Below are 56,694 nucleotides of genomic sequence, written 5' to 3' on the forward strand. Positions count from 1 at the left end.
CAGTTCGAGCTTCATCTCCGGAGTGGGGACACCGACGAGAACGACCGTCCCGGCCAGATCACGGGCGTAGAAGGCCTGCTTGTACGTCTCCGGGCGGCCGACCGCCTCGATGACGACGTCGGCGCCGAAGCCACCGGTCAGTTCTCGGATCGCCTCGACGGGGTCGGTCTCCTTGGAGTTGACCGTGTGGGTGGCACCGATGCTCTTGGCGGTGGCCAGCTTCCGGTCGTCGATGTCCACCGCGATGATCTTCGCCGCGCCCGCCAGCTCGGATCCTAGGACCGCCGCGGCCCCGACCCCACCGCAGCCGATGACGGCGACCGTGTCGCCCCGGCCGACGTTCCCGGTGTTGATCGCGGCGCCGATGCCCGCCATCACCCCGCAGCCCAGCAGTCCGGCGACAGCCGGGGCGGCGGCCGGGTCGACCTTGGTGCACTGACCGGCGGCGACGAGGGTCTTCTCCGCGAAGGCGCCGATACCGAGGGCCGGCGACAGCTCCTGACCGGTCGAGGCGAGCGTCATCTTCTGCGTCGCGTTGTGGGTGGCGAAGCAGTACCAGGGCCGGCCACGCCGACATGCCCGGCAACTACCGCACACGGCACGCCAGTTGAGGATGACGAAGTCACCGGGGGCGACGTCCGTGACGCCCTCCCCCACCGCCTCCACCACGCCGGCCGCCTCATGGCCCAGCAGGAAGGGGAAGTCGTCGCTGATCCCGCCCTCCCGGTAGTGCAGGTCGGTGTGGCAGACCCCGCACGCCTGCACCTTCACCAGCGTCTCACCGGGGCCGGGGTCCGGCACGACGATCGTTTCCAGGCTGACGGGGGCGCCCTTGCCCCGGGCGACGACAGCACGGACCTGGTGAGCCATGACCACTCCTCGGCTGGTACGAGACCTGAGTCTGACGTTCCTCAATGCGATACGCATAGCGCGTACCGCAACACAGCATCGTGGAGGGTCGACCGGGGGTCAAGAAGTCCCACGGCCGTCGGCGCCGCTCCGGCGCGACACCCCCTAGGTCGTCCGCTCCTGGTCGGGGAGGGGCTGCTCGGCCCAGATGGTCTTGCCCGCGCGGGTGTGGCGGCTGCCCCAGCGCTGGGTGAGCTGTGCGACGAGCAGCAGGCCCCGGCCGCCCTCGTCGAAGGCGCGGGCCCGGCGCATGTGCGGAGCGGTGGCGCTGGAGTCCGAGACCTCGCAGATGAGGGTGGCCTCACGGATCAGCCGCAGCTGGATCGGGGAGCCGCCGTAGCGGATGGCGTTGGTGACCAGCTCGCTGACGACGAGCTCCGTGACGAAGGTGAGTTCCTCCAACTGCCAGGCGGCGAGCTGGTCGCAGGCCAGTTTGCGGGCTTGCCCCACGAAGGCGGGGTCGGCGGGAACGTCCCAGACGGCGACCCGGTCCGCGTCCAGGGCCCGGGTCCGGGCCAGCAGCAGGGCGACGTCGTCGACGGGGCGGTCCGTCAGCAGGCTCCCCAGGACCCCGTCGCAGGTCTCCTCCAGCGGACGGCCCGCGCCGCAGAGGGCCTGGCGCAGCCGGTCGAGTCCGTCGTCGAGGTCGCGTCCGGCCGCCTGGACGAGGCCGTCGGTGTAGAGGGCGAACACGCTGCCCTCGGGGACGTCGAACTCCGCGGTCTCGAACGGCAGCCCGCCCACGCCAAGCGGCGGCCCGATCGGCAGGTCGAGGAAGGCCGCCTCGCCGTCCGGGGCGATCAGGGCCGGTGGCGGGTGGCCGGCCCGGGCCATGGAGCAGCGGCGCGCGACGGGGTCGTACACGGCGTACAGACAGGTGGCCCCGATCTCGCCGGGGCTCTCCGCGTCCTCGGCCTCGTCCGCCGTCCGCTCGGAGTCCAGCCGGAGCACGATGTCGTCGAGCTGGGTGAGCAGTTCGTCCGGGGCGAGGTCGACGTCGGCCAGGGTGCGTACGGCCGTCCGGAGCCGGCCCATGGTGGCGGACGCCTGGACGCCGTGGCCGACGACATCGCCCACGACCAGCCCCACGCGGGCGCCGGACAGCGGGATGACGTCGAACCAGTCGCCCCCGATGCCGGCGCGGGTGCTGGCCGGCTGGTAGCGGGAGGCGACCTCGACGGCGGCCTGCCGGGGCGCGCGGTGGGGCAGGAGGCTACGTTGCAGTTCCAGGGCGATGGCACGCTCGCGGGTGTAGCGGCGGGCGTTGTCGACGCAGACGGCGGCGCGGGCGGCGAGTTCCTCGGCCAGCAGCAGGTCGTCCTCGCCGAAGGGCTCGGCGGTGCGGTGGCGGGAGAGGATCGACAGGCCGAGGGTGAGGCCGCGGGCGCGCAGGGGTACGGCCATGATCGAGTGGATGCCGTGGACCTCGATGCTGCGGGCCCGCTCCGGTGAGCCCCCCGACCACCGCAGCCCGGTGACGTCGTCGACCTCGTACAGCAGGGCACGGCCGGTGGCCAGCGCGCGGCCCGACGGCGACCCCTCGTCGTAGGAGTGCCTGCTGCCGACCGGGACGACGGCCTCGGGGCAGCCCTCCAGCACGGACCGGTGGGCGGCGCGGCGGAAGACCAGGGGGGCGGACTCGGGCGAGGGGGCGGCCTCCTCGCCGGCGAGCACCGAGTCCAGCAGGTCCACGATGACGAAGTCGGCGAGATGGTCCGTGCACACCTCGGCGAGTTCCTCGGCGGTACGGGTCACGTCGAGGGTGGAGCCGATCCGGTTGCTGGACTCGTTGAGCATGCTCAGGCGTCGGCGGGCCAGGAACTGCTCCGTGCTGTCGATCGCCGCCAGGCACATGCCCCGTACGTCACCGGAGGCGTCTTTCAGTGGGCTGAGGGAGACCAGCCACGCGTGTTCGTGCGTCTCGCCCGGCGCGCGGAGCCAGGCCTCGAACGGCATCGGCTCACCCGTTCGCAGCACCCGCCGCACCGCGTCGTCGAGCCCCTCGAAGCCCGGCAGTCGGCGCTGTCCGTCGGCGGACACCCCCACGCGCCGGCCGAGGAGGTCCTGCTGCGACCTGCCCATCACCGCCTCCATCGCGGAGTTCGCGGACACCGCGAACCCGTCCTGGTCGAAGAGCGCGATCGGGACGGGGAGCTGGTCCAGGGCCCATCGGCGCAGTCGCGCGGCGGGCTCCGGCACCGTGGCCGTCAGGAACCACTGGGTCCGGCCGGCGGAGTCCAGCAGGGGGTGCGCCTCCAGCTCCAGTTCCACGTCGTGGCCGTCCCGGTGCCGTGCGTGCACGGGGCCGCGCCAGTCGGCCGGTTCGGTGAGACGGCTCCGCGCCGGGGCGGGCAGGGCCCGGGCCAGCAGGTCGGCCGCGGGTCGGCCGAGCACCTCGCCGTGCTCGTAGCCGAGCACTCGTCGCGCGCCGGCACTCCACGCGGTCACCAGTCCCCTGGCGTCGACCGCGGCCGTGGCGACACCGTGCTCGCCCATCGTTCCTTCTCTCCGTACGACCTAAAGCCGTGGTCCATGGGCTCACAGATCGACTGCGGGGCACTGCTTCCAGCTTCATTGTGCGCCGGGCACGCCGGGCACGGCGCGTGACCACCCGGAACACCCGAGCCCCTACCCTGCCACGTCGCCTGCCTCGTGGGCGCCCGGTTTCACACCTCGTCCGGACGCCGTGGCCGCCATGCCCGGCACGTGCCTCTCCTGCCGGTGGGAGGTCGGCCCGACGTACGCCGACCGGCCACCGGCGGAGCCGACTTCACGGTTCGGCTGTGGGACGTGAGCCGGTCGCGTCCGCGGCACGGCCTCCCGGACCATCACCCGGGCCGAACGGCGGCAGTGCTTCCCCCGGTGGGCGTACCGTCCGCCCTGCGGGGATCGAGGCCGCCGATCGCGCGGGACGACTGGCGGTCGCCGTGCCGGCTGCGGCAGCCGCAGCCCCGGCAGTTCGGCGTTCATCGGTTCTGGGGCGGAGAGGGGCACCTCGATGGAGTCACTGGGCTCGGCGGCGGGTGTGCGGGGGCGTCGTCGGGGGCTGTTCGTCGGGTTGTGCACCCTGGACGTCGTCCAGCTCGTCGACCGGGTGCCGGGGCCGAACGAGAAGCTGACGGCTCGTGAGCAGCTCGTGGCCGCGGGCGGCCCGGCGGCGAACGCGGCGGTGACCTTCGCCCATCTGGGCGGTACGGCCACGCTGCTCACCGCGATCGGCCGCCATCCGCTGGGGGTCGCCGTCGCGGCGGATCTGGACCGGCTGGGCGTGACCGTGGTGGACCTGGCGGCCGACTCGGTCGAGCCGCCGGCCGTGTCGTCGGTGCTGGTGACCGCGTCGAGCGGCGACCGGGCCGTCGCCTCGACCAACGCGCGGGGCCACCGGCTCGACCCGCCGGACGACCTCGACGCGTTGGTGGCGGAGTGCGACGTCGTGGAGTTCGACGGCCACCACATGGAGCTGGCCGTGGCCGCGGCCCGGGTGGCGCGGGCGGCCGGTCGTCGGACCGTGCTCGACGGCGGGAGCTGGAAGGCCGGTACGGAGAGGCTGTTGCCGTCGATCGACGTGGCCGTCTGCTCGGAGGACTTCGACCCGCCCGGTACGGACGCGCCGGGGAGAGCACCCGCCGACACCCTGCGGTTCCTGCGGGACCACGGGGTCGTCCGGACGGCGGTCAGCCGGGGCGGGCGGCCGCTGGTCTGGGCGGGTCCGGACGGCGGGGGCACGGTGGCCGTTCCCGCCGTCCGGGTGGTGGACACGCTGGGTGCGGGTGACGTCCTGCACGGGGCCCTCGCCCATGGCCTCGCGGGGCAGGACGGGCTGACGTCGCGCGGGTTCGTCGAGGCCCTGGGCGAGGCGGCGGCGGTGGCCTCGCGGGCGTGCGCGTCGTTCGGGACCCGGGCGTGGATGCGGGGCGGGTGAGCCGCACCGGCCTGCCCGGCAGCCGATAAACAGCGCGCCGACTCTTTCGCCCTCAGGAGCGGCGTGGCATGCTCACCGCTCAGCGCACATATGAACGTCGTTCACATCCATGAAGAACCATGGGAAGGGCGAACGGACATGAGAGACGCACACGGGGCCGCCGACGGCGGCCGTAATGACATGAGCATGACCAGGCGGGTCCTGCTGGGGAGCGCCGTCGCCGTGGCGGCCGGTGCCGGTACCGCCGCCGCGGCCGGAGCGGGGTCCGGACCGGCCGCGACCCCGCCTCTGTGGCGGGAGTTCAGGCGCACCCCGTTCACACACCCGCAGATTCCGTACATCGGCCGCGCGGGCTGCCACGGTGGGGCCGCGCGCCCGCCCCGTCGGCCGGTCGTCGCCGACGTACGCGACTTCGGCGCGGTGGCGGACGGCACGACCGACTGCGCCCCCGCGATCAACCGCGCGATCGCCGCCGCCGGCCGGGCCGGCGGCGGCACGGTCACCGTCCCGTCCGGCACGTTCCGGATCGACGACGTGATCCGTCTGGACCGGTCGCACGTGGTCCTCAGGGGCGCCGGAAGCGGTCGTACGACTCTGTACGCGACGAAGCACCTCACGGAGTTGATCGGGGCCTACGGCTCCCGCTACGGGGGTGACAAGTCGGGGTGGTCGTGGGCGGGCGGCCTGATCTGGCTTGCGCCCAGGGCCCGTTGGGAGTCCCTCGTCGCGGCGATCAGGGCGAAGGCGTGGCCCTACGAGGGCTGGACGGGCAACCGGCGCGACGAGTGGCGCCCGCTCACGGCGGTCGCCCCGGCCCGGCTGGGCAGCTGGACGATCACGGTGACGGACGCGTCGTCGCTGCGTCCCGGCGCCCTGGTGCTGCTGCGACTCGCCGACGACGCGGACCACACCCTGCTGGAGCACATGTGCGGTGGCGGCCCGGGGCCGGAGACCTACGTCTGGGACGACAAGACCAAACTGACGTCGTACGTGCCCTACGAGTGGCCCGTCCGCATCACCCGGGTCCGGGGCCGGAAGGTCACCCTCGAACGTCCGCTGCCGCTCGACGTCCGACCGGAGTGGAACCCGCAACTGACCACGCACGTGCCGGAGTTGACCGGCTCGGGGGTCGAGGGCCTGACGCTGGAGGCGGCGGAGACTCCCCAGCGACCGCATCTGCTGGACAGGGGCCACAACGGGGTGGTGCTCCAGTGCGCGTACGACTGCTGGGTGGACGACGTGACGGTCCGCCACGTCGACAACGGCTTCGGTCTCGTGTCCGCCTCCGCGTGCACCCTGCGACGGACACGTGTCACCGGCCGCGGCTCCCACCACCCCTACTTCTGCCGCGAGGGCTCGCACGACAACCTCGTCGAGGACTTCACGATCGAGGAGCGCACCAGCCCCGCACCCGTCGGCACCCAACTGCACGGCATCAACGTGGAAGGGCTGTCCTCGTACAACGTGTGGTCGCGCGGCGACATGCGGACGGGCACCTTCGACAGCCACCGCGGACTGCCCTTCGCCAACGTCCGCACCGACATCACCGTGAACAACGACGGCCGGCACGGCGGCGACGCCAGTGCGGGCCCCCTGTTCGGTGCCCGCTTCACCCACTGGAACATCCGTGTCACCAACGCCCGCGCGGGGATGGTGCGGATCGACGGTCTGGCGCCGTACTCCGCCACCGTCGGCATCGACGAGGTCAGGGAGTTCGACCAGATCGACGTCCCCGATCTCACGGGTGATCTGCACGCGCGTCTGGAGCTGTACGGCAGCCCGCACGCCCTACGCCCCCGGAACCTGCACGAGGCCCAGCGCGCGCACATGCCTTCGTTCACGCACGTGAACGGGGTGGAGTCATGAGGGCCCGAACCCGCCTGGGTGTTCTCCTCGCTCTCCTCGTCGCCCTGCTCACCTCGGGAACGGTCCCCGCCTCCCCGACGCCGATGGCGCCCCGGGCCCGTACCACCGTCCTGGACGGGGTACGGCTGCAGTGGGCGAAAGCGCGCCTGGACCGGGGCGACCCCCACCTGCGGCGGGCCCTCGCGGCACTGCGGGTGCGCGCGGACGACTGGCTCGACCAGGGACCCTGGACCGTCGTCGACAAACCCAGGCCCGGGCCCGGCGGCGACGTCCACGACTATCTCAGCCAGGCTCCGTACTGGTGGCCGACGCGGCCCCCGACCGCCGAGAATCCATGGGGCTGCCCGTACGAGCAGCGCGACGGCGAGCGCAACCCCGAGGTGGACACCGGCACCGACCGCCAGGACGTCGAGAAGGTCTTCGACTCCGTCTATGACCTCTCCCTCGCCTGGTACTACACCGGCGAGCGGCGGTACGCCCAGAAGGCCGGGCAGGTCCTGCGCACCTGGTTCCTCGACCCGGCCACGAGGATGAACCCGAACCTCGACCACGCGCAGTTCATCCCGTGCCGGTACGACGGCCGCGCCATCGGCATCATCGACTTCTCGCAGTCCTTCACCGCCGTCCTGGACGCTCTCGCCCTGCTGGACACCGGCGCACCCGGCTGGACCGGGACCGACCGGGCCGGCATGAAGAAGTGGAACACCGACTTCCTCGGCTGGCTCAGGAACAGCGACTTCGGCAGACAGGAGGCTGCCGCCACCAACAACCACGGCACCTTCTACGACATGCAGCTCGCCGCCCTCGCCCTCGCGACCGGCGACCGGGCCCTGGCCCGCCGCACGGTCCTGGAGGCCGGGCGCAGGCGCGTCGTGCCGCAGATCGAGGCCGACGGCAGCCAGCCCCAGGAGCTCGCCCGAACCCGGAGTTGGCACTACTCGACCTTCGCCCTGGTCGCGCACACCCGGCTCGCGGCGATCGGCCGGCACGTCGGCGTGGACCTGTGGGCGTACCGGGGCCCGGACGGGCAGAGCCTGTTCGCGGCGGTGCGTTATCTGTTGCCCGCCGCGACCGGCGCCGCCGACTGGCCGCATCCGGAGCTCGGCTTCCTCCGGTACGCGGCGACCGACGTCGTGCACGCGGCGGCCGACGCGGGTGATCGGCGGGCCCGGCGGGCGGTTCCGTCGCTGCAGGCGCCACCGGGTGGCGATCTGTGGGCCCTGCGACCGGCGGCGGAGCAACTGGACGCCATCACGGGCTGACCGGCCAGACCGGGCGGCCGACCGCAACGCGGGCCCGAGCCGTCCACCCGAACGTGCTCGACGGGTGGGTCGGGCGGGTCGGTGGGCCGGTGGCGCGGCGGGTCGGTGGGGCGTGGTGGCGTTCAGGCCGTGGACAGGTCGATCGCCCGGTCGACGGCGCGCGGGCGCAGCACGCGCAGGATGCCTTCGAGCAGGTAGTAGTCGGCGTACGGGAGGGAGATCTCGATGCCGTCCTCGTTGGGCCGGTGGCGGGTGCAGCGGGCCACGACCGCCTCCGCGCGGGTCGATTCCCTGGTCAGGCAGGTCCTCGCCAGCGCGCCGAGGAGGCGCAGCGCGACGTCGCGGTACGCGCGTGCGCCGGTGGCGGCGGCCAGGTCGAGCAGTCCGCAGGCGGTGATCGCGCCGGCCGACGCGTCCTTGATGTCATGGGGTCGCTGTGGCGCCCGGTAGTCCCACACCGGAACGTGGTCCGGGGTGAGGGACCGCACCGCGTAGTCCGCGAGCCTGCGTGCGGTGGCGAGGAACTCCCCGTCGCCGGTCCGGCGGTACATCGTGGTGAATCCGTACAGTCCCCATGCCTGCCCTCGGGCCCAGCACGAGGTGGGGCTGTAGCCCTGCACGGTGTTGGGGCCGATGGGTGCGCCGGTGTCCGGGTCGAAGTCGAACACGTGCGGGGTGGAGCCGTCCGGGCGCGGGAACACCCGCTGCGTGGTCCTCGTGTGCTCGACGGCGATGTCCAGGTACTTCGGGTCGCCGGTCTGCCGGCTCGCGAAGGCGAGCAGGTCGAGGTTCATCATCGTGTCGATGATGACCCGGCCCGCGTTCCTCGGTTCGGTCAGCGCGCCCCAGGCGCGGATGAACCGGCCGCGCGGGTTGTACCGCTGGATCAGCGAGTCGGCGGCCCGCACGGCACCGGTCCGCCATTTCTCGTCGCCGGTAAGCCGCCAGGCGGTGACCCACGACGGGTAGAAGAGGAAGCCGAGGTCGTGGGTGCCCGTGTCGTGCTGCCGGGGCGCCAGCTTCTCCGCCGACGCCTGGGCCCAGGAGCGGAAGGCGTCGTCCCCGGTGTGCAGCCACGCCATCCACAGCGTGCCCGGCCAGAAGCCGCCGACCCAGTCGCCGTTCTGCGAGTAGACCCACTTCTCGAACTTCGTCCCGACCGGAAAGGCGGTCACCCGGGGCGCGACCGTGCGGATCCTGTCGACGGCGAAGTCGGCGGCCTCGCGGAGCGTGTGGGGGTCGGGCAGGGGGCTCCGGCCTCCGTCGGCAGCCGTTGCCGTCGCCGTGGAGCCCACCAGTGCGGCTCCGGCAGCCGTGGTCAGCACACCCCGTCGGGAAACACTCATGTCCGGGCCTCCAACTGTGCAGCGGGAGAAAGGAGTTGACCGAGCGTTGCACAGGGACTCCGGTGAAGTACACCTACATGAGCAATGTTCATGAGTGTGAATACGAACAGTGCGGATCGCGTCAGGAGGCCACGGTGGACCGCAGGGGCTGCACGGGTCGGGGCGAGGGGGTCGTCTCGCGGGCCACCAGGCAGTCCTCGAGGAACGCGAGCGCGCGCAGATGGTAGGCGCGGGCGGCCCGTCCGAGGCTGATGTTGTGTCCGGCCCCCGGTTGACGTTCGACGCTCACGCGCGGGGCGGCCGTGAAGTGCGCGGCGAGATCGGTGAGCGCCTCGTCGTCATGGCGCCACCAGGACTCGTGCTCGGCGAAGGTCAGCCGTACCGGCACGCGGACGCGGGGCGCGGTGGAGCGGAAGAGCAGCGGCCAGCGGGCCAGTTCGGCCCGTTCCAGGGCGGGCACGGGCTCGACGATCGAGCCGCTCTCCCGGAAGGTGCCCGAGGGATAGAGGCTCAGCGGCCCCCAGCTCCTGCGCAGGCGGCCGCCGTCGGAGGCGGTGGGCAGCTCGTGCGGCTCGACGGCGTACAGATGGCCGCAGCCCGAGATGTCGATCCCCAGCAGGTGCGGCAGGCCGGGGTCGGCGGCGGCGGTGAGGGCCACTTTGCCGCCGTAGGAGTGGGCGAGCAGGAACAGTCCGGCGCCCGTGTCGTGGTGGGCGGTGAAGTCGCGCAGCGCCGCGCGTAGCGACACGGCCTGCTCCGCCAGCCCCTGCCCCTCGGGGAGCCGGGCGGCGGAGTTCCGGTAGCCAGGCCGGTCCACGGCCAGGACGGTGTGGCCGAGGCTCGCCCCCAGCGTCAGCAGCGACTGCTGGGGGTGGGCCCGGCAGTCGAAGTAGCCCGCGTTCATGCCGCCGCCGTGCACCGCGACCACGACGGCGCGCGGGGAGCCGCCGGGCGGCTCGCCGACCAGCGCGGAGAGCGGCAGCCCCGCCGCGTCCAGGGTGATCGCGCGTACCTGATGCGCGGGTTCGTCGGCCGGTCCGGTCATGGTCGTTCTCCTCGGCGCCTCGGCGTCGGCAGGCAGGTGCGGGCCGTCGGCCGAGGCCAGGGTCTCCCGTCCCGCCGGTGTCCGCACCCGCGCCACCGCGGCCGGGTGAACGCGGCGTCAGGAGATGTCCGGACCGGCGATGGGCGGTCCCGCCGCCGGTACGCGTCGGCCGGCCCGTCGACAAGTACGGCTTCCGCCGGATGCACGTCGCGCCCGCGTTCCGTCGAGCGGCGTCGACCACACGGCACGGCCTTCATGCCCGCGCCCCGGAATCGGGGGCGCGGTGATAGGTGAGGAAGAGAACGCCGCTCTCCAGCGCGGTGTGATCGGTGAGCTGCCAGCGGCGGGGGTCGAAGGCCGCGCCTCGGGAGAACAGCGCTATGCCGGCGCCGAGGGTGAGGGGGCTGAGCTTGACGATCAGCCGGTCGATCTCCGGGTAGAGGGCGCCCGCCAGTTGGGCTCCGCCGAGCAGCCAGATGTCCTTGCCGTCCTCCCGCTTGAGCTCACGGACCCTCGCCACCGGATCGTCGGCGACGAGTTCCACGGCCGGGGCGGGCGCCTCGGTGAGCGTCCGCGAGAAGACGAGGTGACGCAGATGCGGATAGGCGTCCGGGACTCCGGCCGCCAGACCGATCTCGTAGCTCTTGCGACCTTCGAGGACGGTGTCGAAATGGGTGCCCTCGGCCGTGACACCCAGTGCCTCGCGGGCCCCGGCGGGCAGGGTCTCGGGGTACGTGGTGGCCAGGTGCCGGACGTAGTCCGGTGCGACCGGCCAGAAGCCGTCGGGGCCGGTGGGGTCCGCGCCGTCCGGTCCGGCGATGAAGCCGTCGAGGCTGGAGGCGATGTAGTACACGAGCTCGCGCATGAGGGGCCCTTCGTGGAGTGGTCGTCGTGGAGGCGGGGGCCGGGGTCACGTCGTGGGGGCGGTCCATTCCACGAACTGGACGATCACACCGTTGGGGTCGGTGATCTGGAAGAGGCGTTCGCCCCACGGCTCCTCACGCAGCGGCAGGGTGATGTCGACGCCCGCGGCCCGGAGCCTGTCCTCTTCGCGTGCGATGCCCGAGTCGAGGGTGAACGCGAGGATGAGCCCGCCGGCGTGCCGATCGCGCTGATCGGTCGGCAGGATCTCCGTGCCGCGGCGCAACAGGACGATGTCGGCCGCGGCGTCGACACGGCTCAGCGAGGAGAAGCCGTCCGCCGCCATGCGCTCCTCGTAGCCAAGGTGGGTGGTGAAGAACGAACGGGAGGCGGCCACGTCGTCGACGGTGAGGGAGACGGTGGAGGCGGTGATCTGCACGCGGTTCCTTTCGAGTGGGCAATGCCGAAAATCTTACGTCGGATGTAAAATTACATGGGACGCATGAATGTCGTCAACATATTTTTACTACCGGGGTAAGATTTCTCCATGAGCATCGAGAGCACAGGACTGCGCGAGTACAAGAAGCGCGAGACCCGGCAGCTGATCTCCGACCACGCCACTCGGCTCTTCATGGCACAGGGCTTCGAGGAGACGACCATCGCGGAGATCGCCACCGCCGCCCGCGTCGCAAAGAAGACCGTGACCAACTACTTCCCGCGCAAGGAGGACTTGGCCCTCGACCATCAGGACGCCTTCGTCGCGGGCCTGGCCGAGGCCGTGGCCGCCCGCTCCGCCGGCGAGTCCGCCCTCGGGGCGCTGCGCCGTACCTTCGCGGCCGGCGTCGCCGCCCAGGACCCGGTCATCGGCTTCGCCGGCCCGGACTTCTCCCGGATGATCCATGACAGCCCGACCCTCTCGGTCTGCCTGCGCACCCTGCACGACCGGCGCGAGGAGGCACTCGCCGCCGCCCTCGCCGAGGCCACCGGCTCCGCCCCCGACGACATCACCGCGCACACCGCCGCGGCCCTCCTCACGGCGGTGCACCGCGTCCTGTTCCGCCGCATCCAGGAGCTGACCCTCGCCGGCCGCACGAACGACGAGATCGCCGCCGTCGTCGCGGACGAAGCCACCGACGCCTTCGAGCTCCTGGAACCGGCCCTCGGGCACTATGCCGTGGCCTGAGCACCCCCTCCCGGGCCCGGGCCCGGCCCGCGCCGACGCGGCCCCCGCCGTCGGCGGCGCGGCTCCGGCCCGCACAGCAGCCAGGCGACGAGGGCCGTGACGAGGACTGCGGCCCACCGCACATGGGCGTCGTCCCAGTGAGGGTCGCTCGGAGGCACGAAGAGAGCGAAGCGGGGCGGGAGCAGGACCCCGGCCGTGATCGGGAGCGCCAGTACGGCGCCGGCCACGGCGGGCCCCGGTACGCGCACCTGGCTGAACCGCACCGTCGCCGCGGCCAGGGCGAGCGCCAGCGCGCACAGTGCGCCGGCCTCGACGGTCACCGCGCCCGACGGCAGCGCGGCCCGCCGCGCGGGGTCGGCACCGGCCCGTACGACGGCCAGCACCGCCGCCCACCACGCCACGACCGCCGGCGCCACGACGGCCGCACGCAGCGCCTGGCGGAGCGGACGCGGCACGGGAGGGACGCCGGTGGTGTGCCGGGCCGGGTCGTCCAGGACGAAGGCCGTGCCCACCGCCCCGCACAGCGCGGCCGCCCGCACCACGGTGACCAGCACCTCCGCCGGGAGGTCCATGGAGAACAGCGCCGGTACGGCGGCGACGGCCAGCCCGAGGGCCCAGCCGGCGGCCATCGTCGTCCACGGCAGCGACCGCGCCGTGGGCCGCACCAGCGCCGTGACCACCGCGCCCACCGGATGCCGCCGTCCCTCGCGCACCGACGGTCCCGGTACGCGTACGGACACTCCCGTCACGCGCACTGGTACTCCCGGTCGTCGGCGGTCTCGGTCGGAGCGGTGACACCCAGCAGGGCCGCCGCGCGGTCGGTGGTCGTACCGGAGGCCGACAGCTCCGCCCAGGACGCCTTCACCTTGCGCTCCACCTCTCCCCCGGGCCGGGCGAACAGCGCCTGGACGACGGCGAGTTCACGGCTCCGCAGGGCCACGGCGGTGGCCGGGGCCTGGATCACGCCGGGGCTGTTGAAGTCGTCGCCGGTCCTGTCGAACATGGCCTCGCCGTCCCGGGTGGCGCGGACCGCCAGCCACACCATCAGCACGCCCCGCGCATCGCAGTACGCCCCCTCGTAGCGCTCGTGCCCCACGACGAGGCCCCGGGCGACACTCGCCGCGAACTCCAGTTCCCGTTCACCGCCCCACGCCGTGGTGGCCGTCACCTCACCGGGCGCGGCGGGCTGAACCTCCGTGGTGCCCGACGGCCCGTCGAGGGCGGCGACCTTCTGCCGTACGGTCAGCGCCCGGGACGCGTCCGGTTCGCCGGCCAGCGTCCGCACCCGGTCCGTGACCCGGGCCCACTCGTCGGTCCAGGGAGTGAACTCGGGGAAGGCGCAGTACGTCGTGATCCCCCGCCGCTCGCAGTCCTGCAGTTTCGCCGGGTCCCGGGTCGCCGCCTCCCGCGCCGCGCGCACCGCGTCCGAGGGCGCCATGCCCTGGAGGACGACAGCCGCCACGACGACGCCGAGCGCGCCCAGGGCCGTCGCCCGTACCGCGCGCGTCCGGCCGCCGCTCAGCAGCACCGCGCCGGCCGTCACCAGCACCGCGAGCGCCAGCAGGTACAGCGCGTGTTCCGCCGCGGGCCTGCCCAGCAGGTCGGACGGCAGCGGCCTGGCGCCCTCGTCGAACAGCACGGGGGTCATGCCCCGCAGCCAGGCCGGGCTGCGCGAGTCGGCGACGAAGACCATGGACACCGCCACGAAGGCGATCACGGCCAGCGGGGCCACGAACGCCGACCGTGCGACCCGGGCGAGCAGCACTCCGAGGGCGGCGGGCAGGAGGATGAGCAGCGGGCCGGTCACCAGCTCGGACACCGAACCCCGGCCCACCGCCCCGGGCTTCAGCGCGGCGGCCGTGAACTGTCCGGCCACGATCAGCGCCCCCAGCAGGACCGTCGGCAGCGCGGAGAGCACATGGGCGACCGTGCGGCGCCACGGCGGCAGGACCAGCACGGTGAAGGTCGCGTCCGTGCCCCGCCGGTGGGAGCGGAGCACCGCCAGGTTCACCGCGACCATCACCGCCAGCCCCAGCAGCAGCTGTCCCAGCTGGGTCTCGCGGTCGACGTCCTGGAGAACCGGATAGGCGTCCTCCGGCTCACCGCCGGGCCACAGCACGAGTGCCAGGTACGCCACCAGGGCGACCAGCACGAGGGGGTGCAGCAGCAGACGCCGCGCCTCCGCCCGGGCGAGCGCGAGCATGGCCCGCCGCTCGCTCCGGACCCGTATCGGATACGGCTTCGGCTGCGACTCGGCCGTACGGCTCCCGGTCGCGGCCGTCATGCCGCCACCTCCGCGACCGGGTCGCCGCCGAGTGCCAGCAGATAGCCGTCCTCCAGCGTCGGTTCGACCAGCCGGGCGCCCGCGGGCGGGTCCCCGACGTTGCGGAACTCGCCCGTCCCGGTGCGCCATCCGGCTCGGGCACCCGGCTGCCGTTCCCCGCTGTGCCACACCCGGCCGTCCGCCACCGCCGTCAGCCCGACGGCCGTGCCGTCGAACCGGACGCGTCCCTTGTCCATCACCACCACCCGGTGGCAGAGCATCGCCACGTCCTCGGTCTGGTGCGTCGACAGCAGTACCGTCCGGCCCTCGCCGGCCTCGGCGATCAACTCCCGGAACCGCATGCGCTGTTCGGGGTCAAGGCCGACCGTGGGTTCGTCGAGGACCAGGAAGCCGGGGTCGCCGACCAGGGCCGCCGCGAGGGCGACACGCTGTCGCATGCCGCCGGAGAGCCGCCGTATCCGCTTGCCGCGCTCGTTCGCGAGACCGACCGCGTCGAGGACCCGACGGGCCTCGGCGTGCCGGGCGCGCCGGTCGGTCAGTTCCTTGAGGATCGCCACGTAGTCGATGAACTCGAAGGCGGTGAAGTCCGGGTGGAAGCCCGGATTCTGCGGGAGATAGCCCAGGTTCCTCCGCGTGTCCTGCCGGCCGCGGACCGTGCTCGGATCGTGCCCGAGGACGGTGAAGGCGCCGTGGTCGGGGGGTGTCGCCGTCGCCAGGATCCGCAGCAGCGTCGTCTTGCCCGCGCCGTTCGGCCCGAGCAGCCCCGTCACGCCCTCGGTGAGTCGCAGCGTGACGTCGTCCACCGCTCTCGTACCGCGATGGCTCAGGGTCAGCCCGGCGGCCGAGACCGTGGGTGGTGTCATGACAGCCTCCTGGCTGTGAATCGGGGGATCGAGAAGGTCAGAGGGAGCGGCCGAGAGGTCGGAGGGACCGGCCGAAAGATCAGAGGGAGCGGCCACAAGGTCAGAGGGACCGGCCGAGGGCGCGGCCGCTGTCGAAGCGGTCCCGGGCCGCCACCAGCAGCACCGACGCCAGCACCGCGACGGCCGCCGCCGCGCCCTGGCCCTTCGCGGTGAAGGGCAGCGGTGTCCCGGACGCCAGCAGTCGGCTCAGCACCACCAGGGCGGTCCAGCCGGTGCCGACGAGGGCCGGCGCGAGGACGGGCCCCAGCCGGGCCGTCAACGCGACGCCCGTCGACGTCAGCGCGAGCGCCGGCAGCAGCCAGCCGAGCGCCGCCAGGCCGTACGACGGCAGGGCCAGACTCGCCAGCGCGCTCAGCGCCGTCGTCGTCGCCAGCACTGCGACCGTCCGCACCATCAGCAGCCGGAAAGTGTGCGTCGGCGCGACCACGGCCGTCTCGTACGTCGGGTCGAGCCGCGGCCCGAAGGAGACCGCCACCCCCGCCAGCGGCAGCAGCGGGGCGGTGGCCAGGAGCATCAGCGGTGACGCCGCCACGCCCACGCCGACGGCGAGCAGGAGTGTGAGCACCACGGCGCCGAGCCAGGAGCGGCGCAGCACCGGGGTCGCGGCGAGCAGCCGCGCGGTGTGGTCGGCCACGCCCAGACGGATCAGGAACGACTCGACGGGTCCGGGCCTCGGCGCGTCCAGGGCGGCGTCCAGCCGGGCCCAGCCCGCGTCGGTCTCGGCGGTCGGGACATGGGCCGAGAGCGCGGCCCGGCAGTCGGCGCAGGCGGCGAGGTGGGTCTCGACGGACCACAGCCGGGGGGCCGCCAGGGTTCCGTGGGCGTACTCGCGCAGGTCCCCGTCGTCGGCGTGCCAGCTCATGTCAGGCCCTCCCGCAGTTGCTTCCGGGCGCGCATGGCCCGGGTCTTGACCGTGCCCGGGGGAATGCCGAGCAGGACCGCCGCCTCACGTGTCGTCAGGCCGTCGATCACCGTGGCCTGGAGGACCGCCCGCAGTTCCGGCGAGAGCCCGGCCAGCGAGCCCGCCAGGTCGCCGTGCTGCACCCGGGACAGCACCTGTTCCTCGGCCGACGCCTCGTCGCGCTGCCGCAGCCGGGCGAGCACCTGGCGCAGTCGGCCCCGGGCCCCGTCCCCCCGCAGCGCGTCCACCAGGCGCCGCGATCCGATGCGCCACAGCCAGCCGGCCACGTCGCCTTCCCGGTGGTAGCGGGCGGCTCCCCGCCACACGTCGAGGAACGTCTCCTGGACGACGTCGTCGACCAGCACCGGATCGGCGCACCGCCCGCGCAGCCGCAGCACGAGCCAGGGCGCGTAGCGCCGGTACAGCTCTTCGAAGGCGCGGCGGTCCCCGTCCGCGACCGCCCGCATCAGCTCGGCGTCGCCCGGACTCCCCCGTTTCAATTCGCTCACACCCCCTCATCGGATGGGACGCCCCGAACGGTTCACGCCGCGACGAACAAGGTTCTCCGGACGGGGAGTCGACCACGGCGAAGGGCTCCCGCACGAGACGTACGCGATGTACGCGATACACGCGACGTACGCGATGTACGAGACGTCCTCGTGGGGAGCCCTTCGGCGCCGGGGGCGGATCCGTCAGCCGACGCGGACCTCCGCGAGCTGCAGGCGGTGCTTGGCGGACTCGTCGGTGGCGGGCCTGCCGAGCCTGGTGACCCTCAGCCGGAGGTAGCGGCCGGTGGCGGAGGTGAGGGTGTAGGTCTGGGCGGCTCCGTTCGGGTTCGGTTCGCCGGTGACGGTGCGGGCGGTGGTGTAGGAGGTGGCGCCGTCGAGGCGGGTCTGAAGCGTGAAGTCGACCGGGAAGCCCGCCGTCCCGCCGCCCGCGCCGGCGGTGTCCGTGCGCGGGTGGAGGGTGACGCTGCCGATGGCCCGGTCGGCGCCGAGGTCGACCTCGATCCACACGGGCGTGTCACTGACATCGGCGGAGGCGAAGTCGATGCTGGTGAAGCCCTTGGCGCCGGTCGCGCTGGTGAGGGTGCCGTCGAGCACCCGGGTCTTGCCCCAGTCGCCGTTCTCCAGCGTGCAGTTGCCGGTGACGGTGGTCGCGGCGGTGGGCACGGTGAGTTCGGCGAGCTGGAGGCGGTACTTGGCGGACTCGTCCGTGGCGGGGGCGCCGAGCCGCGTGGCCCGCAGCCGCACGTACCGGGCGGTCGTGGTCCTGAAGCCGTACGTCTGGACGCGGCCGTCGGGGTTGGCCTGTCCGGTGACGGTGCGGACGGTGGTGTAGGTGCTCGATCCGTCGGGCCGGGTCTGGAGGGTGAAGTCGACCGGGAAGCCGGCCGTGCCGCCGCCGGCGGCCGGGGTGTCGGTGCGGGGGAAGAGGCGTACGGCGTCGAGGTCGGTGTCGGCGCCGAGGTCGACCTCGACCCAGACGGGGTCGGCGCTGATGTCGGCGGAGGGGAAGTCGTTGCTGGTGTAGCCCCGGGCGCCGCTGACGCTGGTGAGCTTGCCGTCGGTGAGCCGGTTCCGGCCCCATTCACCGTTCTCCAGGCTGTTGTTGCTGGTGACGGGCTTGGCGAGGGCGAGGTTGTCGAGCCGGCCCGCTCCGGTGACGGTGAACGTCCACGCGCCCGGCTGGAGCAGGAAGTAGACGTACGAGGCGTCCTTGCCGTCGTAGGTCAGCCCGGTGACGGCGCCGGTGGCGGAACCGCCGCTGAAGACCGTGGTGTCGCCCGCCTTGACGACGGGCTGCGCGCCGCCGTACGTGGGCACGCCCACCCGGGCGGTCGTGCCGCCGGGCGAGGTGAGCGTCAGCGTCACCTTGGTGCCGTCGCGGGTGATCCCGAAGCGGGTGTCGCCCTTGCCCGTGGGCACGACGGTGTTGATCTTCGTCAGGGTGCCGGTCTGCGGGACGACCTCGTACGTGCTCCAGCCCGGTGCGGTGGGGCGGACGCCCGCGGCGTAGGCGGACAGGGCGTACAGGGGGCCGCCGTTCCAGGCGTGGTTGTCGGTGCCGGCGGCCTTGTCCCACAGCTCCCACAGGGTGTGGCAGGCGGGGTCGGTGACCTGGGCGGCGAAGCGGTTGCGCATCCGCTCCTCGGCGACCGTGGCCGCGCCCATGAGGTAGAGCGCCTCGAGGACGTAGAACTCCATGTAGGGGCTGGCGTTGAGGTGCGTGCGCAGCACCTCGGTGATGGCCTTGTACCGGGAGGCGGGGGCCAGTCCGGCGACGACGGCGAGTCCGTTGCCACGGTCGTCGGTGTCACCGGTGTAGCCGGGTGACCGGTACTCGTTTCTCGACGCGTTCCACAGGACGCGGTCGAAGTTGGCCTTGACGCTGTCGCGCCGGGACTTCCAGCCCGCCACGTCGCCGGTGTTGCCGCTGAGGTCGGCGAGCTTGGCGGCGGTGTCCAGGGCCAGGTAGTACCAGCAGTTGTCGAGGACGCGGGCGTCGATGTTCGAGCCCCAGTCCTCCCAGTCCCAGTCGCCCGCCCGGTGGTTGACCAGGCCGTCGCCGTCCAGGGTCCACAGGTCGAGGTACTTCTTGACCGCCGGGTAGGCGACGGTGACGGCGGCCTCGTCGCCGGTGTAGAGGTAGTACGTCCAGAAGGACCACACCGACGCCAGCATCTGGACCGGCAGTTCGGCGGTCCAGATCGTCGTGGGGACCGGCGAGTAAAGCTGGCCGCCGGACTTCTGCCAGGCGGCGAGCTGGGCGATGGCCTTCTTGCCGAGGGCGTGGGACCGGGTGTCGAAGGTGTAGAAGCCCTCCTTGAGCTGGTTGACCACGTCCCCCCACCACTGGGCGCGCTCACGCGTGGGACAGTCCATGTAGTTGTCGCGCATGTTGACGTACATCGTGCGGGCCGCCTTGGTCCACAACGTGTCCAGGAAGGCGTCGCTGCTGCTGAACGACCCCGCGAAGTCGGTGTCGTAGCCCGACTCCCGGTACTTCAGCTCCAGGATCGTCACGTCGGCGGGAATCGTGTACCGCACCGCCGTCCCGCTCATCCACCCCAGCGACTCGAACTCCTGCACACCGCCGACGCAGACGTAGGTGGCGCGCATGTTGTACTGCGTCCCGGGCTCGATCCCGGTGAGGCCCGCGCCGTCGTCATAGTGGTCGGTCTGGATGCCGATCACGGCGCCGGCCGGTGCGTCGACCTTCAGGAACGGGGTCACCTGGATGTTCGACGGCAGTGTGGCCGAGATCGGGGTGGACCCGCGCCCCGAGGTCGGCAGCGACGAGGCGTTGGCGTACGTCCTCAGACCGGAGTAGCGGAACTGCGGGATCGGGCGCTCGACGAGACCGTTCCAGGGCGCGGCGCCCGCGGCGCCGAAATCGGTCGGCGCGGTCCAGGCGCCGTCGTCGAACCCGGGCGAGCGCCAGCCCGACATGACGGCTGCGGCGCGGGCGTCGTAGTGCACATTGGACTCGGGCAACCGGAAGTTGACCTGCGTACCGCTGGTGTTGTGCGAGTAACCAGGATGAACCCGGTGCTTCCAGCCGGTGTCGCTGACCAGCCGGGTGGTGTTCGCGCCGACCTCGATGTCCGACTGGAAGAGCAGCCCGCCCTTGCCGCTGCTGTTGTGCGAGAAGCCCTGCTTGCCGAAGTACCAGACCAGCAGCGCCACGGTGTTGCTGCCGCTCCTCAGGTACGGGGCGAGGTCGATCTCGTCGTAGTAGGTGTCCGTGCGGTTGGGGCCACGCTTGAGCCCGCCCTCGAAGACCACCAGGGTGCCGTTGACCCACAGCCAGTACTTCGAGTCCGCCGCGATCCGGGTGACCGCGTTCGCCGGTGCCGCGGCGAGGGTGAACGATCTGCGGAAGGCCACCCACTGGTTGGTGGAACTGGTCGGGGCCCAGATCCACTTCGCGGTCCAGGAGACGGCGGCGGACGCCGTGGCCGCGAGCCCCGGCAGCACGAGGGAGCCCAGGGTGGGAGCGAGGGCCACGGCTATGGCCGAGCGCAGGGTGGACCGGCGGGTGATGTCGGGCATGGGCGGCTCTCCTGGCGATGACTGAGGGGCGGGCTAGGGGCGGGGCTGTGTGGTGTGCGGCGGTGCGGTGCGGCGGCTCGGATTGAATCGATTCAATCCGGGGTCGCATGCGGCTCATTCGTAAAACGTGCCACACGGGGAACGCCCAAAGATTGAGGCGAGGGGGGCCGGATCGTCAAGGACTCTGCGAGTAACGTTCCGAAACGCCGCCGAGGCGGAGCGGTGCGTGACGATGGAGGTAGGAACCCCAGTGCAATCAACCGGCGGCTCGAAGCGAGTCACGATCGCCGACGTCGCGCGCAGCGCCGGGGTGTCCACCTCGGCCGTGTCGAAAGTGCTCAACAACGCCTACGGAGTGAGCCCGGCGATGCGTGAGCGGGTGCGGACGGCGATGACCGAGCTGAACTACCGCCCGCACGCCGCCGCGCGGGGGATGCGGGGTCGTACGTACACGATCGGCGTGCTCCTCGCGAGCATCCGCAACGCGTTCTACGCCGATCTCCTGGACGGGGTGAACGCGGTGCTGCGGGACACCGAGTACGCGCTGTTCCTCGGCTCCAGCGGCTCGTCGGAGAAGTCCGAGAAGGAGGAGCAGACCCGGCTGATCCACGCGATGGTGGACCGGCGGATGGACGGCCTGATCCTGATCGCGCCCGCCGTCCGGCGCTCGGAGGTGGTGCGCATCGCGGCCGAGGTGCCGACGGTGGTGATCGGCCACCACGACCCGTCGCCGGCGTACGACTGCGTGGTCAACCAGGACGGCACGGGCGTCGACCTGGTCATGGACCACCTCGTCGGCCTCGGGCACCGGGACATCGCCCACCTGTCGCATCCGACGGTGCGCGGCACCCAGTGGGAGCAGCGGCCCGAGCACCACGTCCGCGCCGCCTACCAAGCGGCGATGGCCCGGCACGGGCTGGCGGACCTGGCCCGGATCGTGCACTCCGGCTACTCGGACGAGGGCGGCTACCGGGGTGCGCGGGAACTGCTCACCTCCGCGCGCCCGCCCACCGCGATCTTCGCCGGCGCGGACGTCGCCGCGACCGGCGTCTACCGGGCCGCCGCGGAGCTGGGTGCGCGCATCCCCGAGGACCTGTCGCTCGCCGGGTACAACAACACGTCGGTCGCCGCGCTGGCACCGGTGAGCCTCACCAGCGTCGATCAGGCGGGCGCGCTGATGGGCGAGACGGCGGCCCGACTGCTGCTGGAACGCGTCGACGGACGACGCGACCGCGCGGTCGTGACGGCGTCGACCCCGCATCTGGTCGCGCGGGGCAGCACGGGCGCGGCGCGGGGTGGGCCGCTGCGGCTGCCGAGGCCGTAGCCGTAGCCGTAGCCGTAGCGGTGAGTCGGGTGAAACGTGGATCGTTCCACGGCGGTAGATGGACGGCGCAGAGGTCGGGGCCCGGGCTCGAAGCGGGCGGCAGCTGCCCCGCCTCACCCGGGGGACGGCCGGAGCTGTCACTTCGCCCGCTGCATGCGTCCGTGGTGCGATGGAAACGGGCGTGGTGCGATGGAACGGGGGCGGAAAGGAGGGCGATCATGCCCGCAACGAAGCGAACGAGTGTCGCCGCCTCGGTGTCGGTCCGCCCGCTGCTCGAGTCGGACCTCGACCGGGCCGACGAGATCTTCAGGGTCGCTTTCGGGACCTTCCTCGGGGCCCCTGAGCCGGAGACGTTCTTCGGCACCGCCGACTACGTCCGCACCCGCTGGGCGGCGGATCCGCGCGCGGCCTTCGCGGCGACCGTCGAGGGCGAGGTCGTCGGATCGAACTTCGCCGCCGACTGGGGCAGCGTGGGGTTCTTCGGCCCGCTGACCGTACGCCCGGATCTGTGGGACCAGGGCATCGGCAGGCGCCTCATGGAACCGGTCATGGCCTGCTTCGACACCTGGGGGAACCGCCACCTCGGCCTGTTCACCTTCTCGCACAGTCCCAAGCACCTCGAGCTCTACCGCCGGTACGGTTTCTGGCCCCGGTTCCTGACAGCCATCATGAAGAAGCAGGTCGGCGTCAGCGCGGCGGCCCCCGGCCGGGTGCTGTACGGCGAGCTGACCGCCGCTGAGCGGCCCGGCGCGCTGAGCCTCGGTCGCGCGCTGACGGGGGCCGTGTACGAGGGCCTGAGCCTGGAGCGCGAGATCACGGCCACACAGGCGCACGGGCTCGGCGACACCATCCTCCTCCAGGGCACCGACAGCGACCTCGACGGTCTGGCTGTCTGCCACTGCGGAGCGGGGTCGGAGGCCGGTGAGGACGTGTGCTTCGTCAAGTTCGGCGCGGTACGTCCGGGCCCGGACGCCGTGGAGCGGTTCGAACGGCTGCTGGACGCGTGCGAGCAGTTGGCCGCCGAGAAGGGGCTGGGACAACTGGACGCCGGAATGAACCTGGCCCGCGAGGATGCCTACCGGTGCATGGTCGACCGCGGCTTCCGTACGTGGCTGCAAGGCGTGACGATGCACAGGCCCAACGAACCCGGCTACAGCCACCCGGACGCCTACGTGATCGACGACTGGCGCTGAGCCGCCACTGACGGTCCGCCACCGTTCCCGTTCCCGTTCTCGTTCCCAGTGGCCGGCTCGCACCGCGCGGGCATGACGGTCAGCCTGGCCAACCGCCCCCGTCGGCGGTGGACTTGGCGAATTCGGCGAAGGTGCGCGGCGGGCGGCCGAGGGCACGCTGCACGCCGTCGGAGACGTACGCGTCCCTCCCCTCCCTGAGGGGCTCGATGACGTCCGCGAAGGCTTCGGCGTCCGCCGGCGGCAAGCCCTGCTGAACGAGTTCCGCGACGTAGCGCTCGACGGAGAGCGGCACGTAGCGGATGTCGCGGCCGGTGGCCTCGGAGATCGTGGCGACCGCCTCGGTCAGCGTCACCGCCCGGGGTCCGGACAACTCGTAGATCTGGCCCGCGTGCCCGTCCTCGGTCAGCGCGGCGGTCACCACCGCGGCGATGTCCTCGGCGTCGACGAAGCCGGCAGCCCCGTCGCCGGCGGGCAGCCGCAGTTCACCGGCGAGGACGGCATCGGCGAAGAAGCCCTCACTGAAGTTCTGCGCGAACCAGCCCGGCCTGCTGATCGTCCACTCCAGACCGCTCTCCCGCACGGCGGCCTCGCTGTCGACGATGCCCTCCAAGACGCCGCTGCTGTCCTTCGCGTAATCCGGATTGTCGATCCCCCGCCCCGAGGCCAGCACGATGCGCCGCACCCCATGCCGCACCGCCCGCTCGACGAACGGGCGAACGAGTTTCGTGCCGTCCAACTGCACGATGTACAGAGACCGCACGTCCTCCAGAGCGGCATCCCAGGTGCCGCTGTCGGTCCAGTCGAAGTGGTGCTCGCCGTTCCGGGCCGCCGCGCGAACCGGCAGCCCCTTGGCCCGTAGTTGGCTGACAACGCGGCGGCCGGACTTACCCGTTGCCCCGGTGACAAGAATCGGATGCTCAGACATGACCTCAGTCAACCGGCGTACGTCGAGACGATCCATGGCTGACAGGCTCCGAATGATGTCTGAGCGTCTACGCTGCAGGACATGGACGCCGTTTCGGAGCTGTTGGCGGAGGTACGGGCGCGCGGCGCCGTGTTCCGGCAGACGATCATGCGACCGCCCTGGGCCTTGCGGATGGCCAGTGGCGCCCCGCTGACGCTGGCCACGATGCTGCGCGGCCGGGCCTGGATCGTTCCCGACCAGCACGAACCGGTACCCATCAGCGTCGGCGACATCGCCGTCATCCGCGGCGACGCGCCCTACACGGTGGCCGACGCCCCCGCGACCACACCCTCGCTGACGGTGACCAGCGCCGACTACTGCGCGGGAGCCGAGGGCGTCGAGCACGCCTCCGGGCGGCCCGCCCGGACCTGCGGGACGCCGGTCGAGGGGGCTGCCGTGCTGGTCAGCGGGGCTTTCGAGCGTCGGGGAGAGCTCAGCGAACGGCTGCTGCGGGCCCTGCCCGCTGTGCTGGTCGTGCCGTCCGAGGGCATCCCCCACCCGTCGGTGGAGATGGTGGCTGAGGAGGTCACCAGGGAGCGACCGGGACAACAGCTGGTGTTGGACCGGCTGCTGGACCTGATGCTGGTCTCCGCGCTGCGCGGCTGGTTCGACAACCCGGACGCCGATGCCCCGGCCTGGTGCCGCGCACTGGACGACCCGGTCGTGGGTACCGCGCTGCGGCTGTTGCACGACGCGCCCGCCCGCCCTTGGACGGTGGCGGACCTGGCGGCCCAGGTGGGGGTGTCGCGGGCGACGCTCGCCCGGCGGTTCACGGCGCTGGTCGGCGAACCACCGATGGCCTACCTCGCGGACTGGCGGATCACCTTGGCCGCGGACCTGCTGCGGGAGACCGACCACACGGTGGGCACGATCGCGAGGAAGGTGGGCTACGCCAACGCCTTCGCCCTGAGCGTGGCGTTCAAACGCCTACGCGGCACACGCCCCAGCGATCACCGCAGCCCGAAACCAGACCAGTGGCGAGCCGGATAAGCCGGATGAGCCGGCCGAGTCTGCATGCCCGAACCGATCACCCCGGCGTGCCCTCTTGCTTGCTTGGTACAGAGAAGGTTCTTTCATCCGGCCGGGGTGCACCTCTTATGGCTCTGGCGTCGGCTCGATGGCCTGGGGAAAGCCCAACTCGTCCAGCAGCGCGCTGAAGAGGTCCTCCGCGAAGGACTCCCGCGAGCACAGGAGTTCCTCGACCCGGGACTGTTCAGCTGCGACGGGGATGCCAGCCGCCGCAGCCCACACCAGGGCGCCCTCGGCGTCGGCCGGAACGTCCGCTCGGAGCTCCGCGCGCTTGCGCCGCACGGCTTCGTCGAACTCGGGTGTGTCCACCCACAGGCACATGTCGTCCAGGTCCTCGGGTTCCTCGGCGAGGAGTGCCGCAGCCTTGTCCAGGTTGAGCCACGCCTGCCAACGCCGCCCGTTCGTACCCAGCCCGGTCACGAGGGCGATGTCGCTGTCGGAGACGTCTGCGACGCAGGCCGGTGTGCCGGTCCACCCGACCAGGGCGGACAGGTGGCCGTCCTCCCACAGTCCGTGATCGAACTGGAGGGTCTGCCAACCACCCGGCCGCGGCCACCACGCATGCACGGTGTCCCTCAGCCGCTGATCGATGCTGTCGAAGACAGGTGCCTGCAGCAGCGGACACTCACTGCGAGCGAAAACCAGGTGCCCCGAAAATCCCACCGGACCTCCTCCTTGGAGACGTTGCGCGCACCACGTCTGAAGTTCGGGCGAACACCTGCCCAGGAACTCGTCCGTACTGGCTCTGCCGACCGCGGATCCGCTGGGAGATCCGCGATCTCTACGACCACCTCCGGGCAGTCGCGCTCTCCCGTGAGCTGGATGGAGACGGACGGCCCTCTGTCCCACTCCATCCAGGCGACGTCCTCGCCGGCATCGAGCCGGTTCAGCGCGGCGGCCCAGCTTTCCAACTTCGAGGTCGACAGCACCAGGGCGATGCGGCCGCACACGAAGGGGGTCCTGACGACGATCTCGGCGTCAAGCCCGGCCGTCCACCTGGTGTCGCGCCCCAGAACGCTGACGGTGACGCTGTTCCCCTCGTCATCAGCGAGAGAGATGAGCTCCCTCGGAGCGACGTCATCCATGGTCGGCTCTCCCGCGTAGTCGGATGTTCGGGCAGCGGTAGAAGAGTTCGGGGTCGCCTTCGTCCAGCCCGTGGAGCAGACCGACCGGGCTCCGGCCGCCGAACTGCCGCAGGCGCTGCATGGGGTGGTTGGAGACATTGGTCGAAGTGAACAGCTTCGGTGTGGTGCACCTGGCTTCAGTGGCCTTGAGGAGATGTGTGCCCACGCCTTGTTCGCACCAGCGTCGGATGCTCACACCTCGCGCGTGGTCGCCCGCTGCGGCGACGGAGTCGATCCCGGCCAATTCGGTGCAGTCCGACGAGGTAGCGCGACGCGTCACCAGCCCGCCGGGGTTTGCTAGAGCCATGTGGTGCATCGTGGCAGCCACGGGGGCGGGGTGCGCACCCATTAAGTTCGGCGGGGCTTGGTGCCGGCCAGTGCCGCACGAGTGGCCGGAACCTGCCCGGAGGCGCTGGACGGCGCCGCCGCAGTCCGACGGCCCGGTGCCCGTCCGCACCCGTCAAGCCGTCAAGCCGTCTGAACGTCACCTCGTCGCTTCCTTGTCGGGGCAGGGAGCGCCTTCCCCGGGGTGCCACCTCGCGACGTTCTTCCCGGCCCGTCGGTCCATCTCTCGCCACTCCGGCCGCAGTCCCGCCAAGCTCGTGGTGAGGAAGTACACGGCCCCGCACACGAGCAGCACCGGCACGAGTCCGGCGGAGGACACCACCGGCCCGGCGATGAGCCCGCCGAGGGGGATGCCTGCCCACGCCAGCGAGTCGCCGAGCGCGTTGACCCGGCCCAGCAGGCGGCGTGGGACCCGTTCGAGGAGGACGGCCCCGATCACCGGGTTGAGGAAGCCCGCGCCGAATCCACTGACCGCGAAGACGGCCACCACCGCTCCCGGCGGAGCATCGACGGCGAGGATCAGAAATCTCGGGGCACCGGCCAGCAGGAACCCGGCGAAGAACACGAGCCGCCGGCGCAGCCGGTGTGCGGCCAGGGCCGCTATCAGGCTCCCCACCACCGCCGCGGCCCCCATCGCGCTGCCGGTGAGACCGATCGCGGCCGGCCCGTTGCCGGACTCCTTGGCCCAGACGGGCATGAGAACCGTCATGAACGCGGCATCGAGCAGATTGGTGATCCCGACCATGACGATCACCGTGAGCAGCAGCGGCTGGGTCCGCAGGAAGGCGAAGCCTTCGCCGAATCGTTTCCAGTAGCCCGTCCTCGTCTCCCCCGCCTGCGCCGAGGTGTCCTCGGCCGGCTCCCCCACCCGGCGAGGCAGCGCCAGCGCGATGATCACCGATCCGAGAGCGAAGCAGCCCGCGTTGACGACGAGCACGGTCAAGGGACCCAGCAGCGCCACCAAGGAGCCACCGGCTGCCGGGCCGACGGTGGAGGCGAGCCGCTCGGTCGCGCCGGACAGGCCGGTGGCCCGCTCCAGCCGCACCCCACCGCGCTCGGCCGCCTCCGGGACCATGACTTCCTTGGCCAGGTCCCCGGGTCCGCGAGCGGCGCCGACCACCGCGACCAGGGTCAGCAGGAGCGGGAACGACAGCAGGTGCAGGGCGTGGAACAGGGGGACGGCGGCGACGGCGGTCGCGCTGGCGAGGTCGGTGGTCCAGGAGACGGTCCGGGGGCCGACCCGGTCCACCAGTGGCCCGGTGAGCGCCTTGACCACCACGTAGGGAGCCGTCTCGAAGAAGGCGACCAGCCCGGTCTGCGTGGCACTGCCGGTCGAGACCAGGACGAACCAGGGCAGGGCGACCGCCGAGACCCGCGTACCTGTCAGCGACACCGCCATGGCCGCCAGCACCCCGCCCAGAGGCCGTAAGGACGACCGTCTTCCGGGCAGCACGCCGTCAGCACCTAAGGCGTCCCCCATCACGACGTCTCCGTCCCCGCCGCGCTCTCCGTCGCCGCCTCGGCCTTCGTTCCTGCCGCGGTCTCCCGACCGGAGTGCTCCTCCGACGCGGCGGGCGCGTCCAGTTCCGGCAGGATGTGTGCGACGACGCCGACCCGCTGGGCCCCTTCCGGGGCACTCGCCGCCTCCTCGGGCGTGTCCTTCCGGTACCGGGCGATGACCTCGCGCAGTTCCCGCCGCAGGCCGACGGCCTCCTCGGGTGTGAGCCGCAAGGCCCAGTCGCTGATGTCGAAGGTGTCCCGCCACGCGCGGGGCATCGTCTGCAGCTCGTTCAGCGTCTGCTGGGTGCGCAGGGTGTACGTGGTGGCGACGGACTGCAGGAAGGCCATGGTGGCCTCGGGCTCCCGTTCGACCAGCTCCCGGTCGTTGAGCTCCGTCGTCTGATGCACCGACCGCCACCAGCGCTCTCGCGCGTTGCCGCGCTCCGTGTCCTCCTCGACGAAACCGGCCGCGCCGAGTTGGCGCAGGTGGTAGCTGGCCGTCCCGGAGTTCACGCCCAGCCGCTCCGCGAGACGGGTGGCTGTCGACGGGCCGTACTTCCGCAGCAGCCCGATCAGCTGCACCCGCACCGGATGCGCCATGGCCCGCAGCCCTTTGGCATCCAGAACAACGGAGGTCTCCTCGACGGTCGCGCCCTCGGGCCTCTTCATCGCATCGGTCACACCACGAGGCTAGACCACAAAGAGTTCTTCGCAAAGGTTTCTTTGCGAAGAGTTCTTCGCGAAGGCTTGTACGCAAAAACCCTCGCCGGGGCCCCGCTCACCCCCTCGGCGCCCGTGCCGCCCGTGCCGCCCGTGCCGCCAGTGCCTCCAGCAGCAGGTCGACCGCGTTCTCGAAGGAGCTCTCGCCCATCGTGCGCAGGTCCTGGCGGACGGCGGTCAGGGCGGGGTACGAGGACGGGTCCAGGCCCTGGTAGGCCTCGGTCCACGCCCGCTCGTCGGCCTCGCGCTGTCCGCGTGGGAGTGCCTGGAACGCCGCCTCCATGGCCGCGTGGCTGAGCACGGTGTCGATGTACGTCAGGTACAGGCGGGTCGCGTCGGCCGGTGCGAAGCCCGCCGTGAGCAGCAGTCCGATGCCGGTGTCGACGGCGCGGATCTCGTGGGGGCGCCGGGTCACCCGGTACGAGGCGAAGGCCGCCGCGCGGGGGTGGGCGAGGTAGCCGTCACGGACCCGCAGGGCCATCTCGCGCAGGGCGGCCACCCAGTCGTCGCCGGGGACGAAGCCCGCCATCGCGTCGCCGATGATGCGGTCGGCGATGGCGAGCACCAGGTCGTCCGTGCCGTGGAAGTAGCGGTAGAGGGCACTGGGGTCGCAGCCCAGGGCGGTGCCGAGCCGGCGCACGCTGAGCGCCTCCGGGCCGTGCTCGCCGATCAGCCGGAGCGCGGTCTCCACGATCAGCTCCTCCGAGAGGATCACGCCCGAGCGGGTGGGGCGGCGGCGGCTGCGTTCCTGCGGGACACGGCTGGACATCGAGGGCTCCTGTCGGTCGGGACGCGTACCCGCAGTGAAGGGGCCGGGTGCCCTTATGTCAACAGCATTGACGCAAGACGAACGCCGGGTGTTCCATCACAGTCCCGCGCGGCTCTACCCTCGTCACTCTCCCCACGAGGAGCCTCCATGTCATCCACCCCCTTGCGCCGCTCCCTCGGCGTGGTCGACGGCGTCGCCATCGCCGCCTCCAGCACGGCCGCCACCACCAGCATCGCCATCGGCATGGGCACGATCGCGACCATCGTGGGGCTCCAGGGGCCGGCCCTGCTGCTCCTCGCCTTCCTGCCCGTGCTCGGCATCGCGACCGCCTACGCCCGGCTCAACCGCTCCGAGCCCAACTGCGGCAACGGCTACACCTGGGTCGGCAGGACCCTGGGCCCCTGGCCGGGCTTCCTGACCGGCTGGGTCACCCTGGTCGGCTCGGTCATCTTCTGTGCCTACACCAGCGCCGTCATGGGCTCGGTCGTCCTGGTCTTCGCCAACAAGGCCGGACTCGACAGCCTCGCGGGCGTCGCCCTCGATCCGACGTCCACCGGCGTCAGCACGGGGGTCGGGCTGGTGCTCCTGCTGGGACTGACCGCCCTCGCCGTCACCGGCACCCGCACCACCACCCGCTTCCAGTTCGCGCTGCTGGTCTTCGAGTACGCCGTGCTCATCGGGTTCTGCGGCTGGGCTCTCGTCACCGGTGAGCAGTCCTTCTCGCTGTCCTGGTTCAACCCCTTCGAGATCGCCGACGGCACCACCTTCGCCCAGGGCATGGTCCTCGCGGTGTTCTTCTTCTGGGGCTGGGACGCGGCCTTCAGCGTCACGGAGGAGACCAGGAAGCCGGACGACGCGGCCCGGGGCGGCCTGATCGCGCTGTTCGCGATGCTGGGCCTGTTCCTCTTCGCCTCGGTGGCCTTCCAGCGGGAGATGAGCCTCGCCGAGCTGATCCAGAACGGTCCGCAGGCTCTGCCGTACCTCGGGCAGAAGCTGGCCGCCGAGCCCTGGGCCACCCTCCCCCTGGTCGCCCTGATGTTCTCCGCCGCGGCCTCCGTGCAGTCCACGCTGATCCCGACGGCACGCGGCCTGCTCGCGATGCGCCGGGACCGCACGATGGGCCCGCTGTGGACCCGGGTCCACCCGCGCTACGGCACGCCGGCCGCCGGCACGGTCGTCGTGCTCGCCGTCGCCGCCTCGATCGCGCTGCTGGCCGTCGCCCTGCCCAAGCTGAGCGACATGCTGCTGGCCGCCGTCAACGCCATCGGTCTGCTCGTCGCCCTCTACTACGGCCTCACCGCGCTCGCGTGCGCCGTCCGCTTCCGGTCCACCCGGCACGAGGGGCTGCGCACGGCGGTGCTCGCCGTGGGGGTGCCCGCCGTGTCCGGGCTGATCCTGCTCGGCCTCGGCGGCTACCTCGGGTACTCCTACCTGACGATGAGCGACCACTTCGAACTGAGCCCCGACAACGGGTGGTTCATGTTCTCCCTGCCCGCCGCCATCGTCCTCGCGGGTCTCGGGATGGCCGCGGTCGCCAAGTACGTGCGCCGGTCGCCGTACTTCGCCACGGGACGCGGTACCGACGCCGAGGCCATCACCCTGCCCATGGACCGCACACCGGCCTGACCCGCCCCCGCCCCTCCCTCCCCGGCACCTCCCCACACCTCCCCCTGGAGTTCTTCCGCATGCCTCAGTCCCAGGTCACGGGCCCCGCCGACCTCGTTTTCACCGGCGGGCCCGTCCACACCGTCGATCCCGCGCGCAGCCGCGCCACCGCCGTGGCCGTGCACGGCGGACGGATCACGGCCGTCGGCCACGACGAGGTGCACGCCCTCATCGGGCCCGGCACCGAAATCGTCGACCTCTCCGGGAAGCTGCTGCTGCCCGGCTTCCAGGACGCCCACGTCCATCCCCAGGGCGCGGGCCTGGAACTGGGCCTGTGCCACCTCGCCGACACGGTCGACCCCGCCGAGTACCTGCGGCGGATCCGGGCGTACGCCGACGAGCACCCGGACGTCGAATGGATCACCGGTGGCGGCTGGTCCCTGGAGGCCTTCCCCGGCGGCGCCCCCACCGCCACCGCGCTCGACGCGGTCGTCCCCGACCGGCCCGTCTTCCTGCCCAACCGCGACCACCACGGCGCCTGGGTCAACTCCAAGGCCCTGGAGCTGGCCGGGATCGACGCCCGCACCCCCGACCCCGCCGACGGCCGTATCGAACGCGACGCCGACGGCCGCCCGACCGGCATGCTCCAGGAGGGCGCCGTCCACCTCGTCGGCCGGCTGGTGCCCGACCCCACCCCCGAGGAACAGCTCGCCGCCCTGCTGCGCGCCCAGGCCGTGCTGCACTCCCACGGGGTCACCGCCTGGCAGGACGCCATCGTCGGCGTGTACGCCAACATGACCGACCCGGCGCCCTCGTACCGCGCGGCCCTGGACCGGGGGCTGCTCACCGCACGCGTCGTCGGCGCCCTGTGGTGGGACCGGGAGCGCGGCGCCGAGCAGATCCCCGAACTGCTCGCGCGGCGCGAGGAGTTGAGCGGAGGCCGGTTCCGCGCCGGGACGGTGAAGATCATGCAGGACGGCATCGCCGAGAACCACACGGCCGCGATGCTCGACCCGTATCTCACGGGCTGCGGCTGCGCCTCGGACGGCAGCGGCATCAGCTTCGTCGAACCGGGCGAGCTGAGGAAGTACGTCACCGAACTCGACGCGCTCGGCTTCCAGGTGCACTTCCACGCCCTCGGCGACCGCGCGGTGCGCGAGGCACTCGACGCCGTGGAGGCAGCCCGTACCGCCAACGGCCACCGGGACACCCGCCACCACCTGGCGCACCTCCAGGTGGTGCACCCCGACGACGTACGGCGGTTCCGGGCGCTCGGCGCCACCGCCAACCTGCAGATGCTGTGGGCCGCCCACGAGCCCCAGATGGACGAGCTCACCCTGCCGTTCCTCGGCCCGGAACGGGGCGCCCGGCAGTACCCGTTCGGCGATCTGCTGCGCGCCGGGGCCACCCTCGCGGCGGGCAGCGACTGGCCCGTCAGCAGCCCGGACCCGCTCCAGGCCGTGCACGTCGCCGTCAACCGCGTCTCCCCGGACGCCCCCGAGGGCACCCCGGAGTTCCTGCCCGCCCAGCGTCTCGACCTCGGCACCGCCCTCGCCGCGTACACGGCGGGCAGCGCCTACGCCAACCACCTCGACGCCCTCACCGGCAGCATCACGGTCGGGAAGGCGGCCGATCTGGTCGTCCTCGACCGCGACCCGTTCACGCGCCCGGCCACCGAGATCGCGGCCACCCGGGTCCTGCAGACCTTCGTGGACGGGGCCCGCGTCCACGCGGCACCCGACGCGTGACCTCCCGGGCATCCGACGCCTGACGACCCCGGCACCCGAGGACCTGCGCCCCACGGCTCGTGGGGCGCGGGTCCGGCCGTACGGAGATGTGTCCGACCCCTTGACGACTGTCGTGTGACTGCGTAGACATGACTACGCAGACATGACAGCGCAGTCAGAGGAGTGATGTCTGACATCATTGGGTCGGTCCGTGCGGTCACCGGGAGGCATCATGACGCGAGGTACAGGGCGGGGCGGGAGCCCCGCTGCGCCGAGCAGCACGGATGTGGCACGGCTGGCCGGGGTCTCGCAGAAGACCGTGTCGAGGGTCTTCAACGACGAGCCGTATGTCTCCGCCGACGTGCGCCGACGGGTCACGGAGGCCGCGGAGCGGCTCGGTTACCGGCGCAACAACGCCGCCCGGGCCCTGGCCTCCGGGCGGACGCGCTCCATCGGGGTGGTGACGCTGGGCACGGCCCTGTACGGCCCGGCCTCGCTGCTCATGGGGGTCGAACGGGTGGTCCGGGACACGGGTTACGCGCTCCGCGTGGTCAACACCGTGGAGGGCGACCCGGCCGGGATCGCCGGTGCCGTGGACTCCCTGCTCGACCAGGGCGTGGACGGCATCGTCATCTCCGAGCCGATCGACGAGTCGGGCGAGAACGGGGACACGGTTCCGCGTGTCGCCGTGCCGGTGCTGGTCATCGGCGCCCCGCCGTTCGTCACCGCGCCCGCGGTACTGAACGCGGGTGACGGCGCCGACCTGATGGCACGTACCGCCACCGAACACCTGCTGGCGCTGGGCCACACGACGGTCCATCACCTCGCGGGCCCGCAGCGGTGGTACGCCGCCCGGGACCGTCTGGAAGGCTGGCGGGCGACCCTCACGGCCCATGGGAAGGACGTGCCCGAGGTCGTCACGGGTGACTGGTCGGCCGCGTCCGGGTACACGGCGGGCCGCGCGCTGGCCGAGAACCGGGACGTCACCGCCGTCTTCGCCGCCAACGACGACATGGCGATCGGTCTGATCCGCGCGCTGGCGGAGGCCGGGCGCCGGGTGCCGGAGGACGTCAGCGTCGTCGGCTTCGACGACATCCCGGTCGCCGCCTATGTGACCCCTCCCCTGACCACGGTGCGCCAGCCGTTCGACGCCGTGGCCCAGGAAGGGCTCAAGCGGCTCGTGCACGCCATCGAGAACCCCGACGCGGACCCGCTGCCGCCGAGCGACCCACCCATCGACCTCGTGGTCCGCGCCTCGACCGCGCCGCCACCGAGCCGGACGACCCCGGCTCGCGGCCGGCGCACCGCCTCCCGCCGCCGGGCGGCCACCCCCGCCCCGGTGCCTCCGGACGGAGGTGGCCGGTCACAGCACTGAACCCCGTCCGCCCGCCCCTCAGCACGGCCGTCGCGGCCGACGCGTGACCCCGAGAACGAGCCGCAGCACCCGTCACGCCCCCGCCGCACCCCGCACCCCACACCCCCGCACACAGTCGACGTAGGGCCGCCCCGTATCGCGCGGCGTGTCCTGAGCCAGGTCCCCACACCTGCCCCGGTCGTCCACGCCCCTCTTCGCCCGACCCCATCGGCGTCAACGCCGGGCCGGCGCGTCCCCGCGCATCCCGCACACCTCCGCACGCCCGTGTCCGGCGTGCCACCACCCTTGCCACCAGCCGGAGTTCACCATGCCCAGAAACACGTTCGCAGCCGCCTCCTCCTCTCCCATGAGCCGTCGGCTGTTCCTCACCACCACCGGTGCCCTGTCGCTCGGGGCCGCCCTGACCGCCTGCGGCGGCGGTGACTCCTCCGGCTCCGCCGAGCCCGTCGGCCAGGCCGACATCGACAAGGCGATGAAGACGCCGACCGAGCTGACGTTCTGGACCTGGGTCCCGAACATCGCCAAGGAGATCGCGCTCTTCGAGAAGAAGTACCCGGCCGTCAAGATCAAGGTCGTCAACGCCGGTCAGGGCACCCCGCAGTACACCAAGCTGCGCACGGCGCTGAAGGCCGGCAGTGGCGCCCCGGACATGGTGCAGATGGAGTACCAGGCGATCCCGACGTTCACCATCACCGACAGCCTGCTGGACCTGCGCCCGTACGGGGCCGCCGAGTTGAAGGACCGGTTCGTCGACTGGACGTGGGGGCAGGTCAGCAGCGCGAAGGGCGAGGTGTGGGCGATCCCGCAGGACACGGGCCCCATGGGTCTGCTGTACCGCAAGGACATCTTCGACCGGCACGGTATCGAAGTGCCCGGCACCTGGGACGAGTTCGCGGAGGCGGCGCGCAAGCTGCACAAGGCCGACCCCGACGTCTACCTCACCAACCTCGCGGCCAACCAGCCCGCCGCCTGGCACGGACTGCTCTGGCAGGCCGGTGCCAAGCCGTACGCCACCTCCGGCAAGAGCGACATCACCATCAGCGTCGACGACGCCGTCTCCGAGAAGCTCGGCGCCTACTGGGGCGGGCTGGCGAAGGAGGGCGTGATCAGCACCGACCCGGACTTCACCGACGGCTGGTACGCCGGCCTCAACAAGGGCAAGTACGCCACCTGGATCACCGCCGCCTGGGGCCCGGCCTTCCTCTCCGGCTCCGCCAAGGCCACCGCCGGCAAGTGGCGCGCGGCCCCGCTGCCCCAGTGGGACGCGGCCCAGCCCAACGCGGGCAACTGGGGCGGCTCGACCACCGCCGTCATCCGCTCCACCAAGAACCCCATCGCGGCGGCCGTGTTCGCGCAGTTCCTCAACAGTGACCCCGCCACCGCGAAGATGTTCGCCACCGAGCAGTTCTTCTTCCCGGCGACCAAGGCCCTGCTCGCCGACCAGGAGTTCGTCTCGGACGCGCCGCCCTTCTACGGCGGCCAGAAGGTCAACCAGGTCTTCGCCGATGTCAGCGCCACCGTCGACCCCTCCTTCCAGTGGCCGCCGTTCCTCGACCAGGCGGCCACCGACTGGACCGAGACCGTCGGCAAGTCCCTCGCCGACAGGTCCGACACGGTCGCCGCCCTCGGCAGGTGGCAGTCCCGGATGACCACGTACGCCAAGAACCAGGGCTTCACCGTCAAGGGGAGCTGACATGGCTGTCACCACCCCGTCCACCGCCGAGGGCCGCTCCCGGGCCGCCCGCCCGCGCCGTCACCGCTCGGCGGGACCGCTCTTCGTCGCCCCGTTCCTGGTGCTGTTCGTCCTGCTCTTCCTCGCCCCGCTCGGCTATGCCGCCTATCTCAGCCTCTTCCAGACGCGTCTGATCGGCGGGACGGTCTTCGTCGGCCTCGACAACTACGTCCAGGCCTTCGGCGACTCCCAGTTTTTGCACGGAGTCGGCCGGGTGGCACTGTTCTTCGTGGTCCAGGTCCCCGTGATGCTGCTGCTGGCCCTGCTGTTCGCGCTCGCGCTCGACAGCGGTCTGCTGCGCCTGTCCCGGGTGATCCGGCTGGGCATCTTCGTCCCGTACGCCGTGCCCAGCGTGGTCGCCGCGCTCATGTGGGGCTATCTGTACGGCCCGGACTTCGGGCCGTTCGCCCAGCTGAGCCGGAACCTGGACCTGCCGGTCCCGGCCTTCCTCAGCGAGGGCTGGATGCTCGGCAGTCTGGCGAACATCGTGACCTGGGAGTTCGTCGGCTACAACATGATCATCCTGTACGCGGCGCTGCGCACCGTCCCGCAGGAGCTGTACGAGGCGGCGGCGATGGACGGCGCCGGGGCCTGGCGTATCGCCTGGTCCGTCAAACTCCCCGCGCTGCGCCCGGCGTTGCTGCTCACCCTGCTGTTCTCCGTGATCGGCAGCTTCCAGCTGTTCAACGAGCCGAACCTGCTGATGAAGATCGCCCCGGACGTCATCAGCAGCTCCTACACCGCCAACCTCTACGCCTACTCCCTCGCCTTCACCGGCCAGCAGGTCAACTACGCGGCCACGGTGTCCTTCCTCCTCGGCCTGGTCATCGTGATCGCCTCCTACGGCGTCCTGCTCACCGCGAACCGCAGGAGGACCCCGTGACCACGACGATCCCCGCGCCCCCGGTGACCAGGACCGCGAAGAAGCCGGCACGCCTGACCCACCGTAGGAAGAACCCGGCCCGCCGCAGCACCCCGCTCACGATCGCCATGCTGGCGGCCCTCGCGTACTTCCTGCTGCCCCTGTGCTGGCTGCTGATCTCTTCGACCAAGAGCACCCAGGACCTGTTCAACAGCTTCGGCCTGTGGTTCTCCGACGCCCCGCAGCTGCTGACGAACATCAAGGAGACGTTCACCCAGGACGACGGCGTCTTCGTGCGCTGGCTGCTCAACACGGTCATCTACGCGGGAGTCAGCGCGGTCGGGGCCGCGCTGCTCGCGGCGGCGGCCGGGTACGGGTTCGCCAAGTTCCGCTTCCGTGGCGACGGTGCCGCCTTCAACCTGGTGCTCGGCGCCGTCATGGTCCCGACCACCGCACTGGCCATCCCGACCTATCTGCTGTTCGCGCAGGCGGGCCTCGCCAACACCCCCTGGGCGATCATCCTGCCGTCCCTGGTCAACCCGTTCGGCCTGTACCTGATGCGCGTCTACGCCGCGGACTCCGTCCCCGACAGCATCCTGGAGGCCGCCCGGATCGACGGGGCCGGGGAGGCCCGGATCTTCTTCCGGATCGCCCTGCGGCTGATGGCTCCCGGGGTGGTGACGGTGCTGCTGTTCACGCTGGTGGCGACCTGGAACAACTACTTCCTGCCGCTGATCATGCTCAACGACCCCGACCTGTACCCGATCACCGTGGGCCTCGCCTCCTGGGCCGCACAGGCCCAGAACGGCGGCGCGGGCGCCAGCAGCGACATGCTCGCGCTGGTCGTGACCGGTTCCCTGCTCTCGATCGTCCCGCTGGTGGTGGCGTTCCTGATGCTGCAGCGGTACTGGCAGAGCGGTCTGGCCACCGGCGGTGTCAAACAGTAGGGCCCACCGCCCTCGTACCACTCCCCCCACCTTTCTCTCGGAGGTTTCCCTTCATGGCGGCTCTGCCTGCCCGCGTCCTGTTCGGCGCCGCGTACTACCACGAGTACCAGCCCTACGAACGGCCCGCCGAACGCCTCAAGACCGACCTGGATCTGATGGCCGACGCCCATGTGACCGTGATCCGGGTCGGCGAGTCGGTGTGGTCGACCTGGGAGCCGGAGAACGGAACGTTCGACCTCGACTGGCTCCAGCCGGTCCTGGACGGCGCCCACGAGCGCGGCATCTCCGTGGTGCTCGGCACCCCGACGTACGCCGTACCGCCGTGGCTGGCCCGCCAGTACCCGGAGTTGACGGGCGAGCGGCGCACCGGTGAGCGCATCGGCTGGGGCGCCCGGCAGGAGGTCGACTTCACCCACCCGGCGTTCCGCTTCCACGCCGAGCGGATCATCCGCAAGGTCGTCGGCCGGTACGCCGACCACCCCGCCGTCATCGGCTTCCAGGTCGACAACGAGCCCGGTCTGCACCTCTTCCACAACCACGGGGTCTTCCAGCGGTTCGTGGACCATCTGCGCGCGAAGTACGGCGACGTGGAGACCCTCAACCGGGAGTGGGGGCTCGTCTACTGGTCGCACCGGCTGTCGACGTGGGCCGACCTGTGGACCCCGGACGGCAACGAGCAGCCCCAGTACGACGTGGCCTGGCGGGAGTTCCAGGCCCGGCAGGTCACCGAGTTCATCGGATGGCAGGCCGACCTCGTGCGCGAGTACGCCTCGCCCGAGCAGTTCGTCACCACCTGCATCTCCTACACCCGTCAGGGGGTGGAGGACGACGAGCTGTCCGCCCGTCTCGACATCGCCTCCGGCAACCCGTACTACGACATGCAGGACGGCCTGCTGCTCCCCGACCCCACCCCCGACGGTCATGAGCAGAAGTGGAAGACGACCGGGGTGTGGGCGCTGTACCAGACCGCCGACTGGATGTTCTCCTCCCGCCAGGAGCCGTTCCTCGTCACCGAGACCAACGCCGGCTCGATCGGCATGGCGTGGGACAACCGCCCCGGCTACGACGGGCAGTGGCGGCAGGCGGCCTGGGCCCTCGTCTCGCGCGGCGCCCGGATGATCGAGTACTGGCACTGGCACACCCTGCACTTCGGCGCCGAGACCTACTGGGGCGGCATCCTTCCCCACACCGGGCAGCCCGGCCGTACGTACGCCGAACTCACCCGGCTCGGGGCGGAGTTCGAGGCGGCCGGTCCGCTCGTCGCCGGGCTCGAACCGGACGCCGACCTCACCCTGGTGTACTCGACGCCCAGCAAGTGGCTGATGCAGAAGTACCCGCCGCTCGCCACGCCGGACGGCGCACCGGACCCCGCCGCGTACCACCGGATCTTCGACCCGTTCTACCGGGGCGCCTTCGAGGCGGGCCGCCAGGTCCGGATCGTCCACGCACGTCAGTTGCACGACCCGAGCGGGGAGCGCGAGGGCCTCACGCCCGAGGAGGCCGTCCGCCGCCATCCGGTGCTGGTCGTCCCGGCGCTGTACCTCGCCGCCGACGCCACCCTCGACTGGTTCGCCGCGTACGCGGAGGCCGGCGGCCATCTGGTGCTGACCCCGCGCACCGGGTACGCCGACCACGAGGCCCGCGCCCGCACGGAGCCGGCCCCCGGGCGGCTGACTGCGTCGGCCGGCGTGCACTACGACGAGTTCAGCAACCTGACGCGCGAGATACCGGTGCGCCCGGCGCCCGGCAGCCCGCTCCGGCTGCCGGACGGCGCGGCGGCGACCCGCTGGGCGGACGGTCTCATCGTCGACGACGCCGAGGTGCTGGCCGCGTACGACCATCCGCACTTCGGCCGCTGGCCGGCGCTCACCACGCGTCGGCACGGTGCGGGGCGGATCACGTACGTCGGTACGGTGCCCGACCGCCGTCTCGGGCGTGCGCTGGCCGAGTGGCTGGCGCCGACCGCGCGCCACGGCTGGGCGGAGCTGCCGGAGTCGGTCACCGCGACGACCGGCACGGCGGCGGACGGGCGGCGCGTCCACATCGTCCACAACTGGAGCTGGGAGCCCGTGAGCGTGCCGGCCCCGACCGACCTCACCGACGTGCTGGACGACACGTCCGTCGCGGCGGGCACGGCAGTGGAACTCGGCCCGTGGGACGTACGGGTCCTCGTCGCCACCGACCTCGACTAGGAGAGACCATGCAGAGAAGACGAGTCGCGAGAGCGCTGGGGACCTTCACGGCGGCGTCCGCGCTGCTGCTGATGCCCATGGCCAGTGCGGGGGCGTACAGCCCGACCGGTGGGGTCATGTACCAGCTCGGTGGCGAGGCCTGTCTGAAGGGGCGGGGCAACTGCGCGGTCTACCCCAAGTCGGCGCAGTTGCCGGGCGGGCGGCTGGTCGCGTCGTTCGAGAAGTCCACGGTCGTGGAGTCGACGGGCAGCGCCGACCGGCAGACCCTCCCGGTGTACAAGAGCGACGACGACGGCACGACCTGGCAGCCGCTGTCCGAGGTGAAGGCGCCGGCGTATCTGTCGAAGGACCCCCGCTTCGCGAAGTACACGAGCAACTGGACCAACCCGTACCTGTACGTACTCCCGCAGCGCGTCGGGAAGTTGGCGGCCGGCACGCTGCTGCTGGCGAGTGTCGTGTCGGGCGACGACGCGTACTACGAGGAGCACAAGGCGGCCGACCCGGACTGGACGCCGTCCAACGACGGCGACCGCTCCGACATGGCCATCGCGCTGTACTCCAGCACCGACGACGGCCGCACCTGGAAGGTGGTCAACGTCGTCGCGACCGGCGGCTGGCAGGGCGGCAGCGCGGGCGCGGTCGGGCAGAACGTCGCGAAGGCCAACACGCACCGACAGGTGGACCCCCTCTGGGAGCCGTACCTGATGGTCCACCAGGGCAAGTTGGTCTGCTACTACTCCGACGAGAACGACTACCTCGGCTTCGACCCGGTCACCGGCGTCCCGAAGCTCGACCCGGCGAACGACACGGCCAAGGACTCGCACGGGCAGATCCTGGTCCACAGGACCTGGGACGGCCGCAGCGCCAAGTGGAGCTCCCCCGTGGTCGACATCGCCGGGTCGACCCAGGACATGGGCGGCGGGAAGTCGGAGATCGGCGGCGGCCGGCCCGGCATGACGAACCTCGTCCCGACGGCGGACGGCACATGGCTGCTCACCTACGAGTACTGGGGCGGCGGGGCCAACACCCGCTACCGCGTCGCGAGCGACCCGCTGAAGTTCTTCCGGGGCTCCCCCACCGGCATGGGTGTCGACGCGCTGCCGGTGGTGGCCGGCTCCCGCCCCCTCGCGCAGGGCGGCAGTCCGGTGCTGATCCGGCTGCCCGACGGGCGTCTGGTCTACAACGCCGCCGGGAGCGGCGACGTCTGGGTCAACGACAGCGGGCGCGCCGACGGCGTGTGGACGCAGTACCGGACGACGTCGCGGGCGGGGTACAGCCGCAACCTCCAGTACGTCGAGGGCACCGGCCGGGTCGTGGTCCTCAACAACCAGGGCACGTCGACGATCGCGTACGCCGAGGTCGATCTCGGTGGATCGGCCGGCGCCTACCGGAAGTTGGTGAACCGGAGGACCGGGCAGGTCATCGGTACCGGGAACAACACCACCGACGCGGACATCGGCAACGGGGATGTGCCCGACGTCGTCCTGGAGGACGCCGGGGCGGCGGCGGACCCGGACACCCAGTACTGGCACGTCGTCACCAAGCCCGACGGGGGTGTGACGCTGCTCAACAAGTCGGGTGGCCGGGCGGCGGCCGTCTGGACCGGCAACGCGACGGTCGGGCAGCGGATCGGCCAGTGGGTCGACGACAGCGCCACGGGCACCTGGGACGTCGTCAGGACCGGCGACGGTCACATCAGGCTGCGGTCGGCGAAGAACAAGGACCTCTACCTGACCGGCGGTTCCGCCGACGCGCCGCTGACCCTGCAGAACGCGTCCACGGACGGTTCGCAGGACTGGAAGCTGGTCCGGTAGCCGGGCCGATGACCGGTCCGGTGTCCGGTCCGGTGACTGCTCCGGTGTCGGGCCCGGGGCCTTGACCGGGTCCCGGCGGTGGCTGTCAGGATGGTCCGATGACCGACGGACTGCGCTGGGTGTGCGAGGCGTACCCCTTCGGCCACACCCTCGTCTTCTGTGAGGGTGTGGCCCCGGAGCAGGTGCTGCTGCGGCTCGGTGCGCCGCGCGAGTCGCTCTTTCCGCTGACGCGATTCGAGGCCCAGGAGATCGAGGTCCGCAACGCCGCCGACGAGCCCTACGACCTCGACCACCTCGACGGCCTGGACGTGGAGGCCGTCGAGGAACGGGGGTTCCTGCGGCCGGAGGTCGACGCCGTGCTCCGGGCGGGGGCGATCGAGGGGTGGGGCTTCGCCGTCCAAACCTCCACCTCGTACGTCTCCGCCCGGGACTATCTGCCCGCGCTCTCCCGTGGCACCCGTGTCGTCACCGTGTGCCAGGACGTGAACGCCACGCAGCGGGTGGAGTACGCCGTCGACGGACGGGGCCTGTCCTCCTTCGACCCCGGCATCCCCGCCTACGACGACGGGGTCGACCCGTCGGCAATGGGCTGGCCGGCCGCCGACGGGCCCATGGGCTCGCCGCAGGTCATGGAGTGGCTGGAGCACCGCTTCGGGCTGTGGCTGCCCCGGGCCTCCGAGCACCTGCGGCTGCCGGCGGCCGCTTTCGTCACCGGCCGTCCAACCATCCCCGGAGGACGGTGAAGTCCGCCGCGGTCAGCCCCACTTCGGGTTCGACGCGGTGCAGGAGGGCCCGCCCCGGGTGGTGCCGTGCCACCCAGGCGCGGTCGAGGTCGGTGATCTCGTCGTCGAGCCAGATGAACGGGCGCCCGGCGGCGGTGCGGACGAGGGCGCGGGTCTTCCAGTGCAACAGGTCAGCCCGGTCCTCCTCGGGCGTCTCCGGCAGATCCACGACCGGCCACCGCGGCAGGCCGAGCAGCGGTGCGATCACCTCGTTGGCGTCGTCCATCCATGCGGTGGCCCACATCGGCTCGCAGGTCAGTCGCAGCAGGCGCAGGCCGTGCGCGCGGTCGATCTTCGCCAGCTGAGGGTTCGACGTGTGCTGCCAGTCGACCCACTCCTCGGCGGACGAGGGGAGTCGCCCGCCGCCGTACGGCAGGAGGGTGCCGTCGACGTCCACGAAGAGCAGCGGGCGTGGCGTGTGAGCGGTCATGGTCGCGCTCCGGCCGGGGTGTCGTCGGGGGCCGCGGTGTGGTCGGTCTCCCAGCGGAGCAGGTCACCCGGCCGGCATTCGAGTACCTCGCAGAGCGCGGCGAGGGTGGTGAAGCGGACGGCCTTGGCACGGCCGTTCTTGAGCATCGCCAGTTCGGCCCGCATGAGCGCCGCCTCGATGTCACGGTTGACGGCCCGCAACGCCGGCTTCCCCACGATGCCCTCCTTCACGCCTCCACTCGACCAGCGATAGAAATCTATCGAGATCTCGGCGGTCCCGGGGGCTGTCCCTTCGACGTCGACGCGCTCGCCGAGATGCCCGCTGTGCGGGAGTTGCGGGCCGTGGTCGCGCGCACCGACGCCCTGGCCGTGGCACGACGAGGCCTGGTGGTGGCAGGTGCCGGACCGGAGCACGCGGTGAGGACGCGCAGGTCAGGACATCAGGGCGAGGAGTCCGATCTCGGGGGCCAGTGCTCCCGGCTGTCCGAGGGCCCGGAAGTCGTCCTCGACGGCGGCGAGGTCAAGGACGCCTGCGCGCACGGCGCTGTACCGGACGACCGACCACAGGAAGACGTCCAGGTTGTCGTACTGCGTGTCGGCCTCGATGACCTGCTCCTCGTGGAACCACACCGCGACGCGCCCGTTGGTGAGGACGACGTAGTAGTTCCCTCCGCCGTCGCAGCCGAGGGACCACACGTCGTCGTCGGCGAGCTCGGTCTCGTAGTCCGAGTCGAGGATCACCTCGCCGTTCTCGGCGAACTCGAAGGCGTACGACCAGTCCTCGATGTCGAGGAACCGCGGCATGGCTCCGGAGCGGACCCTGCGGTCGAACGCGGCGAGCGCCGTCGCGGCGGCCGGCGGGAGCCTGGTGAGGAACGGGGCGACCGGGCGGGTCGACGCGGGAAGGTCGACGGCCTCCTTGTCGGGGAACCAGCGCGCCAGATCGGCGTCCAGTCCGCGTTCCACATATCCGGTCAACTGATCGACGGTGAGAGGCATGCGGCGAGGCTAACGGAGGGACGCGGAGCGGAGAGTGCCTGCTCAGCGGGTTGCGTATGCCGCTACGTACTTCCACCGACCGTCCGCTCGCACGTCAGCCGGGCTGCTCGCCGGCCGCCCAGTCACGGATGAGCCGGATCGTGCGCTCGGTCCGCTCCTCGTGCAGGTAGTGGCCGGTGTGGGGCCAGTGCTCGACGCGTGAGCCGGGCACCCGCAGCGTGCCGCGCTCCCACTCGGCGTACTCCTCGAACGACCACACCGTGAGCGCCGGTTGGGTCCGGCGGCGCAGACACGTCTCGCTGTGGGGGCGGACCCCCACCGCTCCGGGGTCGGTGTACATGCCCGCGTAGGCCTGGGCGATGACGTGGTCCGGTGTGCCGAGCACCGTGCGGAGGTGTGCCGTACGGAGTCCGGGCGGGGCCTGCGGGGAGAAGGCGCCGGCCACGAGGGCGGCGGCGGCACGGGCACCGTGCTCCCGGTACTCGGCGAGACGGGCGGGGATCCGCGCGGCCTCGGCCTCGTCCGCGCCGTGCGCGGGGTCGAGGGCGATGACCGACCGCACGGCGTTCGGGTGGCGGACGGCGAGGAGGTTGACGACCTGGACGCCCATGGAGTGGCCGACGGCGACGACCGGCCCGGCGCCCACGGATTCGAGCAGCGCGGCCAGGTCCTCCGCCATCTCCGCCGGGGTGTTGCCCTCGTCCGGCACCTCGGAGCGGCCGTGGCCGCGCAGGTCGGGGACGAGGATCCGGAACCGGCTGGCCAGCACCTCCGCGTGCGGCGACCACTCCCGCCCGTCGCCGCCCCAGCCGTGCACGAGCAGCAGCGTGGGGGCGTCCTCGCGGGCCTGAGGGCCGAGGGAGGTGCAGAAGAGGCGGATGCGGCCGAGGTCGAGCAGGGTCATGAGGGGTCGCCCAGGGTGGCGCGGTGGGTGGTGTGCGCGCATCCGCGCGGGACGAGGTCGTGGGTCACGGTCACGGGCACGGGCACTCCGCCGGGTCGGTGCTTCAGAGGGTGGACAGCAGTGTGCCGAACCCGACGCGGTCGCACCGGTCCGGCGCGCCCTCCGACCGGAGTCGGAACGCCGCCCGGTGCAGGCGGTGCGGAGATCGCCTCCCAGCGCCGGCTCTGGGTATCGGCACCACACGAAGTTGAGTACGCGCACTCAAGATCCGGTGCCGCGGTCGGCCCCACGATGGGGTCTTCCTCGTCGAGATCGGGAGAGACCTCATGTTCAGCCGCCTCGCCGACGTCCTGGTGCCTGTCGTCGGACGTCTCACGGTGACCGTCGACGCCGGATCCGTCTGGACGCCGGGCAGCATCGTCGTCGCGAACCACACCTCGCTCGCCGATCCCGCGATCGTGCTCGCCGCGCTGCACCGCCTCGGCATCGAGCCCGTCGCCATGGGCGCCGCCGGTCTGTGGCGGATCCCCCTGCTGGGCCGTGCGCTCACCCGCGAGGGATACATCCCGGTGTACCGGAGGGACCCGCGCGCCGCCGACGCCCTCGATCTCGCCGCCGACGCGCTGGCGGAGGGCCGGACGGTCCTCATCTACGCCGAGGGCGGCATCCCGGTCCGCAAGGACGCCGCCGAAGCCGCGCCCGGGGCGTTCCGCAGCGGCCTGACCCGGCTCGCGGCGCGCACCGGAGCGCCCGTCGTCCCGGTCGGGCAGGCCGGGGCCCGCCGGGTCACCTCCGGCAGCACGGTCAAGCAGGTGGCGGGACTGGTCACCGCGCCCCTGCGCCGCCCCGAGCTCCACGTCCACATCGGGGCGCCCCTCTCCCTCACCGCCGACCACACGGCGAACACCCGGCAGGCGCATGCGGCGGTGACCGCCGCGTGGCGTACGGCCGCCGCCCGCCTCGGCGAACCGGCCGCGCTCGCCGCCTGACGGAGGAGGCACCGGCGACATCACCCTCCCGACCCTCCCGCGCACGCGGGCCCGCCGCTCCCCTGGGCTCGATATTCGGTGGCCGTCCGATTCCCTGCGTTGTTACGGTCGTCCAATGGTTTACGTTCTCTACCTCTGACCGGGCCCCTGGCTCCGCTCCTCACGTGTGTGACGAGTCGGGAGCCACGAGTTCGCCCGCGACCCCGCTCCCTGTCGGGCCGGGTCGATCGTCAGAGTCGGTGCGCTCCCCCAGTGGTCCCCGTGATCCCCGTGATCCCCGTGATCCCCGTGATCCCCGTGGTCCCAGGGGTGACGTGCGCCTCCTTCCGGAGGAAGAGAACGTGACTGTCCTTACCCTGCCCGCCCGCGACCGGGCCCAATTGACCTGCACCGGCGTCGGCGTCACCCGTGGCGGGCGCCCCGTGCTGCACGACGTGGAGATGAAGGTGTCCCCGGGAACACGCTGGGGCGTGGTCGGCGAGAACGGGCGCGGCAAGTCGACCCTGTTGCACATCCTGGCCGGTGCCCTGGTCCCCGACGAGGGAGAGGTCCACCGGGCCGGCACCCTCGCGCTCGCCGAGCAGGAGATGCCCGCCGAGGAGGGGCATACGGTCGGCGATGTCGTCGACGAGCACCTCGCCGACGCCCGTGCCGCGCTGCGGCGACTGGACGCGACCACGGCGGCGCTGGCCGAGGGGCTGCCCGGCGCCGAGGACGCGTACACCGAAGCGCTGGAGGCGGCTCAGACGCTGGACGCCTGGGACGCCGACCGCCGAGTGGACGTCGCGCTCGGCGGGCTCGGCGCGGTCGACGACCGTACCCGCACGCTCGCCACGCTCTCCGTCGGTCAGCGCCATCGGATCCGGCTGGCCTGTCTGCTGGGTGCCGAGTACGACTTCCTGCTGTTGGACGAGCCGACCAACCACCTCGATCTGGCGGGGCTGGAGTACCTGACCGCCACGTTGCGCGCCCACGCCGGGGGTGTGGTCGTGGTCAGCCACGACCGGGCGCTGCTGTCCGACGTGGCCACCACGGTCCTCGACCTCGACCCCACGCGGGACGGCCGACCGCGGGTCCACGGCGGCGGATACGCCGGCTATCGCGAGGGCCGCGAGGCCGAACTGGCCCGGTGGGAGGCGGAGTACGAGCAGCAGCAGGCCGAACGGGTGCGCCTCGGGCAGGCGTTGTCGGAGGCACAGAACCGGCTGGTCACCGGTTGGCGCCCGGACAAGGGCACCGGCAAGCACCAGCGCGCCACCCGGGCCGGCGCGCTGGCCCGCTCGGTACACCGGCGCCGGGAGGACCTGGAACGCCACCAGGTCACCGCGCCCGTACCGCCGAGGCGTTTCCAGATGCCCGAACTCCCCGCCCATACCGGTGTCCTGCTGCTGCGCGCCCACGAGGTGAGCGTCGACGGCAGACTGCGCCGGTCGACGACCCTGGAGGTGGCGTCCGGCGACCGGCTGGCCGTCACCGGGTCGAACGGGGCGGGCAAGTCCACGCTCCTGTCGGTCCTGGCCGGGCAGGTCGCCCCGACCACGGGCCGGGTGCACCGGGCCCGCACGGTACGGCTGCACCTCCTGGGGCAGGAGTCGCCCCGCGCGACCCGGCGCCGGGCCCGCGACCTGTACGAGGCACACCTCGCGCGGCTGGTGACCACCGGGGTCCTCCCGGAGGGCGAGGTCGTGGGGCTCGGCGCACTGGGTCTGCTGACCTCCCGTGAGGCCGAGAAGCCGGTGGCCGAACTGTCGACGGGACAGCAGCGGCGTCTCGACCTCGCCCTGGCGCTGGCCACCCGGCCGCACGTCCTGCTGCTGGACGAGCCGACCAACCACCTGTCCATCGCCCTCGTCGACGAACTCACCGAGGCCCTGCACACCACGGACGCGGCTGTCGTCGTCGCCACGCACGACCGGCAGTTGCGGCGTGACATCCAGGACTGGCCCCGTCTGGCGCTCTCCACGCACGCGAGGGCCGACGCCCCGCGCCCCGTGCGTTCCTGACCACGGACGGCGCGGCAGGCACGGCCTGCCGCGCCGTCACCACCACCGGTGCCGGTCGCCGGCGACGCGCCGGTCACCGAGCGGCTGTACGGCGCGGGCGTTGCCCTGGGGGAAGACCTTCCGGTAGTGGGCCGGCGCGGTGGCGGAGGCCTGGACGGGGTGGGTCAGCAGGATCCAGCGCACTCCGGGGGTGTAGGGGCAGACGGTGGTGGAGCCGAGGTAGCGATACGACTCGGTGCAGGACGGCAGGAGGGCGTCGAGTTCGACACCGGGGACCTCCCAGGGTTCCGCGGAGCGGCGGGCCGAGGTGAGCAGGCGGTCGAGTGAGTCGTTGGCCTGACCGGGGTGCACGAAGACGCCGACGACCGCGAACCCGCTGTCCTCCTCCCGTCGGTCCGCGTCGGCGGCATCGCTCACCCGCCGGTACTTCATGTGCTGCTCCATCGGGAAGGCGACGCCTCCGACGGTGTGCTCGGAGGGCGTGTGCCAGTGCACGTCGACCAGTTCGTAGCGGTCGGCGCCCACCCGCAGCAGGCACTCCTCGCCGGGTGGCGGCGTGGCCTTCACGGTCCCCTCGTCGTCCCGTACGCAGTCGGGCCGGCCCTCCTGGACGAGCCCGGGCCCGGTCCGGTGGACCCGGGGGTCGTCGAAGTGCAGTTCCAGGTCGAGTGCCGTCGGGTGGGCGAACCGTAGGGGCGGCAGCGCGGAGAGATCGACGTGCTGCGGCCGGATGTCGACCGGGCTCTGCTTCCCGTGCTTCCCGTCCGCACAACTGACGGTGGACGAGGCGGGCGCGATCTGGGTCATGGGCGAACACCTTCGGCTGGGGCGGAAGTCGCGGTCCGGACGCACCGCATCCCTCCCCCGCCGCCGCACCGAAACGCGCCGACTCACCCGGACTGATGAACGCCCGGCACGACATTGACGCGACGCAGGACCATGAGCGGGCCCTCCAGGGCCGCGACCATGGCGAAGCTGAACCGGTCGAGTTCCAGACAGAGCGCGACGTCGTCGGGGTGGACCCCTTGGCGCACGCCCTCCGCCAGTTCGGTCGCCGCCCGCGAGTCGGCGGCACGACGAAGGAACTCGGCGGCGACCGTCCCGGCCCTGCCCTCGGCCACAGCGTCTGCGTCGGCCTCGGCGGCTCTCCGGGCGATGTACTGGGCGCAGGCCAGGTCCTCGTCGGCCCGTCCGTCCTCGCCGGTGACCACGAACGTGACGTCGTCGCTCTCGCGCGCCCGCAGGACCCGCGCCGTCGCCTCCGCCACCACGAAGGAGGCGCACAGCACCAGCGAAGCGTCCTTCACGGCGAGCGCGCCGACCGTCCCCGCCGTGGTCTTCTGGACGACGGTCCGTCCGTCGAGATCCATGGACCGCAACATCCCCGGCGAGTTGACGGCGTCGAATCCCGGCGCGGGCGGACCGTCCTTGAGCGCCACCCAGTCCGGGTGACCGGCCTTGAGCGCCAGGGCGTCGTCCAGCGACTCCGCGAGAACGATCTTCTCCGCGCCCTGGGCGAAGGCCCAGGCGGCCACGGTGAACGCACGCATGACGTCGATGACGACCGCCACGGACGGGACTTCGAGCAACTCGGGGATGCCGACGAAACGAGAGTTCATCCTGATCATGATCGCGTACGCCCGGCCCTGAAGCGACCCGGGAGTGACGGACACCACAGCCGGTCCCCCGGGAGGTCCACAGCGCGCGCAACACGGCGTTGCCGACGGCCGGTTGCCGGGTGAGGGTAGTGGCCGGGGACGCGCGCAGACCGTCTCGTCCCACACCGTCACATGGTTCGGCGTCATCGTCGGACTTCACAGGAGCAGGAGCAGGAGGAGGAGACGTGCGGGCGTCGGAGAGTTCGGAGTCGGTCGGGGGCGCACCGGGGAGCTGGGGCGCGCTGGAGAGTGAGGGCCGCCGGAGCGGGGATCCCTGGCAGGGGGTGGACCGGGAGGAGCTGGCGCGGGCCGTGCGTGAGCAGGCCGGGCGCGCGGTGGCCGGGGTGGACGACATGGCGTCGTATCTCGCGGCCCAGGTGGCGGACGTGTCCCATCGCGAGGTGGTGGGCCCGCTCCTCGACGGCGGTGGGGCCAGTGGTGTCGTGGTGCGGCGGGGCGAGGTCATCGCCTCGTGGGGCGACCCCGCTCGGACGGAGATGGCGTACAGCGCGACGAAGAGCGTGCTGTCGCTGGTGGCGGGGGTCGCCTTCGACGACGGCCTGTTGCGCCTGGACGAGCCGGTCGCCGACTCGGTCGCCCTGCCCCAGTTCGCCGACTCCCACGGTCGCGCGATCACCTGGCGGCAGCTGCTCGACCAGACCAGCCAGTGGGAGGGCGAGCTGTGGGGCAAGCCGACGCGGGTCGACGCCCAGAGCACACGTGAGGGCACGGAGTCGGCGGGCGGGCCACCCGGCGAGGGCTGGGCCTACAACGACGTCCGGGTGAACCTCACGGCGCTCGCGCTCACGGTCCTGACGGGCCGCTCCCTGCCGGACCTCCTGCGCGACCGGATCATGGCACCGATCGGCGCATCCGAGGGTTGGTCGTGGCACGGTTACGACACCTCCGAGGCCGACATCGACGGCGTACGGGTGCCCGTGGTCTCCGGCGGCGCGCACTGGGGCGGCGGCCTGTGGATCAGCGCCCTCGATCTGGCCCGCATCGGTGAACTCTGTCTGCGGGGCGGAGTGTGGGGCGAGCGGCGGGTGGTCTCACGGCGGTGGATCGAGGAGTTGTGGACGCCCTGCCGGGTCAAACCGAACTACGGCCTGTCGTGGTGGCTGAACGACGACCGCACGGTCTGGCCCTCGGCACCCGCCACGGGGCGCTGCGCCCGGGGCAACGGCGGCAACCATCTGCTGTGGGTCGACCCGGCGCGCGATCTGGTGATCAGCTCACGCTGGGGCGCGGAGGTGGAGACGCTGCTCGCGCGGGTGTCGCGGGCGGTGGCGCCCGGCGGTTGAGCTGCGGCGCTCCTCTTAATTCGGTGGGCGCAGTGCCTCCTCCCACGTGACAATCAGGGGCCAGCAAGGGGAGGAACACATGAGCCAGGCACACCTGACTCTTCATGAGCTGCTGCCGCCGGAGGAGCTCGCGGCGGCGCTCGAAGCGGGGCACGTCGCGCGCAAGTCGCACCCGGAACTGCCGCTGTCCATCTACACGTACACGAGGACGTGTCAGTACGAGCGGGTGTGGAACCGTGTGACCATGCGCTGCCGGGGCCTCGTGGCCGACGACGCCACCGGGGAGATCGTCGCGCTGCCGCTGCCGAAGTTCTTCAACGTCGGTGAGCACGAGTCCGGTCAGCCCTACGCCCCGAGCCTCCCCGACGAGCCGTTCGAGGTGTACGACAAGGTCGACGGCAGCCTGGCGGTGGTGTTCCACTACGCGGGCCGGTGGCGGGTCGCGTCCAAGGGGTCGTTCGTGAGCGTCCAGGCCACCTGGGCGCAGCGGCTGCTCGACACGAAGGACACGTCCGGACTCGTGCCCGGGGTGACCTACCTGGCCGAGATCCTGTACCCGGAGAACCGGATCGTCGTCGACTACGGCGACCGCCGGGACGTGGTGCTGCTGGCCGCGTTCGCCAAGGACGGCACGGAGGTCGCCCTGGCGGAGGCCGCCGTGGGATGGCGGGGCATCGGCTCGGTCGTCACCGTGCGGCCCGCCGTGCCGCTGGCCGAGCTGCTGGCGATGACGGAGGGCAACCGGCTGCCGGGGGGTCTGGCGGCCACGGGCACCGACGCGGAGGGCTTCGTGCTGCGCTTCGCCTCGGGTGTGCGGGCCAAGGCCAAGTTCGCGGAGTACGTACGGCTGCACAAGGTGCTGACCGGTGTGACCGAGCGGGACATCTGGCGCGGTCACGGCATCCAGCGGTTCGCGGGACTGCCCGCCAAGCAGGTGGCGCAGGCGCTGAACTGCTCGGCCGAGGACGTCTCCCTGTCCGGCGGCCGGCCCCTGGACGCGCTTCTGGAGCAGGTGCCCGACGAGTTCGACGCCTGGGTGCGCGGGGTCGTCGCGGGCATCGACAAACAGGTCGAGGACCGCGAGCGGGCGATCGACGAGGCGTTCCGGTCGCTCGCCCATCTCGCGGGCGACCGGGGCGCGTTCGCCCGCGCGGTGCGCCAACTGCCCGACGCGGCCGTGCGCCCCGCCATGTTCCAGCGCCTGGACGGGCGTTCGACCGTGCTCGTGACGTACCGTTCCACCCGGCCGGAGGCGTCCGACCCCTTCAAGAACGACGAGGAGAACTGACCGTGCCCGTGGTACACGTCATGACGGGGCTGCCCGCCTCGGGGAAGACGACGGCCGCGCGCAGGCTGCAGGCGGAGTCCGGGGGCCGGATGCGCCGCGTCAACCTCGACGATCTGCGGCAGATGCTCGACATCCCCCTGCCCGAGGGTGCCGAGCGCCGGTCGTACGCGCACGAGCAGACCGTGCTGGCGATCCAGGACGCGGCGGTACGGGCGGCCGTCGACGGCGAGTTCGACGTCGTCGTGGACAACACACACATGACCCCGCACATCCCGAAGCGGCTGAAGGCGGCCGTGGCGGGGCTCGCCACGTTCGTCGTGCACGACTTCACCGACGTACCGGTGGAGGAGTGCCTGCGGCGGGACGCGGCGCGGGAGCGGCCGGTCGGCGAGGAGATCATCCGGATCCTCGCCGACAAGCACGCCAAGTCCCGCAGGGGTGGCTGGCGGCTCACGGCGGAGTGGCTGAACGACGAGCCCGCCGTCGAGCCGTACGCCGCCGACCCGGCGCTGCCGTCGGCGGTCATGTGCGACATCGACGGCACGCTCGCCCTACGCGGCGACCGGGGCGCGTACGACTTCACCCGCTGCGAGGAGGATCTGCTCAACGTGTCGGTGCGTGGCGCGCTGCGCTCCTTCCGTCGCGCCGACGGCGATGTGATCGTCCTGCTCTCGGGGCGTAGTGAGGAGCACCGGGGCCGGACGGAGGCGTGGCTGCGTGCGCACGAGGTGCCGTACGACGAGCTGTGGATGCGGGCGGCCGGCGACCACCGTCGCGACGACGTGGTGAAGGCGGAGCTGTTCGACCGGCATGTGCGGCATCGCTTCGCCGTACGGGTCTCCCTCGACGACCGGGACCGGGTCGTCGCGGTGTGGCGCCGGATGGGGCTGCCGACCTGGCAGGTGAACTACGGCGACTTCTAGCCGCCGGGGCAGAACTCCCGGGAACACCTAGATCGCGCAGGCCCGGACGAACGCGTCGGCCAGTTCGGCGGGGCGGGTGAAGAGGGCCTCGTGGCTGCCGGGGGTCTCGATCATCAGGGGGTTCTTCAGGCGCTGGGGGAAGCGCTCGGCCCAGTGCCACTCCCCGGGGAGGGAGAGGTCCTCGGCGGACAGGACGTAGGCGGTGGGTATGTCGAGGGCCTGGAAGGCGCTGGTGTCGGGCTTCTCCGTGAACGTGCCGAGCGGCTGCGGCACGAGCAGGGAGTGGACGATCCGCTGGGTCTCGTCGTCGGCGTCCTGCATGAACGCCTGCTGGAACACCTCGAACGGGAACGTCACCCCGTTGTTGCCGGAGGCGGCGGCCACGGCGCGGAACATCTCGCCGTAGTGTGGCGGGCACGCGTCGATCAGCGACTCGCCGTCGTTCGGCACGAACGCGCTCCAGAAGACCAGCCGCCGCAGACGGGAGGCGAGCCGGGGCGCCGCGCCCACCAGCACGAACCCGCCCCAGCTGTGGCCGACCAGCGTGACGTCCTCCAGACCGGCCCGCTCGACGTACTCCACGAGGCTGTTCACGCAGTCGGTCAGCGTCACATCGGTCGGGTCGTCGTTCTCCCCCAGTCCGGCCAGTGTGGGGGTGTGCACCTGGTGCCCGGCGGCCCGCAGTTCGTTCGCGACGGGGCGCCAGGCCCAGCCGCCGTGGCAGGCGCCGGTCACCAGGACGAAGGTCTCGCTCATATCGATCTCCTTTGATCGAGCAGTCATCAATCGAGGGGTCACAACCAGCTGGAGGTGAGTGGTCACAACCAGTCCGGGAGGTCCGGGAGTTCACCGGTGACCCGCAGGTCTTCGGCGGTGCCCCGGCCGGTGAGCCAGGCGGCGAGAGCGTGCGGGGGTCCGGAGACCGTTGCACCGGCAGGGCCGGCGCCCAGCACGACCGTGCCGTGTCCGTCCGCGCTCAACTCGACGCCGGTTCCGGGCTCGACGCGGGCCGTCATCCACCCGGCCACATCGCCCACGAGGGCCCAGGCGAGATCGGGCGGCAGGACGTCCATGCCGACGCCGACCCGCAGATCGACCAGGTGGATCCAGACCTCGCGGGCCCGCAGCCACGGCACCTCGGACGCCGGGATCTGTCGGCCCGTCCCGCTGGTGACGGTGGCCGACCAGTCGTCGTCCGACAGCGCCTCGGCGGCTTTCCGGAAACGCTCGGCGGACTCCCGTACGTCCGCCCGCTGTTCGGCGAGCGGGCGACCGGCGCCGGCCTCGATGTCCGTGGCGCGCTGGTCCGGCGAGGCGTACATGGGGGTGGGGATTCCCGTACGGGCCCAGGTCAGCAGGTTGACCAGGGCGTCGGCGTTGCGGGCGAGGTGGGTGAGGAGGTGGCCGCGGGTCCAGCCGGGGAGAGCGGACGGTTCGGTGACGGCGTGCGGCGGCAGTGCGTCGACCGCCCCCTGGAGCCTGACCTGACCGTCCGCGACCCGGTCGAGGACCCTCACGCCTTGTCCTCCACGACCGTGTTCACGCACTCCCCGATGCCCTCGACGACCGTCCGCACGACCTGACCCGGCTTCAGGAACACCTTCGGGTCGCGGGCCGCGCCCACACCTCCGGGGGTGCCGGTGAGGATGAGGTCGCCCGGCTCCAGGGTCGTGAACGTGCTGATGTACGCGGCGATGTCCGCCGGGGTGAAGAGCAGGTCGGAGGTGCGGGAGCGCTGCATGACCTCGCCGTCGACCTCCAGGCGGATCTCCAGGTCGGCCGCGTCGTCGATCTCGTCACCGGTGACCAGCCAGGGCCCGGCCGGGGTGCTGGCCTCCCACGCCTTGCCCTGGAGCCACTGCGGGGTGCGCCACTGCCAGTCCCGCATGGAGATGTCGTTGACGACGGTGTAGCCGGCGATCGCGGCGGCCGCATCCTCCTTGGTGGCCCGGCGGGGCAGTCGGGAGCCGATGACGAAGCCGAGTTCGGCCTCCCAGTCCAGTTCCTCGGTCTCGCCCGGGTGGGCGATGTCGTCGCGGGCGCCGAGCAGACAGTTGGCGAACTTGGCGAAGAGGGCGGGGTGTGAGGGCATCTCGCGGCCCATCTCCGCTATGTGGGTGCGGTAGTTGTGGCCCACGCAGAAGATCTTCGCGGAGGTCGTGACGACCGGGGCGAGGTCGAGGGCGGCCACGTCGTGCGTGGGGCCGTCGGCGGCGGCCGCGTCCGTACGCCAGTCGGGGCGGCGCAGCAGGGTGGCGACGTCGGGTGCGCCGACCTCCACGGCCCGGTCGCCGTCGAGGCGGACGGCCGCCGTGCCGTCGGCGGTGCGGATGGTGGCGAGCTTCATGCGGTCGTGCTCCCGGTCGTTACGGTGCGGGCGGTCGTTTCCGTGCGGGCGGTCGTCTCCGTGCGGGCGAGGTCGAGCGCCTCGTAGAGGGGCGCGTCGTTGAAGGTGAACAGGTCGAGCCGGGTGTCGGCGGCGATGGTCAGGGCGCACCAGGAGGGGACGGCGATCAGGTCGCCGGCGGCCACCTCGATCGCCCGGTCGTCGAGGGTGACCGTGCCGCTGCCGCGGAACACCTGCCAGACCGAGGAGCCGACGGTGCGGCGGGTGGCGGTGGTGGTGCCGGGCCGCAGCCGGTGCATCTCGGTGCGCAGGCTGGCGAGGGCGTCGCGGCCGGTGGCGGGGTTGGTGAAGCGGATGCCCGCGTGGCCGGGCTCGATGACACCGGGGTGTCCTTCGTCCTCCAGCTCCAGCTGGGCGGTGAGGGCGTCGTCGGTGTCGGCCCAACGGTAGGCCATCAGCGGGGAGTTGGGGGTTTCGGGGGCGGCTATCGGACGCAGTCCGGGGTGGCCCCAGAGCCGTTCGTTGCGCGAGCGGGAGGGGGTGGACCGGTCGGACACGCCGTCCTCGCCGAACTCGAAGAACCCGGCGTCGAGTCGGTGGACGAGCGGGATGTCGAGGCCGTCGAGCCAGACCATGGGCTCGTCGCCGACGTGGTGGTGGCCGTGCCAGTGCATGGACGGGGTGAGGAGGAGGTCGCCGGGGCGCATCTCGACCGCGTCGCCGTTGACGACCGTCCACACGCCCTCGCCCTCCAGGATGAACCGGAAGGCCCCCTGCGAGTGCCGGTGCGCGGGGGCGACCTCACGCGGGCCCAGGTACTGGATCGCCGCCCAGAGGTTGGGCGTCGCGTACGGCCGTCCGGGCAGGCCCGGGTTGGCGAGCGCGATCGCCCTGCGCTCACCGCCGCGCCCGACGGGCACCAGGTCGCCGGACCGCCGGGCGAGCGGCAGCAGGGTGTCCCACTGCCAGACGTGCGGTACGGCCTCGGGCTGCGGGGTCAGCGGCATCAGGTTGCCGATCTCCGTCCACAGCGGGATGAGCCCGGCGGCCGCGAAGCCGTCGTACAGCTTGCGCAGGTCGGGGTCGGTCTCGTCCGGGGCGATGACGGAGACGCTGGTCACCGGGTCAGTGGTCATCGGGGGTTCCTTCGGCGTCGAGGCGACGCGCGATGTCGGCGCGCAGGGCCTTCTTGTCGATCTTTCCGACCTTGGTGGCGATGAGTTCGGGGACGGTCACCAGCCGGTCCGGGAACTTGAAGCGGGCGGTGCCCGCGCGCTCCATGACCTGGT

The 56,694-nt window shown here is 72.1% G+C and carries 50 protein-coding genes and 1 pseudogene (1 of these 51 only partly in view); 21 read left to right on the top strand and 30 right to left on the bottom strand.

From position 1 onward, the window contains the following. The coding region (locus tag PUR53_RS11935; RefSeq protein WP_329908281.1) for an S-(hydroxymethyl)mycothiol dehydrogenase at positions 1-870 on the bottom strand (870 nt) is incomplete at its 3' end. Positions 871-1,014: 144 nt separating this feature from the next. Beyond that, entirely contained in the window at positions 1,015-3,405 is a 2,391-nt protein-coding gene (locus PUR53_RS11940) for a SpoIIE family protein phosphatase (RefSeq protein WP_329895288.1), read from the bottom strand. A gap of 502 nt (positions 3,406-3,907) precedes the next feature. Between PUR53_RS11940 and PUR53_RS11945 the strand changes: the two genes are divergently transcribed. The 3 genes from PUR53_RS11945 to PUR53_RS11955 all read left to right on the top strand — a co-directional run bounded on the left by PUR53_RS11945 (position 3,908) and on the right by PUR53_RS11955 (position 7,959). Next, positions 3,908-4,831: a PfkB family carbohydrate kinase gene (locus tag PUR53_RS11945; RefSeq protein ID WP_329895287.1), complete on the top strand. Its 924-nt coding sequence runs from the start codon at positions 3,908-3,910 to the stop codon at positions 4,829-4,831. A 138-nt stretch (positions 4,832-4,969) separates the two neighbouring features. After that, positions 4,970-6,697 carry a glycosyl hydrolase family 28-related protein gene (locus PUR53_RS11950; RefSeq protein WP_329908282.1) on the top strand — a complete coding sequence of 576 codons (1,728 nt, stop codon included), beginning with the start codon at positions 4,970-4,972 and terminating at the stop codon, positions 6,695-6,697. Beyond that, positions 6,694-7,959, top strand: coding sequence for an alginate lyase family protein (locus PUR53_RS11955; protein ID WP_329908283.1), 1,266 nt, complete (start codon positions 6,694-6,696; stop codon positions 7,957-7,959). The genes PUR53_RS11950 and PUR53_RS11955 overlap by 4 nt, the downstream gene beginning before the upstream one ends. 122 nt (positions 7,960-8,081) lie before the next feature. Here PUR53_RS11955 and PUR53_RS11960 read toward each other — a convergent pair whose 3' ends face one another. The 4 genes from PUR53_RS11960 to PUR53_RS11975 all read right to left on the bottom strand — a co-directional run bounded on the left by PUR53_RS11960 (position 8,082) and on the right by PUR53_RS11975 (position 11,650). Next, entirely contained in the window at positions 8,082-9,305 is a 1,224-nt protein-coding gene (locus PUR53_RS11960) for a glycoside hydrolase family 88 protein (RefSeq protein ID WP_329895284.1), read from the bottom strand. 121 nt (positions 9,306-9,426) lie between these two features. Continuing rightward, the gene (locus tag PUR53_RS11965) at positions 9,427-10,350 is read right to left on the bottom strand and encodes an alpha/beta hydrolase (protein WP_329895283.1); all 924 of its coding nucleotides are present in this window, start codon (positions 10,348-10,350) and stop codon (positions 9,427-9,429) included. A gap of 253 nt (positions 10,351-10,603) precedes the next feature. Further along, the gene (locus PUR53_RS11970; protein ID WP_329895282.1) at positions 10,604-11,215 is read right to left on the bottom strand and encodes a dihydrofolate reductase family protein; all 612 of its coding nucleotides are present in this window, start codon (positions 11,213-11,215) and stop codon (positions 10,604-10,606) included. A gap of 45 nt (positions 11,216-11,260) precedes the next feature. Then, positions 11,261-11,650: a VOC family protein gene (locus tag PUR53_RS11975; protein ID WP_329895281.1), complete on the bottom strand. Its 390-nt coding sequence runs from the start codon at positions 11,648-11,650 to the stop codon at positions 11,261-11,263. Between the two features lie 108 nt (positions 11,651-11,758). On the opposite strand from PUR53_RS11975, the gene PUR53_RS11980 reads away from it, so the two are divergent. Next, a complete protein-coding gene (locus PUR53_RS11980) occupies positions 11,759-12,394 on the top strand; it encodes a TetR/AcrR family transcriptional regulator (RefSeq protein WP_329908284.1) in 636 nt (211 codons plus the stop codon). Here PUR53_RS11980 and PUR53_RS11985 read toward each other — a convergent pair. From PUR53_RS11985 to PUR53_RS12010, 6 genes are all read right to left on the bottom strand, one after another. After that, positions 12,379-13,143, bottom strand: coding sequence for an ABC transporter (locus tag PUR53_RS11985; protein ID WP_329908285.1), 765 nt, complete (start codon positions 13,141-13,143; stop codon positions 12,379-12,381). The two genes, PUR53_RS11980 and PUR53_RS11985, sit on opposite strands and share 16 nt — an antisense overlap. After that, a complete protein-coding gene (locus PUR53_RS11990) occupies positions 13,140-14,678 on the bottom strand; it encodes an ABC transporter permease (RefSeq protein ID WP_329908286.1) in 1,539 nt (512 codons plus the stop codon). The genes PUR53_RS11985 and PUR53_RS11990 overlap by 4 nt, the downstream gene beginning before the upstream one ends. After that, positions 14,675-15,541, bottom strand: coding sequence for an ATP-binding cassette domain-containing protein (locus PUR53_RS11995; protein WP_329895277.1), 867 nt, complete (start codon positions 15,539-15,541; stop codon positions 14,675-14,677). Before PUR53_RS11995 ends, PUR53_RS11990 begins: the two co-directional genes overlap by 4 nt. 100 nt (positions 15,542-15,641) lie before the next feature. Beyond that, the gene (locus tag PUR53_RS12000; protein WP_329895276.1) at positions 15,642-16,463 is read right to left on the bottom strand and encodes a zf-HC2 domain-containing protein; all 822 of its coding nucleotides are present in this window, start codon (positions 16,461-16,463) and stop codon (positions 15,642-15,644) included. Then, positions 16,460-16,969: an RNA polymerase sigma factor gene (locus PUR53_RS12005; RefSeq protein ID WP_329895294.1), complete on the bottom strand. Its 510-nt coding sequence runs from the start codon at positions 16,967-16,969 to the stop codon at positions 16,460-16,462. The genes PUR53_RS12000 and PUR53_RS12005 overlap by 4 nt, the downstream gene beginning before the upstream one ends. 225 nt (positions 16,970-17,194) lie before the next feature. After that, a complete protein-coding gene (locus PUR53_RS12010) occupies positions 17,195-20,557 on the bottom strand; it encodes an alpha-L-rhamnosidase-related protein (RefSeq protein ID WP_329908287.1) in 3,363 nt (1,120 codons plus the stop codon). Between the two features lie 250 nt (positions 20,558-20,807). Here PUR53_RS12010 and PUR53_RS12015 point away from each other — a divergent pair, with 250 nt between their 5' ends. Both PUR53_RS12015 and PUR53_RS12020 read left to right on the top strand, forming a co-directional pair. Then, positions 20,808-21,881, top strand: coding sequence for a LacI family DNA-binding transcriptional regulator (locus PUR53_RS12015; protein ID WP_329908289.1), 1,074 nt, complete (start codon positions 20,808-20,810; stop codon positions 21,879-21,881). Between the two features lie 218 nt (positions 21,882-22,099). Further along, entirely contained in the window at positions 22,100-23,074 is a 975-nt protein-coding gene (locus PUR53_RS12020; RefSeq protein WP_329908291.1) for a GNAT family N-acetyltransferase, read from the top strand. A 79-nt stretch (positions 23,075-23,153) separates the two neighbouring features. Here the strand turns inward: PUR53_RS12020 and PUR53_RS12025 are convergent, their stop codons facing one another. Beyond that, positions 23,154-23,999, bottom strand: a complete 846-nt coding sequence (locus PUR53_RS12025; RefSeq protein ID WP_329895272.1) for an SDR family oxidoreductase — start codon at positions 23,997-23,999, stop codon at positions 23,154-23,156. Positions 24,000-24,080: 81 nt separating this feature from the next. Here PUR53_RS12025 and PUR53_RS12030 point away from each other — a divergent pair, with 81 nt between their 5' ends. After that, a complete protein-coding gene (locus PUR53_RS12030) occupies positions 24,081-25,028 on the top strand; it encodes an AraC family transcriptional regulator (protein WP_329908292.1) in 948 nt (315 codons plus the stop codon). Between the two features lie 105 nt (positions 25,029-25,133). On the opposite strand, the gene PUR53_RS12035 is transcribed toward PUR53_RS12030, so the two are convergent. The 6 genes from PUR53_RS12035 to PUR53_RS12060 all read right to left on the bottom strand — a co-directional run bounded on the left by PUR53_RS12035 (position 25,134) and on the right by PUR53_RS12060 (position 29,525). Then, positions 25,134-25,634, bottom strand: a complete 501-nt coding sequence (locus PUR53_RS12035; RefSeq protein ID WP_329908294.1) for a hypothetical protein — start codon at positions 25,632-25,634, stop codon at positions 25,134-25,136. A gap of 8 nt (positions 25,635-25,642) precedes the next feature. Continuing rightward, the gene (locus PUR53_RS12040; RefSeq protein WP_329895269.1) at positions 25,643-26,152 is read right to left on the bottom strand and encodes a DUF5959 family protein; all 510 of its coding nucleotides are present in this window, start codon (positions 26,150-26,152) and stop codon (positions 25,643-25,645) included. Further along, on the bottom strand, positions 26,145-26,498 hold the full coding sequence (locus tag PUR53_RS12045; protein WP_329908295.1) for a hypothetical protein: 354 nt from the start codon (positions 26,496-26,498) through the stop codon (positions 26,145-26,147). Before PUR53_RS12045 ends, PUR53_RS12040 begins: the two co-directional genes overlap by 8 nt. A gap of 177 nt (positions 26,499-26,675) precedes the next feature. Further along, positions 26,676-28,016: an MFS transporter gene (locus PUR53_RS12050; protein WP_329895267.1), complete on the bottom strand. Its 1,341-nt coding sequence runs from the start codon at positions 28,014-28,016 to the stop codon at positions 26,676-26,678. Beyond that, positions 28,016-28,705, bottom strand: coding sequence for an ArsR/SmtB family transcription factor (locus tag PUR53_RS12055; RefSeq protein WP_329895293.1), 690 nt, complete (start codon positions 28,703-28,705; stop codon positions 28,016-28,018). Before PUR53_RS12055 ends, PUR53_RS12050 begins: the two co-directional genes overlap by 1 nt. Positions 28,706-28,814: 109 nt before the next feature. Next, a complete protein-coding gene (locus PUR53_RS12060) occupies positions 28,815-29,525 on the bottom strand; it encodes a TetR/AcrR family transcriptional regulator (protein WP_329908296.1) in 711 nt (236 codons plus the stop codon). A gap of 147 nt (positions 29,526-29,672) precedes the next feature. Between PUR53_RS12060 and PUR53_RS12065 the strand changes: the two genes are divergently transcribed. The 9 genes from PUR53_RS12065 to PUR53_RS12105 all read left to right on the top strand — a co-directional run bounded on the left by PUR53_RS12065 (position 29,673) and on the right by PUR53_RS12105 (position 42,522). After that, positions 29,673-31,151 (top strand): APC family permease, encoded by a 1,479-nt coding sequence (locus tag PUR53_RS12065; RefSeq protein WP_329908297.1) that lies wholly within the window; start codon positions 29,673-29,675, stop codon positions 31,149-31,151. A gap of 59 nt (positions 31,152-31,210) precedes the next feature. Then, positions 31,211-32,878, top strand: a complete 1,668-nt coding sequence (locus tag PUR53_RS12070; protein ID WP_329908298.1) for an amidohydrolase — start codon at positions 31,211-31,213, stop codon at positions 32,876-32,878. A gap of 211 nt (positions 32,879-33,089) precedes the next feature. Continuing rightward, positions 33,090-34,232 carry a LacI family DNA-binding transcriptional regulator gene (locus PUR53_RS12075; protein WP_329895263.1) on the top strand — a complete coding sequence of 381 codons (1,143 nt, stop codon included), beginning with the start codon at positions 33,090-33,092 and terminating at the stop codon, positions 34,230-34,232. Positions 34,233-34,539: 307 nt separating this feature from the next. Further along, positions 34,540-35,925, top strand: coding sequence for an ABC transporter substrate-binding protein (locus PUR53_RS12080; protein ID WP_329908299.1), 1,386 nt, complete (start codon positions 34,540-34,542; stop codon positions 35,923-35,925). Between the two features lies 1 nt (position 35,926). Further along, the gene (locus PUR53_RS12085; protein WP_329908300.1) at positions 35,927-36,847 is read left to right on the top strand and encodes a carbohydrate ABC transporter permease; all 921 of its coding nucleotides are present in this window, start codon (positions 35,927-35,929) and stop codon (positions 36,845-36,847) included. Beyond that, positions 36,844-37,773: a carbohydrate ABC transporter permease gene (locus PUR53_RS12090; RefSeq protein ID WP_329908301.1), complete on the top strand. Its 930-nt coding sequence runs from the start codon at positions 36,844-36,846 to the stop codon at positions 37,771-37,773. The genes PUR53_RS12085 and PUR53_RS12090 overlap by 4 nt, the downstream gene beginning before the upstream one ends. A 53-nt stretch (positions 37,774-37,826) precedes the next feature. Beyond that, a complete protein-coding gene (locus PUR53_RS12095) occupies positions 37,827-39,965 on the top strand; it encodes a beta-galactosidase (protein WP_329908302.1) in 2,139 nt (712 codons plus the stop codon). Between the two features lie 8 nt (positions 39,966-39,973). Continuing rightward, positions 39,974-41,779 carry an RICIN domain-containing protein gene (locus PUR53_RS12100; RefSeq protein WP_329908304.1) on the top strand — a complete coding sequence of 602 codons (1,806 nt, stop codon included), beginning with the start codon at positions 39,974-39,976 and terminating at the stop codon, positions 41,777-41,779. Between the two features lie 98 nt (positions 41,780-41,877). Then, on the top strand, positions 41,878-42,522 hold the full coding sequence (locus PUR53_RS12105) for a DUF6461 domain-containing protein (RefSeq protein WP_329908305.1): 645 nt from the start codon (positions 41,878-41,880) through the stop codon (positions 42,520-42,522). On the opposite strand, the gene PUR53_RS12110 is transcribed toward PUR53_RS12105, so the two are convergent. The 4 genes and pseudogenes from PUR53_RS12110 to PUR53_RS12125 form a co-directional block, all read right to left on the bottom strand. Further along, entirely contained in the window at positions 42,488-42,991 is a 504-nt protein-coding gene (locus tag PUR53_RS12110; RefSeq protein WP_329908306.1) for a hypothetical protein, read from the bottom strand. The genes PUR53_RS12105 and PUR53_RS12110 overlap by 35 nt on opposite strands. Beyond that, positions 42,988-43,149, bottom strand: a pseudogene (locus PUR53_RS12115) (helix-turn-helix domain-containing protein); the annotation flags it as partial. The gene PUR53_RS12110 and the pseudogene PUR53_RS12115, both read right to left, overlap by 4 nt. Positions 43,150-43,422: 273 nt before the next feature. After that, positions 43,423-43,989: a hypothetical protein gene (locus PUR53_RS12120; protein ID WP_329895255.1), complete on the bottom strand. Its 567-nt coding sequence runs from the start codon at positions 43,987-43,989 to the stop codon at positions 43,423-43,425. 94 nt (positions 43,990-44,083) lie between these two features. Then, complete coding sequence (locus tag PUR53_RS12125) at positions 44,084-44,893, bottom strand: alpha/beta fold hydrolase (protein ID WP_329908307.1); 810 nt, start codon at positions 44,891-44,893, stop codon at positions 44,084-44,086. 326 nt (positions 44,894-45,219) lie between these two features. Between PUR53_RS12125 and PUR53_RS12130 the strand changes: the two genes are divergently transcribed. Together PUR53_RS12130 and PUR53_RS12135 are read left to right on the top strand one after the other, a co-directional pair. Continuing rightward, positions 45,220-45,882, top strand: coding sequence for a lysophospholipid acyltransferase family protein (locus PUR53_RS12130; RefSeq protein ID WP_329895253.1), 663 nt, complete (start codon positions 45,220-45,222; stop codon positions 45,880-45,882). Between the two features lie 341 nt (positions 45,883-46,223). Next, complete coding sequence (locus tag PUR53_RS12135; protein ID WP_329908308.1) at positions 46,224-47,885, top strand: ABC-F family ATP-binding cassette domain-containing protein; 1,662 nt, start codon at positions 46,224-46,226, stop codon at positions 47,883-47,885. Positions 47,886-47,921: 36 nt separating this feature from the next. On the opposite strand, the gene PUR53_RS12140 is transcribed toward PUR53_RS12135, so the two are convergent. Both PUR53_RS12140 and PUR53_RS12145 read right to left on the bottom strand, forming a co-directional pair. Continuing rightward, a complete protein-coding gene (locus PUR53_RS12140) occupies positions 47,922-48,692 on the bottom strand; it encodes a carbonic anhydrase family protein (RefSeq protein WP_329895251.1) in 771 nt (256 codons plus the stop codon). 83 nt (positions 48,693-48,775) lie between these two features. After that, positions 48,776-49,504 (bottom strand): 2-phosphosulfolactate phosphatase, encoded by a 729-nt coding sequence (locus PUR53_RS12145; RefSeq protein ID WP_329908309.1) that lies wholly within the window; start codon positions 49,502-49,504, stop codon positions 48,776-48,778. Between the two features lie 224 nt (positions 49,505-49,728). On the opposite strand from PUR53_RS12145, the gene PUR53_RS12150 reads away from it, so the two are divergent. The 3 genes from PUR53_RS12150 to PUR53_RS12160 all read left to right on the top strand — a co-directional run bounded on the left by PUR53_RS12150 (position 49,729) and on the right by PUR53_RS12160 (position 53,058). After that, the gene (locus PUR53_RS12150) at positions 49,729-50,847 is read left to right on the top strand and encodes a serine hydrolase domain-containing protein (RefSeq protein ID WP_329908310.1); all 1,119 of its coding nucleotides are present in this window, start codon (positions 49,729-49,731) and stop codon (positions 50,845-50,847) included. Positions 50,848-50,926: 79 nt separating this feature from the next. Then, positions 50,927-52,135 carry an RNA ligase gene (locus PUR53_RS12155; RefSeq protein ID WP_329908311.1) on the top strand — a complete coding sequence of 403 codons (1,209 nt, stop codon included), beginning with the start codon at positions 50,927-50,929 and terminating at the stop codon, positions 52,133-52,135. A 2-nt stretch (positions 52,136-52,137) separates the two neighbouring features. Continuing rightward, a complete protein-coding gene (locus PUR53_RS12160; protein ID WP_329908312.1) occupies positions 52,138-53,058 on the top strand; it encodes a phosphatase domain-containing protein in 921 nt (306 codons plus the stop codon). A 27-nt stretch (positions 53,059-53,085) separates the two neighbouring features. Here the strand turns inward: PUR53_RS12160 and PUR53_RS12165 are convergent, their stop codons facing one another. From PUR53_RS12165 to PUR53_RS12185, 5 genes are all read right to left on the bottom strand, one after another. Then, a complete protein-coding gene (locus tag PUR53_RS12165; RefSeq protein ID WP_329895246.1) occupies positions 53,086-53,814 on the bottom strand; it encodes an alpha/beta fold hydrolase in 729 nt (242 codons plus the stop codon). 62 nt (positions 53,815-53,876) lie between these two features. Then, complete coding sequence (locus tag PUR53_RS12170; protein WP_329895245.1) at positions 53,877-54,575, bottom strand: maleylpyruvate isomerase family mycothiol-dependent enzyme; 699 nt, start codon at positions 54,573-54,575, stop codon at positions 53,877-53,879. Further along, a complete protein-coding gene (locus PUR53_RS12175) occupies positions 54,572-55,405 on the bottom strand; it encodes a fumarylacetoacetate hydrolase family protein (protein WP_329895244.1) in 834 nt (277 codons plus the stop codon). The genes PUR53_RS12170 and PUR53_RS12175 overlap by 4 nt, the downstream gene beginning before the upstream one ends. Continuing rightward, positions 55,402-56,541 carry a cupin domain-containing protein gene (locus PUR53_RS12180; protein ID WP_329908314.1) on the bottom strand — a complete coding sequence of 380 codons (1,140 nt, stop codon included), beginning with the start codon at positions 56,539-56,541 and terminating at the stop codon, positions 55,402-55,404. Before PUR53_RS12180 ends, PUR53_RS12175 begins: the two co-directional genes overlap by 4 nt. Then, on the bottom strand, positions 56,531-56,694 hold the end of the coding sequence (locus PUR53_RS12185) for a (2,3-dihydroxybenzoyl)adenylate synthase (protein WP_329908315.1). The gene runs 1,510 nt beyond the window's last position; the window shows 164 of its 1,674 coding nt (coding positions 1,511-1,674); the start codon falls outside the window, past its right edge; its stop codon occupies positions 56,531-56,533. Before PUR53_RS12185 ends, PUR53_RS12180 begins: the two co-directional genes overlap by 11 nt.

The organism is Streptomyces sp. SP18BB07, from assembly GCF_036322545.1.
Classification (GTDB): domain Bacteria; phylum Actinomycetota; class Actinomycetes; order Streptomycetales; family Streptomycetaceae; genus Streptomyces; species Streptomyces deccanensis.

Bases quoted from the DNA above. Each gene is read 5' to 3' on its own strand.
- PUR53_RS11950 (WP_329908282.1), top strand. From the start codon at position 4,970: ATGAGAGACGCACACGGGGCCGCCGACGGCGGCCGTAATGACATGAGC.
- PUR53_RS12030 (WP_329908292.1), top strand. From the start codon at position 24,081: ATGGACGCCGTTTCGGAGCTGTTGGCGGAGGTACGGGCGCGCGGCGCC.
- PUR53_RS11960 (WP_329895284.1), bottom strand. From the start codon at position 9,305: ATGAGTGTTTCCCGACGGGGTGTGCTGACCACGGCTGCCGGAGCCGCA.
- PUR53_RS12005 (WP_329895294.1), bottom strand. From the start codon at position 16,969: ATGCGGGCGGTCGCGGACGGGGACCGCCGCGCCTTCGAAGAGCTGTAC.
- PUR53_RS11965 (WP_329895283.1), bottom strand. From the start codon at position 10,350: ATGACCGGACCGGCCGACGAACCCGCGCATCAGGTACGCGCGATCACC.
- PUR53_RS12140 (WP_329895251.1), bottom strand. From the start codon at position 48,692: ATGACCCAGATCGCGCCCGCCTCGTCCACCGTCAGTTGTGCGGACGGG.
- PUR53_RS12175 (WP_329895244.1), bottom strand. From the start codon at position 55,405: ATGAAGCTCGCCACCATCCGCACCGCCGACGGCACGGCGGCCGTCCGC.
- PUR53_RS12025 (WP_329895272.1), bottom strand. From the start codon at position 23,999: ATGTCTGAGCATCCGATTCTTGTCACCGGGGCAACGGGTAAGTCCGGC.
- PUR53_RS12110 (WP_329908306.1), bottom strand. From the start codon at position 42,991: ATGACCGCTCACACGCCACGCCCGCTGCTCTTCGTGGACGTCGACGGC.
- PUR53_RS11980 (WP_329908284.1), top strand. From the start codon at position 11,759: ATGAGCATCGAGAGCACAGGACTGCGCGAGTACAAGAAGCGCGAGACC.
- PUR53_RS12105 (WP_329908305.1), top strand. From the start codon at position 41,878: ATGACCGACGGACTGCGCTGGGTGTGCGAGGCGTACCCCTTCGGCCAC.
- PUR53_RS12070 (WP_329908298.1), top strand. From the start codon at position 31,211: ATGCCTCAGTCCCAGGTCACGGGCCCCGCCGACCTCGTTTTCACCGGC.
- PUR53_RS12010 (WP_329908287.1), bottom strand. From the start codon at position 20,557: ATGCCCGACATCACCCGCCGGTCCACCCTGCGCTCGGCCATAGCCGTG.
- PUR53_RS12095 (WP_329908302.1), top strand. From the start codon at position 37,827: ATGGCGGCTCTGCCTGCCCGCGTCCTGTTCGGCGCCGCGTACTACCAC.
- PUR53_RS12120 (WP_329895255.1), bottom strand. From the start codon at position 43,989: ATGCCTCTCACCGTCGATCAGTTGACCGGATATGTGGAACGCGGACTG.
- PUR53_RS11995 (WP_329895277.1), bottom strand. From the start codon at position 15,541: ATGACACCACCCACGGTCTCGGCCGCCGGGCTGACCCTGAGCCATCGC.
- PUR53_RS11955 (WP_329908283.1), top strand. From the start codon at position 6,694: ATGAGGGCCCGAACCCGCCTGGGTGTTCTCCTCGCTCTCCTCGTCGCC.
- PUR53_RS12100 (WP_329908304.1), top strand. From the start codon at position 39,974: ATGCAGAGAAGACGAGTCGCGAGAGCGCTGGGGACCTTCACGGCGGCG.
- PUR53_RS12050 (WP_329895267.1), bottom strand. From the start codon at position 28,016: ATGGGGGACGCCTTAGGTGCTGACGGCGTGCTGCCCGGAAGACGGTCG.
- PUR53_RS12020 (WP_329908291.1), top strand. From the start codon at position 22,100: ATGCCCGCAACGAAGCGAACGAGTGTCGCCGCCTCGGTGTCGGTCCGC.
- PUR53_RS12145 (WP_329908309.1), bottom strand. From the start codon at position 49,504: ATGAACTCTCGTTTCGTCGGCATCCCCGAGTTGCTCGAAGTCCCGTCC.
- PUR53_RS12080 (WP_329908299.1), top strand. From the start codon at position 34,540: ATGCCCAGAAACACGTTCGCAGCCGCCTCCTCCTCTCCCATGAGCCGT.
- PUR53_RS12065 (WP_329908297.1), top strand. From the start codon at position 29,673: ATGTCATCCACCCCCTTGCGCCGCTCCCTCGGCGTGGTCGACGGCGTC.
- PUR53_RS12165 (WP_329895246.1), bottom strand. From the start codon at position 53,814: ATGAGCGAGACCTTCGTCCTGGTGACCGGCGCCTGCCACGGCGGCTGG.
- PUR53_RS11940 (WP_329895288.1), bottom strand. From the start codon at position 3,405: ATGGGCGAGCACGGTGTCGCCACGGCCGCGGTCGACGCCAGGGGACTG.
- PUR53_RS12155 (WP_329908311.1), top strand. From the start codon at position 50,927: ATGAGCCAGGCACACCTGACTCTTCATGAGCTGCTGCCGCCGGAGGAG.
- PUR53_RS12180 (WP_329908314.1), bottom strand. From the start codon at position 56,541: ATGACCACTGACCCGGTGACCAGCGTCTCCGTCATCGCCCCGGACGAG.
- PUR53_RS12040 (WP_329895269.1), bottom strand. From the start codon at position 26,152: ATGGATGACGTCGCTCCGAGGGAGCTCATCTCTCTCGCTGATGACGAG.
- PUR53_RS12125 (WP_329908307.1), bottom strand. From the start codon at position 44,893: ATGACCCTGCTCGACCTCGGCCGCATCCGCCTCTTCTGCACCTCCCTC.
- PUR53_RS12000 (WP_329895276.1), bottom strand. From the start codon at position 16,463: ATGAGCTGGCACGCCGACGACGGGGACCTGCGCGAGTACGCCCACGGA.
- PUR53_RS11970 (WP_329895282.1), bottom strand. From the start codon at position 11,215: ATGCGCGAGCTCGTGTACTACATCGCCTCCAGCCTCGACGGCTTCATC.
- PUR53_RS12045 (WP_329908295.1), bottom strand. From the start codon at position 26,498: ATGGCTCTAGCAAACCCCGGCGGGCTGGTGACGCGTCGCGCTACCTCG.
- PUR53_RS12130 (WP_329895253.1), top strand. From the start codon at position 45,220: ATGTTCAGCCGCCTCGCCGACGTCCTGGTGCCTGTCGTCGGACGTCTC.
- PUR53_RS12075 (WP_329895263.1), top strand. From the start codon at position 33,090: ATGACGCGAGGTACAGGGCGGGGCGGGAGCCCCGCTGCGCCGAGCAGC.
- PUR53_RS11990 (WP_329908286.1), bottom strand. From the start codon at position 14,678: ATGACGGCCGCGACCGGGAGCCGTACGGCCGAGTCGCAGCCGAAGCCG.
- PUR53_RS11945 (WP_329895287.1), top strand. From the start codon at position 3,908: ATGGAGTCACTGGGCTCGGCGGCGGGTGTGCGGGGGCGTCGTCGGGGG.
- PUR53_RS12055 (WP_329895293.1), bottom strand. From the start codon at position 28,705: ATGAAGAGGCCCGAGGGCGCGACCGTCGAGGAGACCTCCGTTGTTCTG.
- PUR53_RS12060 (WP_329908296.1), bottom strand. From the start codon at position 29,525: ATGTCCAGCCGTGTCCCGCAGGAACGCAGCCGCCGCCGCCCCACCCGC.
- PUR53_RS12085 (WP_329908300.1), top strand. From the start codon at position 35,927: ATGGCTGTCACCACCCCGTCCACCGCCGAGGGCCGCTCCCGGGCCGCC.